Below are 48139 nucleotides of genomic sequence, written 5' to 3' on the forward strand. Positions count from 1 at the left end.
CTCATACTGGCTCCTATTGGACAGGAAATAGGAGGCTCTTGACTGTCTACAAAACCCTGGGCGATTCAGATGGCAATAAGGGCCATGCCAGGGAGTTTGTCGCTGAGCACCCCCCATACCAGCAAGCACAGCCAAGCCAGCATTAGCCCCTTGGCGAAAGCAGCCCCTGCAGGGGCTGCTTTGAAAGTTCGCTGCTGGGGTGCATTTGTGCGGCGGGGCGCGTTAGCCCGTCTTGGGGCGGTGTTGTTCGTTGAAGTATGTTTGGGTGGTGTCGAGGGCGATGCCATCGTTTGCTTGACTTGCACTGCCATGGCCCGAGGGCCTTTGCTTCCGACATGAATTTCTTCGTAAACGACTTGCATTCCGACGGTTGGCGTGCCTGGACCACGGAAATCGCGGATATGGAAGAAAACATCGTTGGTCTGGGCGTTTTGGATGAAACCAAAGCCTTTTTCTGTATTCCAGCGGTGGATGGTGCCTTGTGTTTGCATGGAAGGTTTTTGGAAATCAAACGGGTATGAAAAAACCGCCCGAAGGCGGTTTGAGCCAAAAAAGTGATGCCAGATTTAGCCTTGCAATACCTTGGCGATCGCCTGGCAGACGTAACCAACGTTTTGGCTATTGAGCGCGGCCACGCAGATGCGGCCGGTGTCGGTGCCGTAAACACCAAATTCGCTGCGCAAGCGCAGCATTTGCTCTTTGGTCAGGCCCGAGTAGCTGAACATGCCGATTTGCTGCGTCATGAAAGACATGTCTTGCTGCACACCGGCGGCTTGCAGGCCATCGACCAGTTTTTGGCGCATGGCTTTGATGCGCACGCGCATGGCGCCCAGTTCCTCTTCCCATTGCTGGCGCAGGGCTGGGGTGGTGAGCACCTTGGCCACCACCGCGCCGCCGTGGGTGGGCGGGTTGGAGTAGTTGGTGCGGATGACGATTTTCAGCTGCGAGAGCACGCGGGCGGCTTCTTCCTTGTCATTGGCGACCACCGACAAGGCCCCCACGCGCTCGCCGTACAGGCTGAAGCTTTTGCTGAACGAGGTGGAGACAAAAATATTCAGCCCGGCAGCAACAAATTTGCCAATCACTGCGCCGTCTTCGGCAATGCCATGGCCAAAGCCCTGGTAGGCCATATCGAGGAAGGCGACCAGGTTGTTGGCCTTCACCACCTCAATCACCTGGTCCCACTGCGCGGGGGTGATGTCGTAGCCGGTGGGGTTGTGGCAGCAGGCGTGCAGCACGGCGATGGTGCCAGGGGCGGCGCTGCGCAGGCTTTGCAGCATGCCGTCAAAGTTCACCCCGCGCTTGGCCGCGTCGTAGTAGGCGTAGGTATCAACTTCAAAACCGGCGTTTTGAAAGATGGCACGGTGGTTTTCCCAGCTGGGGTCAGAGATCAGCACCTTGGCGTTGGGGTTGAGCTTGTGCAGAAAGTCGGCACCGATTTTCAGGCCGCCGGTGCCGCCAATGGCTTGCACGGTGGCAACGCGGCCACTGGTCACGGGTTCGGAGTCGGCGCCGAACACCAGGGCTTTGACGGCGTTGTCGTAGGCAGCAATCCCGTCGATGGGCAGATAGCCACGGGCTGTCGGGGTGTCCATGAGGGCTTTTTCAGCCGCTTGTACGCACTGCAGCAGGGGCAATTTGCCGTTGTCGTCGAAGTACACGCCCACGCCCAGATTGACTTTTTGCGGGTTGGGATCGGCAGCGTATTGTTCGTTCAGGCCCAAAATGGGATCGCGCGGGGCCATTGCGACAGCGGAAAACAGAGACATGGTTCTTTGTCCTTGAGGGTAGAAAAAAAGCGTGCTCTCCCTCTTTGATAGCAAGCCGGATGCCGCCAGGGAAAGCCCTCTATTTTATGTGCGAATGGGCTGCTTTTGCAGCCCATTGCGCCAACGCGTTGCCCTGGAGGGCGGCCCAGGGCGGCAGATGTGAGGCTTCTGGCCGGAGGGGCGCGGTTCACGCCATCTGGCTGATGGTCTTGCGAAACCGCGCCAGCGACAGGGCGAACAGGGCGCTGCCGATGGCGGCCAGGGCCAGGAAGGGCTGCCACACCACGTCCAGCCCCGCGCCCCGGTAGAGGATGGCCTGGCCCAGTTCGACGAAGTGGGTGGTGGGGGCCAGCAGCATGACGCTTTGCACCAGCTCGGGCATGGATTCGCGCGGCGTCATGCCGCCCGAGAGCAGTTGCAGCGGCAGCAGGATCAGCACCATCAGCAGGCCGAACTGCGGCATGGAGCGGGCAATGGTGGCCAGAAAGATGCCCATGGCAGTGGTGGCGAACAGGCACAGCGCCGCCCCGGCCATGAACAGGGGGATGCTGCCCTCGACGGATACCTGCAGCAGCCCGCGCACCACGAGGTGCAGGGAGATGCCGGCGGCCAGCAGCACCACTGCGCCCATCGACCAGACCTTGGCCAGCATGATCTGCGTGGGCGTGACAGGCATGACCAGCAGGTGTTCGATGGTGCCGTGCTCGCGCTCGCGGATCAGCGCTGCGCCGGTGAGGATGATGGAGAGCATGGTCACGTTGTTGATGATCTGCATCAGCGCCCCGAACCAGATCTTGTTCAGCCCCGGGTTGAAGCGGGCCCGCAGCTCCAGCGCCACGGGCAGGGCGGTGGCGGCGCGGTAGCGCTGGGTGAATTCGCGCACCTCGGCCAGGGCGATCTGCTGGATGTAGCCGCTGCCGCTGAAGGCCTGGCTCATGCGCGTGGCGTCCACGTTCAGTTGCAGGGTGGCGTTCTTGCCCGCCAGCACGTCGCGCTGGAAGTTGGGCGGAATGGTCAGGGCGAAGGTGAAGTCGCCCGCGTCCATGCCCGCATCCACCGCCTGCCAGGACAGCAGTTGCGGTGGCATGAAGTGCGGCGGGTAGAACGCCGAGGCGATGCGCTGCGACAGGGGCGAGTGGTCTTCATCGACGATGGCGATGGGCGCGTGGTGCAGCGTCTCGGGCATGGCCGAGGCGGCGGTGTAGACCGAGGCGGTGAAGGTGTAGACGATGAGGATCAGCATCACCGGGTCGCGCCACAGGCTCCACAGCTCCTTGATGCCCAGGCGCCAGATGTTTTTGAGGGTGAGCAGCATCGGTATTCCTTTTTCCGTTCAGCGCTCTTGCTTGGGCAGCGCCCAGATGGCGATGCCCATGATGACGGGGATGGCCAGCGCCAGCGCGGTGAAGGCCGCCGTCAGGTCGCCCAGGGTGAGCGCCTTGCTGAACACGCCCCGGCTGATGGCGAACATGTGGGTGGCCGGATAAATCTCGCCCACCCAGCGGCCCACGCCCTCCAGGGACGACACCGGGTCGGTCAGCCCGGAGAATTGCGAGGCCGGGATGATGGTGCCGATCAGGGCGAAGAACATGGCCGCAATCTGGCTGCGCGTGACGGCCGAGGCCAGCAGCCCCATGCCGGTGGCGATGATGGAAAACAGCAGCGCCGCCAGGGTGAGGGTGGCAAAGCTGCCGGTGATCGGCACGCCGAAGGCGAACACCGCCAGGGCGCACATCAGCAGGTAGTTGAGCATGGCCAGCAGCACGTAGGGCAGTTGCTTGCCCAGCAGGAATTCCACGCGCGTCACCGGGGTGGTGTAGAGGTTGAGGATGGAGCCCAGCTCCTTCTCGCGCACCACGGCCAGGGCGGTGAGCATGGCGGGCAGCATGAGCAGCAGCATGGGCATGACCGCCGGGGCCATGGCGGGCAGGCTTTTCACGTCCGGGTTGTAGCGAAAGCGCGTCTCCACCGCCACGTTGCTGCCCAGCTTCAGGCCGGTGCGCTCCCGCGCCTGCTCGGCCAGCCAGTGCTGGTGGATGCCTTGCACGTAGCCGCTCACCGTCTCGCCGCGCTGGGGCATGGCCCCGTCGAACCAGGCGCCGATGGCAGCCGGTTTGCCCGCCAGCACGGTGCGGCCGAAGCCGGGGGGAATTTCCAGCGCCAGCGACAGCTCGCCGCTGCGCATCCGCTGGTCGAGTTCGTCGTAGCTGGCCAGCGGTGCCCGTTCGGTGAAGTAGCGCGAGCCGGACAGGCTTTGCGCATAGCTGCGGCTGATGCTGGTCTGGTCGTGGTCGAGCACGGCAAAGCGCAGGCTTTCCACGTCCATGTTGATGCCCAGGCCGATCACCACCATCAGCACCAGCGAGCCGACCAGCGCCAGCGTGGCCCGCACCGGGTCGCGTTGCAGCTCCAGGGTTTCGCGCCAGACGTAGCTCCACAGGCGTTGCAGGCTGAACGCCGGGGTGGCGGGGCGGGGTGCGGTTGGTGCTATGGATTCAGGTGCTTTTTCCGCAGATTCATCGCCATTTTCAATATGTTTGTTATTTGAATCTGTTTGTTTATCAGCGGAAGAAGCTATGTTTGTTGATGCTTCCGCTGCCGGGGGCGCGGTTTCACCCGAGGCTTCCAGCAGATAGCCGATGAAGGCTTCTTCCAGCGTGGCCGCGCCGCGCTTGGCTACCAGGGCAGCGGGGGCATCGCTGTCGAGCACCCGGCCGGCGTGCATCATGGACATGCGGTCGCACCGCTCGGCCTCGTTCATGAAGTGGGTGGAGATGAAGATCGTCACCTGGTCGCGGCGCGACAGTTCCACCAGCAGTTGCCAGAACTGGTCGCGTGCCACGGGATCGACGCCCGAGGTCGGCTCGTCCAGGATGAGCAGCTCGGGCCGGTGCACCATGGCCACGGCCAGCGACAGGCGCTGGCGCAGGCCCAGGGGCAGGCGCTCGGGCAGGGCTTCGGCCTCGCCCTGCAGGCCAAAGCGCTCCAGCATTTCCTGCACGCGCTCTTTCACGTCCGCTTCGGGGACGTGAAAGAGCTGGGCGTGCAGCACCAGGTTTTGCCGCACCGTCAGCTCCCCGTACAGCGAGAAGGCCTGCGACATATAGCCCACGCGCCGCCGCGTGGCGATGTCGTGCGGGTTGACCAGATTGCCGAACAGCCAGGCCTGCCCCTCGCTGGCCGGCATCAGCCCGGTGAGCATCTTCATGGTGGTGGACTTGCCGCAGCCGTTGGAGCCGAGGAAGCCGAAAATCTCCCCGCGCCGGATGCGGAAATTGACGTGATCGACGGCCACGAAGTCGCCGAAGCGCATGGTCAGGTCACGCGCCTCGATGGCGATGTCGTCGGCGTGCGCCTGCAGCGGCGGGATGACGACCTCGGCATGGCCGCGTTTTTTCTCGGCGGGCAGCAGGGCGATGAAGGCGGCCTCCAGGTGCTGCGTGCCGGTCTGCGCTAGCAGCGCGGCGGGCGTGCCGGTGGCCAGCACCTGGCCTGCGTCCATGGCCATCAGCCAGTCGAAGCGCTGGGCTTCGTCCATGTAGGCGGTGGCGACCAGCACGCTCATGCCGGGGCGGGTGGTGCGGATGCGGGCGATCAGGTCCCAGAACTGGGCGCGGGCCAGCGGGTCGACGCCGGTGGTCGGCTCGTCCAGGATGAGCAGGTCGGGGTCGTGGATCAGGGCGCAGCACAGGCCGAGCTTTTGCTTCATGCCGCCGGAGAGCTTGCCGGCCGGGCGGGCCAGGAATTTTTGCAGCCCGGTGGCCTGGGTCAGGTCGTCGATACGGCGGCGGCGCTCGGCAGCGTCGTGGCCGAACAGGCGGGCGAAGAATTGCAGGTTTTCCTCCACCGACAGGGTGGGGTAGAGGTTGCGCCCCAGCCCCTGCGGCATGTAGGCCACGCGCGGCAGGATGGCGTTGCGGTGGCGGCGCTGGGCCATGTCGCTGCCCAGCACTTCGACCTGGCCGTGCTGGATGATGCGGGCCCCGGCGATCAGCGCCAGCAGGCTGGATTTGCCCACGCCGTCGGGGCCGATCAGGCCGATCATGCGCCCGGCGGGGATGTCCAGCGTGATGCCGGCCAGGGCGTGCGTGTCGCCATAGCGCAGGGCGACATCGGTCAGGCGGACGACAGTTTCTGCCATGGCGTTTACTGCGGCACGTTGGGTTGCAGGGTGGCGGGCCAGGGGGTGTTGGCGTCCAGCTTCACCCAGGTCACGCCGGGCAGGCCGGTCTTGACCTGTTGCAGATGGCGGGCGAGCAGTTCGCGGTCAATCTGCGCCCGCACGCGGAACATGAGCTTTTGGCGTTCGCTGGCGGTTTCCACCGTTTTGGGCGTGAACTGCGCAGTGGCCGAGACAAAGCTGATCGTGGCCGGGATGACGATGTGCGGCGCAGCGTCCAGGATGATGCGGGCCTCGCTGCCGATGGCCACGCGCCCGGCGGCGGTTTCCGGCAGGAAGAAGGTCATGTAGACGTCGGACAGATCGACCAGGTTCAGCACCCGGCCCCCGGCCCCCAGCACCTCGCCCTCCTGGGCGATGCGGAACTGCACCCGGCCATCGCGCGGGGCGGTCAGGGTGGCGTCGTGCAGGTCGGCATCGATGCGCTCGATGCTGGCCTGCGCGGCGGCGACCTGGGCTTCGGCACCGGTGACCTGGGTGCGGGCCGCCTGGATGGCGGCGCGGGCAGCGTCCACCTGTGCCTTGGAGGCGGTCACGCCCGCCTGGGCGCTGCGCTGGCGGGCGCGGTCGTCGTCCAGCTCCTGCTGGGAGGATGCTCCGTCGCGGGCCAGCTCGGTGGAGCGGGCCAGGCGGCGCTGGGCGGCATCCAGCTCGCTCTCGCGCAGGGCCACTTGCGCCTGGGTGGCCCGCAGGTCGCTCTCGCGCAGCGCCACCTGGGCGTGGGCGGTGGCCACGCCGTGCTGCGCCTGGGCGTGGCGGGCCACGGCTTCGCTGCGCTGGGCCTGCAGGGCGGCCACGTCCATGCGGGCCAGGGCTGTACCGGCCTGGACGAAGTCGCCTTCGGCGGCTAGCACTTCGGCCAGGCGGCCGGGCAGTTTGGTGGCGATGTCGATCTCGGTGGCTTCGATGCGGCCATTGCCCTGAACGAAACCCGCGCCCGGGCCGCTGTCGCGGCTGGCGTTCCAGGCAAAGTAGGCGGCTGCGGCGATCAGCGCAATCGCGGCGGGGGCGATCCATTTTTTGATACGTGCGTCCATGGTGTGCTTTCCGGAATGTTCTCTTTTTTAATCAGCGGTGGGCGGGGGCAACTGGGCGCTGCCGCCGCCCAGGGCGGTGTAGAGCTGCAGGCGGGCGCTGTGCAGGGCCCGCTCGGCCTGCACCACCTGCTGCTGGGCGGCGAGCAGGTCGCGCTCGGCATCCAGCACCTCGAAGTAGCGCGTGGCTCCCGCGTCATAGCGCCGCCGGGCCAGGCGGGCGCGTTCGGTCAGGGTGGCTTCGGTGGCCTGCAGGCTGTGCAGTTGCGTGTCCAGCCACTGGGTGGCCGCCAGAGCATCGGCTACGTCGCGGAAGGCGGCTTCAATGGTGCGCTGGTAGTGGTTCACGGCTTGCTCGCGCTGCACTTCGCTCAACTGCACATTGGCCTTGCGCCGCCCGCCGTCGAACAGCGGCAGGGCGATGCTGGGCGCAAACGTCCAGGCGCGGCTGCCGGCGGTGAACAGGCCGTCCAGCTCGGCGCTGGCCGTACCGCCCAGGGCGGTGAGGGCAATGCGCGGGAAATACATCGCCCGCGCCGCGCCGATGCGGGCGTTGGCCGCCTGCAACTGGTGTTCGGCGGCCAGGATGTCGGGCCGGTTTTCCAGCAGTTGCGCAGGCAGGCCCGGGGCCAGGGGGGCCAGCGGCAGCAGTTCTGCCAGCGGTTGGGGGCTGGGCGGCAGTGCCAGATCGGGCTGCCCGACCAGCAGGCCCAGGGCGTGCAGCTGGGTGCTGCGCTGCAACCGCAATTGGGCGACCAGGGTGCCGGCCTGCTGCCACAGCAGTTCCACCTGGACGAAATCGAGGCGCGAGGACGATCCCACCTCCACCCGGCGGGCAAACACGCGCCGCGCTTCGGCGCGGGTGGCCAGGGCCTGTTCGGCGAGGTGAATCCGCCAGTCCAGCTCGCGCACGGCCAGCCAGCCATCGGCCACCTGGGCCACCAGCAGCAGGTGGGCGGCGCGTTGGCCTTCGGCGCTGGCCCAGTAGCTGTGCAGGGCCGCTTCGTTCATGCTGCGCACGCGGCCCCACACATCCAGTTCCCAGCTGGTGAAGCCCACGCCCAGCTGGTGCTGGCTGGAGATCACCGGCTGGCCGCTGATATTCAAATCCCCCGGCACCTGCGCCCGTTGCGATTCCAGTCCCAGGCCGACGGCAGGGCTGCGTTCGGCCCGGGCGATGCCGTAGGCCGCGCGGGCTTGCGCGACCTGCAGCATGGCGGCCTGCAGGTCGCGGTTGTGCTGCAGGGCGTGTTCGATCAGTGTCTGCAACTCGGGGTGACGGAAGTAGTCGCGCCAGGCCAGTTGGTTCACGTCGCTGGCCTGCACCGGGCGGCTGTCCGCAAATTGCGCGGGCAGGGCGGTGGTGGGGCGCTCGTAGACCGGGGCCAGGCTGGTGCAGCCGGCCAGAACCAGGCTGCATGCCAGGGGCGGCAAGCTGCGGGCCAGCCAGGCAGACAGGCCCTTGCGGCGGGGGGAGGGGGCACAGCCGTGCTGTGCGCTAAGGGTCGGGAAGTTGTGCATGGCTCAAACCAGAATAACAACCGACTAGTCGGTATCTAACAGCATACTTGGTTTTTCCGACGGAGCTTTTTGAGGCGTGACAATACCGGGCATGATGGACAACGATAGGACTCAACCCAGGCGCAGATTGCGCCTGGCACCCGCGCAGCGCGTGCCGCAGATACTGGACGCGGCGTTGCAGGAGTTCCCTCGCCGTGGCTTCACGGCGGCGCGGATGGACGACATTGCCCAGCGCTGCGGCCTGTCCAAAGGCGGGCTGTATGCCCATTTCGACAGCAAGGACGCCATCTTCAAGGCGCTGCTGGACCGCAGCCTGAACCGCACCGACTGGGCGCAGATGCCGCAACTGGCGGCGGGGGCCGACACCCGGGCGGTGGCGGAGTGGACGGTCGATCGGCTGCACGCTGCCTTGCTGGCACCGGAGGTGATTACGCTGGTGCGCCTGCTGATTCCCGAGCGCGAGCGCGTGCCGCTGCGCGTGGACGAGTGGAAAAAGCTGACCCAGCAGCACACCCAGCAGGTCATGGCCGTGATCCACCACAACCTGGAGGCCAGTGGCCGCAAAGACACCGTGCTGGCCCGCCACCCCTGGCTGGTGCTGTCGCCCATCGTGCATGTACTGCTGTGGCATACCGTGTTTGGCGAAGGCGCAGAACCCGATCCGCACTACCGCCAGGCGCATATCGACATGTTGTGCGAGTTATTGGCCTGATGGCTGTTGTGGCAGCGTGCCTGTTAAAGTTTTCCCCGTATGCAAAAAACTCCCTCACCCGCCCCGGCGGGACAATTCGTGCATTTCGACAATTCCCCGTTTGCACTGTTCCAGCCCTATCCGCCCGCAGGCGACCAGCCCACGGCGATTGCGCAGCTGGTCGAGGGCGTGCGCGACGGCGAATCCTTCCAGACCCTGCTGGGCGTGACCGGCTCGGGCAAGACCTTCACCATGGCCAACGTGATTGCCCGGCTGGGCCGCCCGGCCATCGTGTTTGCGCCCAACAAGACGCTGGCGGCGCAGTTGTACAGCGAGTTTCGCGAGTTTTTCCCGCAGAACGCGGTGGAGTATTTCGTCAGCTATTACGACTATTACCAGCCCGAAGCCTATGTGCCGCAGCGCGATCTGTTCATCGAAAAAGACAGCGCCATCAACGAGCACATTGAGCAAATGCGCCTGTCCTGCACCAAAAGCCTGCTGGAGCGGCGCGATGTGATCATTGTGGCCACCGTCTCGGCCATCTACGGCATTGGCGAGCCCGAGAGCTACCACCAGATGGTGCTGATGCTGCGCGTGGGCGACCGCATTGCCCAGCGCGAGCTGATCGCCCAGCTGGTGCGTATGCAGTACCAGCGCAACGACGACGATTTCAGCCGGGGCAAGTTTCGCGTGCGTGGCGACACCATCGACGTGTTCCCGGCCGAGCATTCTGAGCTGGCCATCCGCATTGAGCTGTTCGACGACGAGGTCGATGGCCTGCAATTGTTTGACCCGCTCACCGGCCAGGTGCAGCAGCGCATTCCGCGCTTTGCGGTGTACCCCAGCAGCCACTACGTCACCCCGCGCGATGTGGTGCTGCGGGCGGTGGAAACCATCAAGGAAGAATTGCGCCAGCGTGTGGCCGAGCTGGTCGAGGCGGGCAAGCTGGTAGAGGCCCAGCGCCTGGAGCAGCGCACCCGTTTTGACCTAGAAATGCTTTCTGAGCTGGGCCACTGCAAGGGCATCGAGAACTATTCGCGCCACCTTTCTGGCGCGGCACCGGGCGAGCCACCGGCCACGCTGATCGACTACCTGCCCAAAGATGCGCTGATGTTTTTGGATGAAAGCCACCAGATGATGGGCCAGCTCTCGGCCATGTACAACGGCGACCGCTCGCGCAAAACCACCTTGGTCGAGTACGGCTTTCGCTTGCCGTCGGCGCTGGACAACCGGCCTTTGAAGCTGGAAGAGTTTGAGCAGCGCATGCGCCAGGTGGTGTTTGTCTCAGCCACCCCAGCGGATTACGAAAAACAGCACAGTGGCCAGACGGTGGAGCAATTGGTGCGCCCCACCGGCTTGGTCGATCCTGAGATTGAAGTGCGCCCAGCCAGCAGCCAAGTCGATGATGTGCTGCAGGAAATTCACCAGCGCGTGGCCTGCCATGAGCGGGTGCTGATCACCACGCTGACCAAACGCATGGCCGAGCAGCTGACCGAGTACCTGAGCGAAAACGGCGTCAAGGTGCGCTATTTGCACTCGGATGTGGACACGGTCGAGCGCGTAGAAATCATCCGCGACCTGCGCCTGGGGGCGTTTGACGTGCTGGTGGGCATCAACCTGCTGCGCGAAGGGCTGGACATTCCCGAAGTCTCGTTGGTGGCGATTTTGGATGCCGATAAGGAGGGCTTTTTGCGCTCTGAGCGCAGCCTGATTCAAACCATAGGCCGTGCGGCGCGCAACTTGCACGGCAAGGCGATTTTGTACGCCGACCGCATCACCGATTCCATGCGCAAAGCCATGGACGAAACCGAGCGCCGCCGCGCCAAGCAAACGGCGTTCAACCTGGCCAACGGCATCGTCCCCACCGCCATCGTCAAGCGGGTCAAGGATTTGATCGATGGCGTGTACAGCGATAAATCCCAGCAACAAAGCCGCGAGGTGGCCCGCGCCGCCGCTGGGGCGCAGGCTGCGGCCGCCTTGTCCGAAGTGGAACTGGCCAAAGAAATCAAGCGCGTTGAAAAAGAGATGCTCGAATCGGCCAAACGCCTGGAGTTCGAATCTGCCGCCCGCTTGCGCGACCAGCTGGCCATCTTGAAAAATCAGCTGCTCGGGCTTGGCTAAAGCCTGCGCAAACTTGGCCCCGGCCTGTGCGGGCGGAAGCGGCTATTGCACTGTGTCCGACTGGGGTAAGGGGTTTTTGTGCTATAGTCCTACAAATTAGTCAAGAAATAAGAAAGTAGGGTCATTGCACAGAAACCTGGGAGTGGCCCGCTTACTTGTTTTTGGCGTTTTTGTTCTATTTTTTAAAGGAGCTTGCCATGCGTTTGACCACCAAAGGCCGTTTTGCCGTAACTGCCATGATTGATCTGGCCCTGCGCCAAAACAGCGGCCCCGTCACCTTGGCGGCAATCAGCCAGCGCCAGCAAATTTCGCTGTCCTATCTAGAGCAACTGTTTGGCAAATTGCGCCGCAACGAGTTGGTCGAATCCACCCGAGGCCCCGGCGGCGGCTACACCCTGGCCCGCAAAGCGGCCGACATTACGGTGACTGACATCATCACCTCGGTCGATGAACCCATTGATGCCACCCAGTGTGGCGGCAAAGAAAACTGTCTGGGCGAACAAGGCCGCTGCATGACGCACGACCTGTGGGCGGCCCTGAACAACCACATGGTTGAATTTTTAAACTCCGTCACCTTGCAAAAGCTGGTCGATGACCAACTGGCACGCGGCATCCAAATCGAAGACAAGCCGGTGGTGCGCCGCGCCATTTCTTCGGCCCCCGTGGTCAAACCCATTCGCGTAAACGCCCCCAACTCGGTGTTCGCGCTGGGCAATGTTTTTAGTAGCAACAAATCCTGAGTGAGCTTTCGGTGTCGTCGTTCAATCGCCCTATCTATTTGGACTATGCCGCCACCACCCCGGTCGATCCTCGGGTCGTGCAGGCCATGGTGCCGTGGCTGGCCGAGCATTTTGGCAACCCCGCATCCAACACCCACGCCTGGGGCTGGGAGGCCGAGGAAGCCGTCGAGCAGGCCCGCAGCCATGTGGCCGCCTTGATTGGTGCCCAGGCCCGCGATGTGGTTTGGACGAGTGGGGCCACCGAGTCCAATAACCTGGCCATCACGGGCGCAGCCCTGGCTTACCAGGACAAAGGTCGCCACCTTATTACCCTGAAAACTGAGCACAAAGCCGTGCTCGACACCATGCGGGCCTTAGAGCAGCAAGGCTTTGCCGTCACTTTTCTGGATGTGCAACCCAATGGCCTGGTGGATTTAAGCGCGCTGCAAGCGGCCATGCGGCCGGACACCATTCTGGTCAGCGTCATGGCGGTGAACAACGAAATCGGCGTGGTACACGACAGCGCTGCCATTGGCCAGCTGTGCCGGCAGCAGGGCGTGCTGTTTCACGTTGATGCGGCCCAGGCCACGGGCAAAGTGGCGCTGGATGTGCAGGCCATGCAGGTGGATTTGATGAGCCTGGCCTCGCACAAAACCTATGGCCCCAAAGGCATCGGTGCCCTGTACGTGCGCCGCCAGCCGCGCGTGCGCCTGCAGGCGCAAATGCATGGCGGTGGGCATGAGCGCGGCCTGCGCTCGGGCACCTTGCCCACCCACCAAATCGTGGGCATGGGCGAAGCCTTTCGCCTGGCCCAGCTTGAAATGGCGCACGACAACGCCCATGCCCGCCAGCTGCAGCAGCAAGTGCTGGCAGGTTTGGCCGATGTGCCCGGTGTGCTGCTCAACGGTGATGCCCAGCAGCGCGTGCCGCACAACCTGAACTTCAGCTTTGCCGGCATTGAGGGCGAAGCGCTCATGACCCGCGTCAGCGACACCGTCGCGCTGTCCAGCGGCTCGGCTTGCACCTCGGCCAGCATCGAACCCAGCCATGTGCTGCAAGCCTTGGGGCGCAGCCACCCCTTGGCACACAGCAGTTTGCGCATCAGCTACGGGCGCTTTAGCACCGAGGCCGACATCGCCCAGGGGCTGGCCTGCATCCGCAGCGCGGTGCTGGCGCTGCAAGCTATTAGCCCACTGGCGGTGCCTGCGGGTTTAGGTTTCGTTGGGCGGTAAAGAGTTATGGCTTCTCAGCACTACAGTGATTTGCTCTTAGAGCACAGCCGCCACCCACGCAACGTGGGCAGCTTGGCCACCCCGGCCCCTGGGGTGGGCGTGGGCCGTGTGGGCAGCCAAGAAACGGGGGCGGTGGTGCAACTGCACTTGCAATGCCCCATCGGCACCCAACGCATCGAGGCCGTGCGCTTTCAAGCCTATGGCGACACCGCCACGATTGCCGCCGCCTCGTTAATGACCGAATGGCTGCACGGCAAAACCCTGGATGAGGCCCTGCAGCTGACCAGCAGCCAATTGGTGCAAGCGCTGCAAATACCACCCGCGCGGGTGTTTGGTGCCATGTTGGTGCAAGATGCCGTGCGCAGCGCGGTGGCCGATTGCCGCCAACACCACCGCGTCAATCATTAGTTTTTATTTCTTTGGAGAGAGTCGTCCATGGCAACGATTACGGTTACCGAGCGTGCAGCTCGCCACGTCAGCAACTACTTGCAGCGCCAAGGCCACGGCATTGGCGTGCGGCTGGGGATTAAAACCACCGGCTGCTCCGGCTTTGCCTACCAACTGGAATACGCCGATGAAGCCAGGGCCGAAGACGTGGTGTTTGAGCAGCACGGCACCAAGCTGCTGATTGCCCCGGAACACCTCGCCTTGCTCGATGGCACGCAAATTGATTACGTGCGCAACGGCTTGAATGAGAGCTTCCAATTCACCAACCCCAATGAACGCGATCGCTGTGGTTGCGGTGAAAGTTTCCGCATTTAAAGGAGCTGCTTGCGCTTTATTTACCTTGTTTTTGATATTAAAAGTATCTGAAACCCCGTATTTAAAGCGCAACAAGCTATAAAAAAATATGCAGCGTTTCATTGTTCTGGACACAGAAACCACCGGCCTCTCGCCCGACAACGGCGATCGGATCATTGAGCTGGGCTGCGTTGAGCTGGTCGGGCGCAAACCCACCGGCAACAACCTGCACCTGTACTTCAACCCCGAGCGCGACAGCCACGAAGATGCCCTGCGCGTACACGGCTTGACCACGCAGTTTTTAAGCGACAAGCCCAAATTTTCTGAAAAAGCCCGCGACATCCTGGCCTACCTGCAAGGGGCGCAACTGGTCATCCACAACGCACCGTTTGACATGGGCTTTTTGGAGAAAGAGTTTTCCCTGCTGGGCCTGCCCCCACTGAAAACCGCTGTGGCCGGCGTAACCGACTCGCTGGCCCTGGCCAAAGAACTCTTCCCCGGCAAACGCAACTCGCTCGATGCCCTGTGCGACCGCCTGGGCGTGGACAACAGCGGGCGCACCTTGCACGGCGCATTGCTCGATGCCCAATTGCTGGCCGATGTTTACATCTACATGACGCGTGGCCAGCACGCCCTGTTGGGCGACGATGGCCAGTCCAGCAGCGCACACGACAACCCCGCCCAGCGCATCGACCTGCGCCAGTATCAACTGCCCGTCTTGCCCGCCAGTGCCCAAGAGTTGGCCGCCCACGAAGAAACCTTGGCCGCCATCGACAAAGCCAGTGGCGGAAAAACAGTTTGGCGCACTGCCTAATCTTGAAATAGCGCGTTAAATTTGTGCCATAATCCTGTCTTTCCGCAAACAGCGCCCCAGGCATGTTTCGGTAAAAGGGTGATTAGCTCAGTGGTAGAGCACTGCCTTCACACGGCAGGGGTCGCAGGTTCAAACCCTGCATCACCCACCACGACTACCGGGTCGTTAACTCAGCGGTAGAGTGCCACCTTCACACGGTGGAAGCCAGTGGTTCGATCCCACTACGACCCACCAAAAATTCAAAAAAACCTGTTTTTCCCCAAGAGAAACAGGTTTTTTTCGTCTGGCTTTTTGTCGTGCTTGGCATCGTTCTGGGCGTTCCCCAGCCAAGCGTTTGCGGTTGTTGGTCCCAGCTAACGCCTGGCTTTTGTCGCCTATAGTCCGTGGCTTGCCATGGCACTTTTGTAACAACATGCTCGACGACATTAAAAAAACCCTCTGGGCCACGGCTGACAAGCTGCGCGCCAACATGGATGCGGCCGAATACAAGCACCTGGTGCTGGGCCTGATTTTTATCAAATACATCTCGGACAGCTTTACCGGCCACACCGCACTGCTCACCCAGCGCCTGCGCGACCCCGACGATGAGCTGTTCTATGGCGATGCCTCTGGCGAAGACATTGCCGCAGAACTCGAAGACCGCGACTACTACACCGCCGACAACGTGTTCTGGGTGCCCGAAGGTGCGCGTTGGGAAGACTTGCGTGCTGCGGCCAAGCAGCCCGACATTGGCAAACGCATTGACGACGCGCTGGCGCTGATCGAGCTGGAGAACCCCAAGCTCAAAGGCATTTTGGACAAGCGCTACGCCCGCGCCCAATTGCCCGATGGCAAGCTGGGCGAACTGGTCGATTTGGTATCCACCATCGGCTTTGGCGACAGCCCCAGCCAAGCGCGCGACGTGCTGGGGCAGGTGTATGAATACTTTCTTGGCCAATTTGCCAGCGCCGAAGGCAAAAAAGGCGGCCAGTTCTACACGCCCGCCAGCATCGTCAAAACCCTGGTGGCCGTGCTGGCCCCGCACCACGGCAAGGTGTATGACCCCTGTTGTGGATCGGGTGGGATGTTTGTGCAGTCAGAAAAATTCATAGCTGCACACGGAGGCAGGACGGGCGATGTCAGCATTTATGGCCAAGAATCCAACCCCACCACCTGGCGCTTGGCGGCCATGAACCTGGCCATTCGCGGCATTGACTTCAACCTGGGCAAAGAGCCGGGCGACACCTTTATCCGCAACCAGCACCCCGACCTGCGCGCTGACTACATTCTGGCCAACCCGCCCTTCAACATCAGCGACTGGTGGCACGGCAGCCTAGAGGGCGACCCGCGCTGGGTGTATGGCACGCCCCCGCAAGGCAACGCCAACTACGCCTGGCTGCAGCACATGCTGCACCACCTGCGCCCCACGGGCCGCGCCGGCATTGTGCTGGCCAACGGCAGCATGAGCAGCAGCCAGAACAACGAAGGCGTGATCCGCGCCGCCATGGTCGATGCCGACGTGGTCGAAGTCATGGTGGCCCTGCCCGGCCAGTTGTTCTTCAACACGCAAATCCCCGCCTGCCTGTGGTTCCTGGCCAAGCAGAAAAAGCGCAAGGGCGAAGTGCTGTTTATCGACGCGCGCAAGCAGGGCCGCATGATCAGCCGCGTGCAGGCCGAGCTGGACGATGCCGCCATCACCCGCATTGCCGAAACCGTCGCCGCCTGGCGTGGCGAGGTGGAAGCGGGCGCCAGCATTACCGACTACCACGACCAGCCCGGTTTTTGCCGCAGCGTGCAGCTCTCTGAGATTGCCCAGCACGGCCATGTGCTCACCCCCGGCCGCTACGTGGGCGCCGAGGCGGTGGAAGACGACGACGAAGCCTTTGCCGACAAGATGCAAAAGCTCACCGAAAAACTGGGCGAACAAATGGCCAAGGGCGCAGAGCTGGATGCGGTGATTCGGGCCAAGCTGGGGGGGCTGGGGTATGACTTCTGAAATAACGGCACCCGCTGACGGATATGGCCAGTGGCTGGTCGAGCTGAAGGCCCGCTACCGCCAGGTACAGCTCAAGGCGGCGGTGGCCGTCAACACGGCCATGCTGCAGTTTTATTGGGAACTGGGCGCCGACATGGTGGCCAAGCAGACACAGTTTGCGTGGGGCAGCGGTTTTTTGCGCCAGCTCAGCGCCGACTTGATGCGCGAGTTCCCCGAGGTCAAGGGGTTTTCCAAGCGCAATCTGGAGCAGATACGGCGCTGGTACAGCTTCTGGAATGCCTCACCATCAATTGCGCAGCAGGCTGCTTCGCAATTGATGGGGATTCCTTGGGGGCATCATCTGGCCAGCGAAGCGCTGCGAGGGCAGTTGCCCAGCATTGAGCAACTGGAGAGGGAGTTGGGGCTGGGGGTAGATGATGAGGCAGAAGCTGGGAGGGCTGGGGTATGAGTTCTGAGCGAAAGGTCTATCGCTTAGACGAACTTTGCGAATTCATCAACGGGTTCGCTTTCAAAAGTTCCGACTATGTAGAGGAATCAGACGGAACCTGGGAAGTTCTAAGAATGGGATACATAAACCGGGGTGGGGGATTCAAGGAGGACGCCACACCAGTTTTTGTGCCGAGGGCGTATGGCAAGGATTTAGGCAAGTACCTAATACGAACTGATGACATCGTGATCGCGATGACGGACATGAAGAATAACGTTGCGATTCTTGGGAACACAGCCCGGATCAAGGATGCGAATCGTTTTGTTCTCAATCAACGGGTTGGGTGCATAAGAGTGAAGCCCATGGGCTTGGTGGATCCCTCCTATCTCTACTACTACTCGAACTGGCAACCCCACGTTGACTACCTTCGTGCTCGTGCCAACAGCGGCGTTCAAGTCAACCTATCGACCCCAGCTATCAGGGAGGCGGAAATTGAACTACCTCCGCTCGCTGAGCAAGTTTCGATTGGGAGCTTGTTATCGGCCCTCGACGACCGCATCACCCTCCTGCGCGAAACCAACGCCACCCTCGAAGCCATCGCCCAGGCGCTGTTCAAGTCGTGGTTTGTCGATTTCGACCCCGTGCGCGCCAAGATGGAAGGCCGCACGCCCGAAGGTATGGATGAGGCCACCGCAGCGCTATTTCCCGATGGGTTTGAAACGTCGGAGTTGGGGGAGGTGCCGAGGGGGTGGCGACAGCAGACGTTCCGCGACACCATCCAGATCATTGGTGGCGGCACGCCTAAAACCTCCAACCCAGACTTTTGGGGCGGTGACATTCCTTGGTTCTCTGTAGTTGATGCGCCTAGGTCATCCGATGTATTTGTGATCGACACCGAAAAGTACATCACCGATGCGGGGTTGCACGGGTCATCCACCAAACTCTTGCCCGTTGGCACAACCATCATTTCAGCGCGAGGAACAGTTGGAAAACTTGCTCTCACGGGGCGGGCTATGGGAATGAATCAATCTTGCTACGGGTTGCGAGGCAAGGCGGGTGATACCTACTTCACTTACTTCAGCGCAACGCGTTTGGTTCAACAGTTGCAGCAGCGAGCACACGGTTCTGTCTTTGACACCATCACACAAGAGACCTTTGCGGGCATCCACGTCGCGTATCCGCAACCTCCTGTCATCGAGGCCTTTGACGTGGCAGTGAGCCCTTTAATGGCGCGTATTCGAGAAAACCTGTTCCAAGCCCAAACCCTCTCCACCCTGCGCGACACCTTGCTCCCCCGCCTGATCTCCGGCCAGCTGCGCCTGCCCGAAGCCCAGGCCTTGGCCCAAGAAGCCATGAAACCTAAAACCATATCTGCAAGCGCTTTATAAAATAAGGTTTTCAAGAGTTTTCTATCCAAAAACCTCATACAAACAGCGCATGCAGCTATCAAATTAAAAACCAGAGACAAAACCATGCCCCCATTCCAGCGCCACTTGGCAAGCCACCCCGCCCCCATCTTCGCCGCCGCGCTGCTGGCTGCCAGCAGCCTGCTGATCGCCCCCGCCGCCGCCCAAACCGGCACGGTGCCCCTGTCGGCCACTTTTCAGACCTGCCTAGATAAGTCCGGCGGCGTGACGGCTGAGATGCACGCCTGCATCAGCGCAGAGCACGAGCGCCAAGACCAGCTGCTCAACCGCAACTACAAAGCCTTGATGGCCGACCTCACCCCTGAGCGCAAAAAGCAACTGCAAACCGCCCAGCGCCTGTGGCTGCAATACCGCGATGCCAATTGCCAGTTCTACGCCGACCCCGATGGCGGCACGGCAGCAGGTGTGGCGGCTGCGGACTGTGTGCTGCAGATGACGGCGGGCAGGGCGCGGGAGTTGGCGGGTTTGCGGCCTTAAATGACACACCAGATGGGCAATTGCGATGGACTCCGAGCAAAAAATGAAAAAGGAAAGCGCACTCAACGCTACAGTAGCCTTTCCCTTTGTGAACGCCTCCAACCATGCTTGAACAACTCACCCTTTGCGGCGTAGGCCCAGCCCGACAACTGGGGCCGGTCGATTTCATGCCGCGCATGAACCTGATTACTGGCGATAACGGTTTGGGCAAAAGCTTTGTGCTGGATGTGGCTTGGTGGGCGCTGACGCGCACTTGGGCGCGTGGCGTGCCAGCTTCGCCCCAACCCAAGGCCAAAAAATCGGCTATTGCGTTTCGCTACAGCAAGGCCACTGGGGTGCATGAGGAAAGCATCAGCTTTAGCCATGCCGATGGCATTTGGCCCCTCAAAGCAGCGCGGCCACCAATTCCTGGGGTGGTGATTTATGCCGGGGTGGATGGCAGCTTTTCCGCATGGGACCCTGCGCGCAACTACTGGACGGAAAAGGAAGCGGCCGTCACCCGCACACGGGCTTTCAACTTCACGCCGGATCAGGTCTGGCACGGGCTGCTGGCGGAAAACAGCCCGATGGGTAAGCCGGTATGGCATTGCCGGGGGCTGGTGCACGACTGGGTGCTGTGGCAGCGCGCCAAGGATCCAGCATTCGCTGATCTGGTGAAGGTGCTCGATGCACTGTCCCCTTCGGGCATGGAAAAGCTTGCGCCCGGCGAACCCATGCAGGTGGGCGAGGATGTGACGGAGCAGCCTTCGCTGCGCATGCCCTACGGGCAGGATGTACCGTTGCTGCACGCTTCTGCAGGAATGCGGCGTATTGCGGCACTGGCCTATCTGCTGGTGTGGACATGGCGCGAACACCTGCGCGCCAGTGAGCGCACCCGCCGCAAGCCAGCGCGGGAAGTGATATTTCTGGTGGATGAGATCGAATGCCACCTGCACCCGCAGTGGCAGCGGCGCATCGTGCCAGCACTGCTCAATGTGATGCAGGCATTGACGGGCAGGAAAGTGCCGGTGCAACTGATCGTAGCCACGCATTCGCCTTTGGTGCTGGCTTCGGTGGAGCCTCAGTTTGATGAAGAGGTGGACGGCGTTTTCCATCTGCAATTGCGCGATGGGCAAGCCGTGATCGAGCAGGAAGCCTGGGCTAAACAGGGCGATGTGGTCAACTGGCTGGTGTCGCCTGCCTTCGGTTTGCAGCAGGCACGTTCCATTGAGGCGGAAGAAGCCATTGAGGCGGCAGAGGCCTGGATGCGCGGCGACAAGGCGCGGCTGCCCGCACACCTTAACACCCAGGCACGCATCCACAAGGCGCTGCAGAAGAGCTTGCCGGGGCATGACGATTTCTGGCCCCGCTGGATCGTCGCCAGCAGCAAAAGCAACACCGGGGGCAGCGCATGATTGCGGTGGACAAGCATGTGCTGGAACCTGAGCCGGCAGACTTTGATGCGAAGTGCCGCCAGAAGGGGCTGGAGTGGCTGAGAAAAAATCCCAAAGACGCGCGCAAGGCCAAGCGGCCCAAGGATTTTTGGAGCAGTTTTCGCCCCGTGCTGGCCGACAGGTTTGCCAACCTGTGTGCTTACGGCGCCATGTATGAGCCGGTGGGCACGGTCGATCACTTGCGGCCAGTCAGTGCCGATGAGACGCTGGCTTACGAATGGCGCAACTACCGCTATGCCTCGGGCTGGATCAACAGCAGCAAAAACCGGTGCGAGGCGGTGCTCGACCCCTTGGAGGTGCAGCCGGGCTGGTTTGAGGTTCTGCTGCCGTCCCTGCAGCTAGTGGCCAGAAAGGACCGGATTCCGCCGGAATTGCACGCGCTGGTGGACGAAACGCTCCAGCGTCTGCACCTGTGCGATGACGAACGCATCATCCGGCAACGGCGCCAGTGGCTGAAACTCTACGAGCAAGGGCATTTGGCCTGGGAAGGGCTGCACCAGATGGCTCCCCTGATTGCCGAGGCCGTCAAGGCCAGAGGGCGCAATCCGTAGCGAAATACGTAGTGTCACCAAGATGCGGTCGTACCGCACGGTATTGGCAAGCGAACAGCAAGAGCAATAAGCCAAGGCAGGAGCAATGACAGAAGACCAACTCGAACAAGAAACACTGCAATGGCTGGCCCAGGTGGGCTACACCGTCAAGCACGGCCTGGACATTGCCCCCGATGGCAGCACCCCGCTGCGCAGCAACTACCAGCAGGTGCTGCTGCAAGACAACTTGCGCAAAGCCCTGCAGCGGCTGAATCCGCACATGCCGCAAGCGGCGCACGATGAGGCATTGGCCCAGGTGCTGGATTTGGGCGTGCCGGCGCTGCTGCCATCGAACCGTGCGTTTCATAAGCTGCTGGTCAATGGCGTGCCGGTGAGCTACCAAGTGGAGGGTGAAACCCGTGGCGATTTGGCCAAGCTGGTGGATTGGGGCAAGGTGGCCAACAACCAGTTTTGGGCGGTGAACCAGTTCAGCGTGAAGGGCCAGCACCACACGCGCAGGCCGGATATTGTGCTGTTTGTGAATGGCTTGCCGCTGGTGGTGATGGAGCTAAAAAACCCCGCCGACTTGCATGCCGATATCTGGATGGCATACGACCAGATAGAGACGTACAAAGCGCAAATCCCCGAGCTGTTTCGCACCAATGCGCTGCTGGTGATTAGCGATGGCGCAGAGGCACGCATGGGCTCGCTCTCAGCCGACCGTGAGCGCTATATGCAGTGGCGCACGATCGATGGGGTGAACATTGACCCGCTGGGCGAGTTTGGCGAGTTGGAAACACTGATTCGCGGTGTGCTGGCACCAGAAATTTTGCTGGACTACCTGCGCTATTGCGTGCTGTTTGAAGACGATGGCCGCTTGGTGAAAAAAGTGGCGGGCTACCACCAGTACCACGCGGTGCGTGCGGCGATTGCGCGGGTGCTGGAGGCGGCCAACAAAGATGCGGCCGCCACGGTGCGCGGCAAGGGTGGGGTGGTGTGGCACACGCAGGGCTCGGGCAAGAGCATCACCATGACCTGCTTTGCCGCGCGGGTGCTGCAAGAGCCCCAACTGCAGAACCCGACGATTGTGGTGATTACCGACCGCAATGACCTAGATGGGCAGCTGTTTGGCGTGTTCAGCCTGGCCCAAGACCTGCTGCGCGAGCAGCCGGTGCAGGCCCACACGCGCCAAGCGCTGCGGCAGGTGCTGGCTAATCGCCCATCGGGCGGCATTATTTTTGCCACGATTCAAAAGTTTATGCCCGGGGAGGATGAAGATACCTTCCCCGTGCTGTCAGAGCGCAGCAATATTGTGGTGCTGGCCGATGAGGCGCACCGCACGCAATATGGCTTTGCCGCCAAGTTAAAAATCCGCAAAGCCAAGTATCCAGTGGCCACCCCCAGCGTGCCATTGACGACCGATGGCCAGCCTGTGGCGCAGCAAGCGCAGTTTGCCCCGCCAGAGCATGAGGTGCTGACCTACCAAGCAGGCTACGCCCAGCACCTGCGCGATGCGCTGCCGCAAGCTACGTTTGTAGCCTTCACCGGTACGCCGGTGAGCAGCAGCGACAAAAACACCGAGGCAGTGTTTGGCAGCCACATCCACATTTACGACATGCAGCAGGCCAAGGAGGATGGGGCGACGGTGCCCATCTACTACGAAAGCCGCTTGGCCAAGCTCAAGCTCAATGATGAGGTGCTGCCGCTGCTGGATGATGAAGTGGATGAGCTGGCCGAGGATGAGGAAGAAGACCAGCAGGCCAAGTCCAAAAGCAAATGGGCAGCGCTGGAAAAAGTGGTGGGCACACAAACACGCATTGACAGCGTGGCGCTGGACATCGTGACCCACTTTGAGGCCCGCAATGCCGCCAACCGGGGCAAGGCCATGGTGGTGGCCATGAGCCGCGATATTTGCGTGCACCTGTACGACGCCATCGTTCAACTGCGCCCCGACTGGCACAGCGAGGACCCTGAGCACGGGGCCATCAAGATTGTGATGACCGGTAGCGCCAGCGATAAAGCGCTGCTGCGCCCGCACATCTATGGCGCGGCCATCAAGAAGCGTCTGGAGAAACGCTTTAAAGACCCCGCCGACCCACTGAAGTTGGTCATCGTGCGGGACATGTGGCTCACCGGCTTTGATGCGCCGTGCGTACACACCATGTACGTGGACAAGCCCATGAAGGGCCACAACTTGATGCAGGCCATCGCCCGCGTGAACCGGGTGTTCAAGGACAAGCAAGGCGGCCTGGTGGTGGATTACCTTGGCATTGGCAACGAGCTCAAAGCTGCCATGAAGGAGTACACCGCCAGTAAAGGCCGTGGCAAGCCCACGGTGGATGCGCGCGAAGCTTTGGCGGTGATGCTAGAAAAGCTGGATGTGCTTAAAGCCCTGCTGCACGGCTGTGACTGGAGCGGCTTTCGCACGGATGGCTACCAATCGCTCAAAGCCGGTGCCGACCATGTGCTGGGCCTGCCGCCCTCACAGCCCGGTGGCGAGCGCGATGGCAAGAAGCGCTTTTGCGACAACGCCTTGGCGCTGAGCCAAGCCTTTAGCCTGTGCTGCACGCTGGATGAGGCCAAGGCACTGCGTGACGAGGTGGCCTTTATGCAGGCCATCAAGGTGATACTGACCAAGCGCGATGCCAGTAAGAAAAAACTGTCTGACGAGGCCAAGGATGCGGCCATCCGCCAAATCATCAACCAGGCGGTGGTGAGTGAGGATGTGGTCGATATCTTTGCCGCTGTGGGCTTGGACAAACCCAATATCGGCCTGCTGGACGATGAATTCTTGGCGCAGGTGCAGAACCTGCCCGAGCGCAACTTGGCCGTGGAGTTGCTGGAGCGCTTGCTGGAAGGCGAGATCAAATCGCGCTTTGCCACCAACGTGGTGCAGCAGAGAAAGTTTTCTGAGCTGCTGGGCAATGTGGTAACACGCTACCAAAACCGCAGCATTGAGTCGTCGCAGGTCATGGAAGAGCTCGTCGAGATGGCCAAGAAGTTCCGCGAAGCCTCGCGGCGCGGCGAGGTGCTGGGGCTGAGCGAGGACGAGGTGAAGTTCTACGAAGCGCTGATTGAAAACGAATCGGCGGTGCGCGAGCTGAGCGACGAAATCCTTAAAAAAATTGCCCAAGAGCTGACCGATAACCTGCGTAAAAACGTGACCGTGGACTGGGCCGAGCGCGAAAGCGTACGCGCCCGGTTGCGCCTGATGGTCAAGCGCGTGCTGAAAAAATACAAGTACCCACCCGATTGCGCCGAGAGTGCGGTGGAGATGGTGCTAGAGCAGGCCAAGGCGCTGGGCGAGCAGTGGAGCTGAGGGGGGCCTGCGCGCGCTGCTTGCTTAGGGCTCCAGTGCCAGCGCCTGCAGGCAGCGCTGCATGTGCAGCGGCCCGCTGTCGGTGGCAATGTGGGTGCCGCTGGGCAGGCGCAGCTCCCAGCGGTGGTTTTTTTCGTGGGCTTGCAGCACCCAGGAGGTCAGGCGCGAGAGCTGGGCTTCGCGCTCGTGCAGGCCGGTGGCTTCGGTATCGAGGCTGAGCAGGTGTCCGCTTTGGGGGTGGTAGCTGCGCACCACCAAATCCCCGCTGCCGCTGGCCAGGGTTTGGGCCGATTTTTTCCAAACGATGTCGCGCAGCCGGTCGCCGCGCTGGTAGGGGCGCACGCTGTCGTGCTGACCTTGGCCGGACTGTGGTGCGGCCGCGCTGGTGGGGGGGGCGGCGGGGTTGTGCGCTGAGGGCAGGGGCGGGCAGGGGGTTTCGGGCTGCGGGTAGGCCAGGATGCGGCTGTGCGGTTGCCAATAGCTCCATAAACGAAATACCCCCAGGGGGTAGAGCGATTGCAGCAGCACTTTGGGCAAGGGCTGCCAGCCACGGGTGCGCGGGGTAAAGCTTAAAGCGGTGTTTTGGCTAGTGGTAACGTCATTAAGAACAAAAGATTTATTGTCTTTTTGCTCTAAAAATCTTATAGCAACAGCGTAACGTGCTCTTTTTTTTGAGTTTTTTAGCTGGATCGGAATATCCAGCGCTTGTCCGGCAAAGACCGGGGACAAGGCCCCCAGCTGAATTTGCAGTCCGTGCAGGTTGCGATGCGCCACCCCCACGCTGGCCGCAGCGGCCGCCAAGAGCCAGAAGGTGACCAGGTAGCCCAGGTTGAGTTGAAAGTTGATCGAGGCCACCAGCAAGATCAGCAAGGTCAGCCCTAAAAACCAACCAGCCCGGGTCGGCAAAATATAAATGCTGCGCTGGCTAAGGGTGTGCTGGTCGCCGGGTGGGTGGCGTGCGTCCAGCCAATGCTGCCAGCGCCGTTGCCACCAGGAAAGGCGAGGGGGGCGCTGCTGCTTCATGGCAGGGCCGTGGCTGCCAGCATGGCCTGGGCTTGTGCGCTGCTGCTGCGCCCGGCGCTGGCGATGGGGTGCAAGCGGTGGGCCATGGTTTGCACAAAAATGGCCTGCACATCGTCTGGGGCGGCATAGTCGCGGCCCTGAATCAGGGCGTGGGCTTTGGCGGCACGCAGCAAGGCGATGCCAGCGCGGGGCGACAGGCCTTGTGCAAACCATTGCCCATTGCGCGAGGCCTCCAGCAAGTCCTGGATGTAGTGCAGCAAAGGCGCAGCGGCATGCACTTGCAGGACGGCCGCTTGCAGCTGTGCCAAGGTGGTGCTATCAATGTGGGCGGGCAGGGCATCGGCCAGCTGGCGGTGGCCATGGTTTTGCAGCAGCTGCAATTCGGCCTCGCGGTTGGGGTAGCCTAGGCTGATGCGCATTAAAAAGCGGTCTAACTGGCTTTCTGGCAGCGGGTAGGTGCCCAGTTGCTCCAGCGGATTTTGGGTGGCAATGACAAAAAATGGCGTGGGCAATGGGTGGCTGCGCCCTTCGATGCTTACTTGCTTTTCCTCCATGGCTTCGAGCAAGGCGCTTTGGGTTTTGGGGCTGGCGCGGTTGATTTCATCGGCCAAAAGCACTTGGGCAAACACCGGGCCGGGGTGAAAGCGAAAGCCTTGTTCGGCGGCTTCATAAACACTTACGCCTGTGAGGTCGCTGGGCATTAAATCGGCGGTGAATTGCACCCGGGAAAATTGCAAGCCAAAACTGTGGGCCAAAGCGTGTGCCAGGGTGGTTTTCCCTACCCCGGGGATGTCTTCCAGTAATAAATGTCCTCCTGCCAACAAACAGGTCACGCAGTCCTGCACCTGCTGTTTTTTGCCGACAAGCACCGTGTTAAGCTGCAGCAATAGAGATTCAATCGTTTGTGTGAACATGCGTAAATGAAGTGAAAAAGAAGGAAATCGGAGACAAGAACTTATGAGTAAAACTGGGTATTACAGCCATTCTTTATTTCGTAAACATGAAATGGGTCCCGGTCATCCCGAGTGTCCTGAGCGGTTATCAGCCATTGAAGATCGTTTGCTCATCAGCGGTGTCTTTGATGCGCTGGAGCGCATCGATGCACCGCAGGCCACGTGGGAAGATATTGAGCTGGCCCATGATCGCATGTATGTCGCTTCACTGCGGGGATTGACAGAGCGCTTGTTGGAAGAGCAGCAGGCAGGCGGCCCGGATTATGCGCAAATCGATACCGATACGTCGATTAACGCGTTTACGTTTGATGCGGCGCGGCATTCAGCCGGTGCGGCACTGGCGGCAACCGATGCCGTGTTATCGGGTGAGTTGGAAAACGCCTTTTGCGCCATTCGCCCGCCTGGCCACCACGCTTGCCGGGATAAGGCCATGGGGTTTTGCTTTTTCAATAATGTGGCCATCGCCGCTTTGCATGCCGTCAATCGCCGTAATCTGGAACGCGTGGCCGTGATTGATTTTGATGTGCACCATGGCAATGGCACAGAGAATATTCTGGCCGGAGATGATCGGGTATTGATGGTGAGTTTTTTCCAGCATCCCTTTTATCCGTACAGCGGCGATAAAGAGCCTGCATCGAACATGCTGAACGTGCCCATGCCTGCCTATACCAAAGGCATGGAGGTGCGCGAGATGATTGAAATGATGTGGTTGCCGCGCCTGGAAGCGTTTAAGCCCGAAATGATTTTTATCAGCGCCGGTTTTGATGCCCACCGCGAGGACGATATGGGGCAAATGGGGCTGACTGAAAACGACTACATCTGGATTACCGAAAAAATCAAGGATGTTGCCCGCCGGTTTTCCAAAGGGCGCATTGTTTCCTGCTTGGAAGGCGGCTACATGATGAGTCCACTGGCACGCAGTGTGGAAGCCCATTTGCGTGTTTTGGCCGATGTTTAATTGAGGAGATTGTGAGCAATGGGTGAGAGGAATACGGCAGATCAAGGCTTGGTACTGCTTGAGCGCGATGCCCGTGGGGTGGCGACAGTCACTTTGAATGATGCCAAGCGGTTCAATGCCCTGGGGCAGGAAATGCTGGCGGCATTGCAGCAGGTGCTGGACACTTTGGCCCAGGATGCGCAGCTGCGGGTTGTGGTGCTGGCAGGCAGTGGCAAAGCGTTTTGTGCCGGGCACAATTTGAAGGAAATGTCCGCCCACCCAGAGCTGGCCTGGTACCAGCAGCTGTTTGCCCAGTGCTCACGGGTGATGCTGTCCATCCAAAATTTGCCTGTGCCAGTCATTGCCCGTGTGCACGGCATGGCCACGGCAGCGGGGTGCCAGCTGGTGGCGCAATGCGATTTGGCGGTGGCCAGTACAGAGGCGAGCTTTGCCACCAGCGGGATTAACTATGGGCTGTTCTGCTCGACCCCCAGCGTTCCTTTGGTGCGCAATCTGCCTATCAAGCAGGCCATGGAAATGCTGCTGACCGGTGACTTTATCGATGCCCAGACTGCTCAGGCACAAGGCTTGGTCAATCGCGTGGTGGCAGCCCCCAGTTTGGATGTGGAGCTGGACAAGCTGGTAACGGCCATCTTGCAAAAACCCCAGACCGCAGTTCGGATGGGCAAGGCCATGCTCTACCGCCAGCGTGAGATGGGCTTGGAGGCAGCTTACCAATTGGCTGGGCAGACCATGGCGCTGAATATGATGGATGCCGATGCCCAAGAGGGTGCGCAGGCCTTTGCGGAAAAGCGCCTGCCTGCTTGGCGACATTAATCCTAGGGTTACCCCTTGGTTTTAGAGGATAAAAAAGCTTGAAAAAGAGCGGTAGTCCACTAAAATCGAACGATCGTTCTATTTAAAGTGTTGGATGCATTTTGACCAAATTTCTTTTTGAACCTTGGTTTTTTCTGCAATCACCATTGGTAATGGTTGGGAAGTCTAAATTTCCTGCCCTAGAATGTGCAGTTTACGTAAACGTCAATTTAAGGACAGAAGGAGCCGTAGCATGAAGGTATTGGTCCCAGTCAAACGCGTGGTGGACTACAACGTCAAAGTTCGCGTCAAATCGGACGGAACCGGCGTTGATATCGCGAACGTCAAAATGAGCATGAACCCCTTTGACGAAATCGCCGTCGAAGAGGCGGTGCGTTTGAAGGAAAAGGGTGTCGTCACTGAGGTGATCGCCGTCTCCTGCGGTGTGACCCAGTGCCAAGAAACGCTGCGCACCGCCATGGCGATTGGTGCCGATCGCGCCATCCTGGTGCAAACCGATGCTGAGCTGCAGCCCCTGGCGGTGGCTAAATTGCTCAAAGCCTTGGTAGACAAAGAGCAGCCTGGCTTGGTGATCTTGGGCAAGCAAGCCATTGATGATGATGCCAACCAAACCGGCCAAATGCTGGCGGCTCTGGCCGATTTGCCCCAGGCTACTTTTGCCTCGAAAGTAGAAGTTGCTGGGGATAAAGCCACCGTCACCCGTGAAGTCGATGGCGGTATGGAAACTGTGGCTTTGAGCCTGCCTGCTGTCATCACGACCGACCTGCGCCTGAATGAGCCGCGCTTTGTGACCCTGCCCAACATCATGAAGGCCAAGAAAAAGCCCTTGGACACCGTCACCCCCGAAGACCTGGGTGTGGATGTGGCCCCGCGCATCAAAACCTTGAAAGTGGCTGAGCCCGCTGGTCGCCAAGCCGGTGTGAAAGTGCCTGATGTGGCCACCTTGGTCGAAAAGCTGAAAAACGAAGCCAAGGTGATCTAAGGAGGATATGAAAATGACCACACTCGTTATTGCTGAACACGACAACGCCTCCTTGAAAGGCGCAACCTTGAACACCGTCACGGCCGCTATGGCCTGCGGTGGCGATGTCCACGTGCTGGTGGCCGGTGAAAACGCTGCCGCTGTGGCCCTGGCCGCCGCCCAGATTGCTGGCGTAGCCAAAGTACTGCACGCCGATGGCGCTGCCCTGAAAAACGGCTTGGCCGAAAACCTGGCCGCCCAAGTGTTGGCGGTGGCCAGCAACTACAGCCACATTGTTTTTCCTGCGACGGCCAGCGGCAAAAACGCAGCTCCTCGTGTGGCGGCCAAGCTGGATGTAGCGCAAATCTCTGACATCACCAAAGTGGTGAGCGCCGATACCTTTGAGCGTCCCATCTACGCCGGTAACGCCATTGCCACGGTGCAATCGAGCGATGCTGTGAAGGTGATCACCGTGCGCGGCACCGGTTTTGACGCTGCAGCGGCTACCGGTGGCAGCGCTGCTGTAGAAACAGTGGCTGCCGTGGCTAACTCGGGCAAGAGCAGTTTTGTGGGCAGCGAACTGTCCAAGAGCGACCGCCCCGAGCTGACTGCCGCCAAGATCATCGTCTCCGGTGGCCGTGCTCTGGGTAGCAGCGAGAAGTTTGACGAAGTGATCACCCCGCTGGCTGACAAGCTGGGCGCGGCCATTGGCGCTTCGCGCGCGGCGGTCGATGCGGGCTACGCCCCTAACGATTTGCAAGTGGGTCAAACCGGCAAGATCGTTGCGCCCCAGCTGTACATTGCTTGCGGTATTTCGGGGGCCATCCAGCACTTGGCTGGGATGAAAGATTCCAAAATCATCGTGGCCATTAACAAAGACCCCGAAGCGCCGATTTTCTCGGTGGCCGATTATGGGCTGGAGGCCGACCTGTTCACGGCGGTGCCTGAACTGGTCAAAGCCCTGTAAGCCAGGGACCAAATAACAAAGGGGGCCTGTCCCCCTTTTTTTATACGTAAGTAGTGATATAGAACGATCGTTCTTTTGAAAATTAGGAGATCTGTGATGAGTTTTTCTGTCCCTGTCAAAGACATGCTGTTTGCCATGGAGCACTTGGCCAATCTGGACCAAGTGACCCAAATCCCCGGTTTCGAAGATGCCAACCTGGAAACGGCCCAAGCGGTGCTGGAAGAATGCGCCAAGCTGTGCGAGGGCGTGATTGAGCCGCTGAATATTGTGGGCGACAAGCACCCGTCCAGCCTGAACGATGGTGTCGTCACCACCACTGCTGGTTTTAAAGAAGCATTTGCCCAGTTTGCCGAAGGTGGCTGGCAGGGCCTGCAACACCCGGTCGATTTTGGGGGCCAGGGCCTGCCCAAGACCATTGGTGCTGCGTGCCTGGAAATGCTCAACAGCGCCAACCTGAGTTTTGCCCTGTGCCCCTTGCTCACCGATGGGGCCATTGAGGCCTTGCTGATGGCGGGAAGTGACGAACTCAAGGCCATATACCTTGAAAAACTCATCTCTGGCCAGTGGACGGGCACGATGAACTTGACCGAACCCCAGGCCGGCTCCGACCTGTCGCTGGTGCGCACCAAGGCCGAACCCTTGCCCGATGGCAGCTACAAAATTTTTGGCACCAAGATCTTCATCACCTACGGTGAGCACGATATGGCCGAAAACATCGTGCACCTGGTGCTGGCCCGCGTGGCCGGTGCGCCCGAAGGTGTAAAAGGCATCAGCCTGTTTGTGGTGCCGAAATTTTTGGTCAATAGCGATGGCAGCCTGGGTGTGCGCAACGATGCCCACTGCGTGAGTATTGAGCACAAGATGGGCATCAAGGCCAGCCCCACCGCCGTGCTGCAGTTTGGTGACCATGGCGGTGCCATCGGTTACCTGGTCGGTGAGGAAAACCGTGGGCTGGAGTACATGTTCATCATGATGAACGCCGCCCGCTACGGCGTGGGCGTGCAAGGCATTGCCGTGGCCGAACGCGCTTACCAACGCGCCGTGCAGTACGCCCGCGATCGGGTGCAAAGCCGGCCGGTGGATGGCAGCGTGCCGGGCGCGGCCAGCATCATCCACCACCCGGATGTGCGCCGCATGCTGATGACCATGCGGGCCTTCACCGAAGGCTGCCGCGCCATGGCCACCACAGCGGCGGCGGCTTACGATGCGGCGCACCACCACCCCGATGCGGCCGTGCGCCAGGCCAATGCCACCTTCTACGAATTCATGGTGCCGCTGGTCAAAGGCTTTAGCACCGAGATGAGCCTGGAAGTGACCAGCCTGGGCGTGCAGGTGCATGGCGGCATGGGCTTTATCGAGGAAACGGGTGCAGCGCAGTACTACCGCGACGCAAAAATTTTGACCATTTACGAAGGCACGACCGCCATCCAGGCCAACGACCTGGTGGGCCGTAAAACAGCCCGCGACGGCGGCCAAAGCGCCCGCGCCATTGCTGAGCAAATTGCCAAAACCGAGGCCGATCTGCACGCCAGCGGCACCGCCGCCGCCCTGTCCATGGCCCGCCACCTGCAAACGGCCCGCGAAGCTTTCTTGCAAACGGTGGACTTTGTGGCAGGCAAGGCCAAGGCCTCGCCCAATGCGGTGTATGCCGGCAGCGTTCCTTATCTGATGCTGACCGGTAACTTGGTCGCAGGCTGGCAAATGGGCCGCGCCCTGTTGGTGGCCCAGGACAAGCTGGCCGCTGGCGAAGAGGCAGCGTTCATGCAGGCCAAGATCATCACGGCCCAGTTCTATGCCGAGCACATTCTGACCCGCGTGCCCGGCCTGGCACACACCGTGTGTACTGGGGGCGAAAGCGCTTGCGCCTTGCCGCTGGAGGCATTTTAAGAATCATTAAAAACCATAGCTTCTTGCGCTTATGAATATTGATATTTAGGTGTTTTTATTCAAAAAACATATATATAACAAGCGCAAAAAGCTCTACTTTATTTGGGCTGTGAGGAGACTTCCACCATGTCACGCATTCCTGCTGTTTTACAAAATTTACGCTTGCCGGTTATCGGCTCGCCCTTGTTCATCATCAGCAACCCGCAGCTGGTGATTGCCCAGTGCCAGGCGGGCATCGTAGGTGCCATGCCCGCGCTCAATGCCCGCCCTGCGGCGCAACTGGATGATTGGTTGGCTGAAATCACCGAAACCCTGGCCGCCTGGGATGCCGCCCACCCCGACCAGCCTGCCGCACCGTTTGCCATCAACCAGATCGTGCACAAAAGCAACGACCGGCTGGAGCAGGACATGCAGCTTTGTGCCAAGTACAAAGTGCCGCTGGTCATTACCAGCCTGGGCGCGCGTGAGGATGTGAACCAGGGCGTACACAGCTGGGGCGGGGTGGTGCTGCACGACATCATCAACAACAAATTTGCCCACAAAGCCATTGAAAAAGGGGCCGATGGCCTGATCGCCGTGGCGGCAGGTGCGGGCGGCCATGCGGGCAGCAAAAGTCCGTTTGCCTTGGTGCAAGAAATTCGCCAGTGGTTTGATGGCCCACTGGCGCTGTCTGGTGCCATCGCCTCGGGCGGGGCCATTTTGGCGGCCCAGGCCATGGGCGCAGACTTTGCCTACATCGGCTCGGCCTTTATTGCCACGGCCGAGGCCCGCGCCAGCCAAGCCTACAAGCAGGCGATTGTTGATGGCAATTCAGACGACATTGTTTACACCAACCTGTTTACCGGCGTGCATGGCAATTACATGGCCCCGTCGATTCGGGCTGCAGGCCTCGACCCGGAGCACTTGCCCGAGGCCGATCCCAGCAAAATGAATTTTGGTGGTGATGCTGCGGCCAAAGCCTGGAAAGACATCTGGGGTTGCGGCCAGGGCATTGGGGCGATTGACAAAGTGCAGCCGGCGGCGGAGTTGGTCGCCCAGCTGCAACAGCAATACCAAGCGGCCCGCCAGCGGCTGCAGTTGGGGTAAATCGAAGCGCCATGGGGCATAAAAAAACCTCCAGCTGAAAACCTTAGCTGGAGGTATGAAGAGTCATTCTTGGTGGCAGCGGGGTGGCTGCTGCCAAAGCCTGGTGGGGTGGCATGGCCGGTGGGGCCTGGGCCGGCGGGCGCAGCCGCGTGGTGCTGGAATGTTGGTTTTGGCCATCGCTGCTGGGGGGTGCATTGTGCAGCGCTGCAGCGGTTAATACACCTGCCGCTGAAGGGGGCAGGGGCTTGCTGCCGGCCACGCTGCAAGCGGGGCAATGCTCGCTGATGCACAGCGCCTGCAGGGTGTGGGGGTCCAGCCCCGGGGTATTTTCAGTGCGGCAAAGATCATTGCGCCAAGTGCCATCGACCACCGCCTGGCCAAAATGGGCTGCAGTGGCTTGGCCGGCCCACAGCTGCATGCACAGCGCCAAAACGGCCAGCACCATCCCCCAGGGGCGGTGTGTGCGGTGCAAAAAAGTGGGCGAAGCGGTCATGGTCGCGCGATTGTCAGGCGGGCTGTTAAACACAGATTTGCTATATATCAAACCCGCCTGATTTGACGCGCATCAATTGCGCAAGGTGTCGGCCAAGCGTTGGGCCCAGTCGTGGGCGTGCTGGGCTTCTTGGGCTTCGACCATGATGCGCACCAAGGGCTCGGTGCCGCTGGCGCGAATCAGCACCCGGCCTTGTCCGGCTAAGGCGTGTTCAGCTTCTGTTTGCATAGCTTTTAGCGCCTGATTTTCTTGCCAATTTTGATCTTTTCGCAATCGAACGTTAATTAATTCTTGCGGAAATAGCTGTAAATTTTGTAGCAGTTGAGCCAGCGTTTTGCCGCTGCGCACGCAGGCTTGCAGCACTTGCAAGGCACTGATCAGGCCATCGCCGGTGGAGTGTTTGTCCAGCGCCAGCAGGTGGCCCGAGCCCTCGCCCCCCAGTTGCCAGCCTTGGGCGTGCAGTTGCTCCAGCACGTAGCGGTCGCCCACTTTGGCCCGAATGAAGGCCACGCCTTGCTGCTGCAGGGCCAGCTCCACCGCCATATTGGTCATCAGGGTGCCCACGGCACCGGGAATGCTTTGGCCTTGCTGCAGGCGGTCTTGCACCATGAGGTAGAGCAGCTCATCGCCGTTGAAGATGCGTCCCTGGGCATCGACCATGAGCAGGCGGTCGGCATCACCATCCAGGGCGATGCCGTAATCGGCATGGTTGGCGCGCACCGCCAGGGCCAGGGCCTCGGGGTGGGTGGCACCAACGTGGTCGTTAATGTTCAGGCCATTGGGCTGGCACCCAATGGAGAGCACTTCCGCCCCCAGTTCGTGAAAGACTTTGGGGGCGATGTGGTAGGCCGCGCCATGGGCGGCATCGACGACGATTTTCAAGCCGTGCAGTGACAAGTCACTGGCAAACGTGCTTTTGCAAAATTCAATGTAGCGGCCTGCCGCATCGTCCAGACGCTGCGCTTTGCCCAGCTCTGCTGCGGTGACCCACTGGGGGGGCTCTTGCAGGGCCGCTTCGACGGCTTCTTCCCAGTCGTCCGGCAGCTTGGTGCCTTGGGCGCTGAAGAATTTGATGCCATTGTCGGGATAGGGGTTGTGGCTGGCGCTGATCACCACGCCCAGCTGCGCCCGCTGGGCCCGGGTTAAGTAGGCGACACCCGGCGTGGGCAGGGGCCCCAGCAGCATGACGCTGGCCCCGGCGGAGTTCAAACCGGCTTCCAGCGCTGCCTCCAGCATATAGCCGGAGATGCGCGTGTCTTTGCCAATCAGCACCAGGGGTTTGTCGTGGCTGCGCTTTAAGACGCGGCCCACGGCATGGCCGAGGCGCAAAACAAAATCTGGGGTGATCGGGGCTTGGCCTACCGTGCCGCGAATGCCATCGGTGCCGAAAAATTGACGTGCCATAGGAGTTGGGAGGGAAAGTGAGGGAAGGTGTTATTCGTTGTCGTGCATGGCCTGCCAAACGGCCAAGGCGCTGACAGTTTCTGCCACATCGTGCACGCGCACAATGCGTGCGCCGCGCTCGACGGCCAAGACTGCAGCGGCCACGCTGGGCACCATGCGCTCTTCGACGGAAAGGTTTGTTACTTGGCCCAAAGAGCTTTTGCGCGACCAACCGGCCAGCAGGGCAAAGCCTTGGCGGGTCAGTGCGGTCTGGTGGGCCAGCAGGGCAAAATTTTGCGCCACGGTTTTGCCAAAGCCAATGCCGTAGTCCCACACGATGCGCTGGCGCTCAATGCCCAGGGCCAGCAGGGCCTGGGTTTGTTGCGCTAGAAAGTTCTGCACCTGGGCCACGGCATCGCCTTGCATGGGGGTTTGCTGCATGTCTTGCGGGGTTTTGTGCATGTGCATCAGCACCACGCCGCAATGGGGATGGTTGGCAACCACGCTCTGGGCCCCAGGTTGGCGCAGTGCCCACACGTCGTTGATGATGTCGGCACCCGCATCCAGCACGGCTTGCATGACCTGGGCTTTGTAGGTATCGACCGAAATTGGCACGCCAAACTGCACGGCCGCTTGCACAAAAGGCAGTACGCGGCGCATCTCTTCTTCCAAGGGGACGGCAGGGGAGCCGGGGCGGGTGGATTCACCACCAATGTCCAGGATATGGGCACCGTCTTTGAGCAGTTTTTCGGCATGGCGCAGTGCTGCGGTCACGCTGTGGTGGTGGCCACCATCCGAAAAAGAATCGGGGGTGTTGTTCACAATGCCCATTACCAAAGGGCGGGTGAGGTCTAAACGAAAGCGGGTGGTTTGCCAAAGCGCCATGGTTTTATTTGGAAGTTGGTGCCGTGAAAAAGGGGCCGTGAGGCCCCTTCAGCTGGTTGTGCGGTGGTTGTGCCGGCGCGCTTACGAGGCGCTGGGCGAGGGCTGCGCACTGTCGGTGGCAGATGCGCCGCCATTGGTCGGGGGCGGGCTGCTGTCATCGGGGGACTTGGGCACGCGGGGTGTCCAGTCCTTGGGGGGCTGGGGCTCTTCACCGGCCATGATGGCATCGAGCTGCGTCATGTCGATGGTTTCCCATTCGAGCATGGCTTTGGCCATGGCGTGCATTTTGTCGGCGTTTTCTTCGATCAGCTTGCGGGCCAAAGAGTATTGCTCGTCAATGATGCGGCGCACCTCGGCATCGACTTTTTGCATCGTCTCTTCGCTGATGTTGCTGGCTTTGCTCATCGAGCGCCCCAGGAAAGGCTCGCCTTCTTGCTCGGCATACACCATGGGGCCCAAAGCGTCGGTCATGCCGTAGCGCGTCACCATATCGCGGGCAATTTGCGTGGCGCGTTCAAAGTCATTGCTCGCGCCCGTGGTCATTTGGCCCATGAACACTTCTTCGGCAATGCGCCCGCCAAACAGCATGGCGATTTGGTTGAGCATGAACTCTTTGTCGTAGGAATAGCGGTCTTTTTCCGGCAGGCTCATGGTCACGCCCAGGGCGCGGCCACGGGGGATGATGGTGACTTTGTGTACCGGATCGCATTTGGGCAGCAGGCGGCCAATCAGTGCGTGACCGGCTTCATGGTAGGCCGTGTTGCGGCGCTCTTCTTCGGGCATGACCATGCTTTTGCGCTCGGGGCCCATGATGATTTTGTCTTTGGCCTTTTCAAAGTCCTGCATTTCCACCATGCGGGCGTTGCGGCGGGCAGCCATCAGCGCCGCTTCGTTGCACAGGTTGGCCAGGTCAGCCCCGCTCATACCTGGAGTGCCCCGGGCGATGATGGAGGGGTTCACATCTTGCCCAGCGGGGATTTTGCGCATGTGGACGGCCAGAATTTGCTCGCGGCCCCGGATGTCGGGCAGCGTTACATACACCTGGCGGTCAAAGCGGCCTGGGCGCAGCAAGGCGGCATCCAGAATGTCTGGGCGGTTGGTGGCGGCCACCACAATCACGCCTTGGTTGGTTTCAAAACCGTCCATCTCGACCAGCATCTGGTTGAGGGTTTGCTCGCGCTCATCATTGCCACCACCCAAACCGGCACCGCGCTGGCGGCCAACGGCATCGATTTCGTCGATGAAGATGATGCAGGGGGCGTTTTTCTTGGCGTTTTCAAACATGTCACGCACGCGGGCCGCGCCCACGCCGACGAACATTTCCACGAAGTCGGAGCCTGAAATACTGAAGAACGGCACCTTGGCTTCTCCAGCAATGGATTTTGCCAATAGCGTCTTGCCCGTACCCGGTGGGCCAACCAGCAGCAAACCACGGGGAATACGCCCGCCCAGCTTGTGGAACTTGCTAGGGTCTTTGAGAAAATCGACCACTTCCTTGACTTCTTCTTTGGCCTCGTCGCAACCGGCTACGTCGGCAAAGGTGACAGTGTTGGTGCTCTCGTCAAGCATGCGGGCTTTGCTTTTGCCAAAGCTGAACGCACCGCCCTTGCCGCCGCCTTGCATTTGGCGCATGAAATAAACCCAGACACCAATCAACAGCAGCATGGGCCCCCAGCTGAGCAGCAGGCTGACCAAGAAGGAGCCTTCCTCGCGGGGCTTGATGTCGAATTTGACGTTGTTATCAATCAGGTCGCCCACCAAGCCGCGATCCAGATAGGTGGCAGTGGTACGCACACGCCGATCATCGGTGGTGAAAGCCACAATTTCGGTACCGCCGGGGCCTTCTTGGATGGTGGCGCTTTTGATGCGGTTGTTGTTTACTTCGTTCAGGAAGTCGGAATAACCGATATAGCCCGTGCCCACGGTGCTGCGAGTATCAAACTGCTTGAAAACAGTAAACAGCACCATGGCCACAATGAGCCAGACGGCAATTTTAGAAAACCACTGATTGTTCAAGCGGGGCTCCAATAAGGACGAGAGGGACGAAAAAAATAAAAAGCGCTGCGATGCAACTGAGGCTGATTTTAGGCGTTTCAAGCACCATCGTCATAAGCTTGTCTTCAACGAGGTGCTTGCCCGGGTTGAAAGGTCTCTGCAGAGTTAAGAAATCAACGCATTGGGTGTTTAAGGGTGCGGCCAATTAAAAAAGTTTCCGTGGATTTGGCCCGGGAAGACAGGGGTTTGAGGGGTTTGACCTGCGCAAAGTGCGCGCGAAAGAGTTGTACCAGCGCGTCGTACCCCGGGCCGTGGAACACTTTGGTGACCAAAGCGCCGCCGGGGCGCAGATGGCGGCTGGCAAAGTCGATGGCCAATTCAATCAAATGGCCCACACGCGCGGCATCGGTGCTGCTGTGGCCGCTGAGGTTGGGGGCCATGTCCGAGACCACCACATCCACCGGACGGCCTTGCAGCACGGCTTCCAGTTGGGCCAACACGGCATCCTCGCGAAAATCGCCCTGGATGAATTGCACGCCCGCAATCGGCTCCATGGGCAGCAGATCGAGCGAAATAATGGTGCCGTTCAACTGGCCGGCGGCTGCGCCGTCTGGGGCCATGCGCCGGCGCAGGTATTGGCTCCAGGCCCCCGGGGTGCAGCCCAAGTCCACCACGACCTGGCCTGGGTGAATCAGGCCAAAGGCCTCGTCAATTTCTTTGAGCTTGTAGGCTGCGCGGGCGCGGTAACCGTCTTTCTGGGCGGCTTGCACATAAGGGTCGTTGATGTGCTGGTGCAACCAGTTTTTATTGACTTTCTTGCTTTTCGTTTGAATCTTCATCGCAAAATTCTCACAGACTTGATAATACGCAGATGCCTCAAATTCAATTGACCCCCGCCCAGCGCCGGGAACACCGCGCCAATGCCCACCACCTGAGCCCTGTTGTGCTCATTGGTGCGGATGGTTTAACCCCTGGTGTACAAAAAGAAATCGATGCCGCTTTGAACGCCCATGGCCTGATCAAAGTGCGCGTTTTTGGTGATGACCGTGCCCAGCGTGAAACCATGTACCAAGTGCTTTGCGAAGAGTTGAATGCTGCGCCGATTCAGCATATTGGCAAATTGCTGGTGCTGTGGCGCCCGCAGCCAGAAAAAACCAAAGCCTTCGACGAAGACCGCAAAGCAGGCCCCCGCGATGTGAAGCTGCTCCAATTTGGCCGCCCGGGCACCAAGCCCACGGTCAAGCAAGTGCGTGTGCTGGGCAACCAGCGCCTCACGGCAGGTGGTTCGATCAAGCGTGCGAAGAAAACCTCGCCCAAGTCGCTGAAAAAAGGCGCGTAACTCGGCCATGACCAGCCCGTTTGCTCGTTCTGAGCTTTCTGCCCAGTCGCAGCCGCAGCGCCACATTTTGTGCATGAAATGGGGCACCAAGTACGGCCCGGAATATGTCAATCGCCTGTACGCCATGGTGCGGCGGCACTTGCAAGGTGATTTCAACTTTGTTTGCCTGACCGATAACGCCCAGGGCATTCGCCCGGAGGTGCAGTGTTTGCCGATCCCTTCGCTGGATTTGCCGCCGGGTATTCCTGAGCGCGGCTGGACCAAGCTGACGACTTTTGCGGCTGACTTGCACGGCTTGCGCGGCACGGCCTTGTTTTTGGATGTGGATGTGGTCGTTACCGGCCCGTTGGATGAGTTTTTTACCCATCCAGGGGAATTTCTCATCATTCATGACCACAAACGTCCTTGGCGGGTGACGGGCAACTCGTCGGTCTATCGCTTTGAGCTGGGGGCACACCCGGATGTCTTGGAGTATTTTCGAGGGCATTTCGACGAAATTCGCCAGCAATTTCGCAATGAACAGGCGTATTTGTCCGACGTTCTGCACAAGCAAGGGAAGTTGCAATACTGGCCTGCCCCGTGGTGCCCCAGCTTCAAGTACCACTGCATTCCCACTTGGCCAACGAATTATTGGCAGCCACCGTTTGTCCCGGAAGATGCCCGCATTGTGATTTTTCACGGCGAATGCAACCCGCCCGATGCCTTGGCAGGGCGGCGCAACCGGCGTTTTCGGTTTATCCGGCCAGCCCGCTGGGTGGCCGAGCATTGGCGCGAATAAGCCGTTGGTAGTGGCAAAAAAGAAAGTTTTATCGCTATGAACGCAATCATAAAAACCGTGGTCGTGGCCACTGCGATCGGCTTGGCCGGCTGCGCAGCAACCACGGCACCTCAGCAAAAAGAAACGGGTGCGACCATGGCAAATTCGACACCAGCACCCTCGGCACCAACACAGGCCGCTGCTCTAACCCCCCTGGATTTGCAAGCCCAGGTTTGGACGTTGGCCAAAATCGAGGGGCCGGCCCAGCCCCAGTCCCAGGCGTGGGGACAGGCTGCTGTGGCCAAGCTGCAGCTGAACTTTATCGATGGTCAAAGTGTGGTCGTCAAAGGCCTGTGCAACACCTTGCATGGCAGCTACCAAGCGCGGGAGGCACGGCTGCAGGTCAACCCCTTGGCGGCCACCATGATGGCGTGCGCAGATGCCGATGTGATGGCGGCCGAGGACCACGTGCGCATGGCTTTGCCGCTGGCCCAATCGTGGCGTGTGCTGCAAGGGCACACTTTGGAAATTGCCTTTGCCGATGGCCAGCGCTGGGTGCTGGAGGGTCAGGTCAAGCCCGAGGTGGTGTATGGCAAGCCCGAGCGAATTTTTTTGGAAGTGGCACCGCAGAAACAAGCCTGCCCCCATCCCCTGATGGCGGATGCCCAGTGCCTGCAAGTGCGCAGCCTGGAGTTCAATGCGCAAGGCTTGAAGCAAAACGTGGGCCCATGGGAGAACTTTTTCGACACGATCCAAGGCTTTGAGCACCGTGCGGGTGAGCGCAATGTGCTGCGCTTGAAACGCTTTACCAACCCCAATCCACCCGCCGATGCTTCGCGCTATGTGTATGTTTTAGACATGGTGGTCGAGACCGAAGTGCAGCGGTGATTGCCAGGCGAAAAGCGGGATGCTTTGCTTTTAAAAAAATAGCTTGCTCCACTTTGTTTGCATCAGATTTTTAACTTTTTGTTTTAAAAATAAAGCCTTCTTCTGGCCTTCTGATGCGCTGGGCCGCGTTATCATTTATGGCCCTATTCTGTTGGAGAGTAGGGCCATTTATTTTGTATTGTTGTGCGCCTTCAGTCCATCAAGCTCTCGGGCTTCAAATCCTTTGCGGAACCAACCAATTTCATGCTTCCGGGGCAGTTGGTGGGGGTGGTGGGCCCCAATGGCTGCGGCAAATCCAACATCATGGATGCCGTGCGCTGGGTGCTGGGTGAGTCCAAAGCCAGCGAGCTGCGTGGCGAATCCATGCAGGATGTGATTTTTAATGGCACCACCCACCGCAAACCGGCCAGCCGCGCCAGTGTCGAGCTGGTGTTCGACAACCACGACCACCGCGCCGGTGGGCAGTGGAATCAATTTACCGAGATCGCCGTCAAGCGCGTGCTCACCCGCGATGGCGGCAGCAGTTATTTCATCAACAACCAGCCCGTGCGCCGCCGCGATGTGCAGGATGTGTTTTTGGGCACCGGGCTGGGGCCTCGGGCCTACGCCATCATTGGCCAGGGCACGATCAGCCGCATCATTGAAAGCCGCCCCGAAGAGCTGCGCTTGTTCTTGGAAGAGGCCGCGGGCGTTTCCAAATACAAAGAACGCCGGCGTGAAACGCAAAACCGCTTGCACGACACGGTAGAGAACCTCACCCGCGTTGAAGACATCCTGCGCGAGCTGGGCAGCAACCTGGAAAAACTCGAAAAACAAGCCGAAGTCGCCGCCCAGTACCACGCCCTGAACGCCAGCGCCACCTTGAAGCAACACCAGCTGTGGCTGCTGAAAAAACAAGATGCCGAGGGCGACTTGGCCGCCATCCGCGCCCAGGGCTTAGAGGCCGTCAATGCCCTGGAAGAAGGCATGGCCCAGCTGCGCCACATTGAGGCGGACATGGAAAGCCAGCGCCAGGCGCATTACAGCGCCGGCGATGCCGTAAACCAAGCCCAAGGCCAGCTGTATGCCGCTACCGCCGAGGTGGGCAAGCTGGAAACCGAAATTCGCTATGTGCTCGAAGGCCGCCAGCGCATCGCCCAGCGCCTGCAGCAGCTGGCCGAGCAAACCCAGCAGTGGCAAGAGCGCCAAGAAGCGGCCGCGTTGGAGCTGGAAGAACTCTGCGCCAGTGGCATGGATGCCCAAGAACAGGCCGAGCTATTGGATGCGCAAGTGCAAGAGCAAACCGATTGTTTGCCGGCTCTGGAAGAGGCCATGCACCGCGCCCAAGCGCAGGCGCAAAAGCAGCACCAGCAGGTCGTGCAGGTGCAGCAACGCATTCAGGTACTGGCCGCTGAGCAGCGCAGTTTGCAAGAACAAAGCCGCCAGCAAGAAAACCGCCTGGAGCGCTTGCGGGCCGAGCGCCAAGCCCTGGTCAGCCCGGACCCGGCGCAGATTCAAGCCGTGCAAGAACAGCATGCGCTCACCCAAGAGGCCGCCGAACTGGTCGAAGCGGCCCTCCAGCAATTGCAAGACAGCCTGCCCACCCTGGAAGAAGCGCGGCGCAGCAGCCAGCAGGCCGTAAACCATGAAAACGCCCGCCATGCCGAGCTGTCGGCCCGCTTGCAAGCCCTGCAAGCCCTGCAAGAAAAGCTGAAAACCGACGACAAACTCCACCCCTGGCTGGCCGCGCAGGGCTTGGAGAGCTTGCCTGCGCTGTGGACGCGCATTGCCGTTGAGCCCGGTTGGGAGCATGCGGTGGAAGCGGCCCTGCGCGAACGCATGGGCGCGTTGCACATTGGCCGCTTGGAGACGGTGCGCGGTTTTGCCACGACCAGTGCGGCACCGCCGACCCGGCTGGCGTTTTATTCGGCCGCCAACATTGCGGCGGGCCATGCTTCAGCCCCCCAGGGCTTGATGCAAAAAATCCGCACTGGCGATGAGGGGCTGCGGGCTGTTTTGGCCCATTGGCTGCACGGCTGCAGCACGGCCAATAGCCTGGATGAAGCGCTGGCCCAGCGCGCCCAGTTGGGCGATGGGCAGGTTATTTTTATCGCCTCTGGCCATGCAGTGACCGCGCACAGCGTGAGCTTTTACGCGCAAGACAGCGAGCAATCGGGGTTGCTGGCCCGCGCCCAAGAGATAGAACAGCTGGACAAAGCCCTGCGTGCCCAGCAGCTGCTGGTAGAAGATGCCCAAACCACGCTGGCCCGGGCGGACCACGCTTACCAGCAGGCCAGCGCTGGCTTGGTCAGCGCCCGCCGCCAAGCCCAGCAGGCCCAGCAGGCCGCACATGACAGCCAAGTGCAATGGCTGCGCCTGCAGCAGCAAATGGAGCAAGCCAGCAGCCGCAGCCAGCAGCTGCAGGCCGACAGCGATGAAGTGCGGGCCTTGCTCGAAGGGCTGCAAGAGCGCAGCGCCGAGGCCGAGGCCCGCTTTGAAGAACTCGATGCGCAGCTGGCCCAGGCGCAAGAGCAGCACGCCCAGGAGGAAGACCGTGCCATGGCCGCGCAGCAGCAACTGCACAGCGCCCGCGAGCAGCTGCGCAGCCTGGAGCGCCAAGCGCAAGAGGCGCGGTTTGGCGAGCGCAGCCTGCAAGCGCGGCAAGCCGAACTGCAGCGCAGCTTGCAAACCGCAGAACAGCAAATGCGCGATTTGGCGCAAGAAGAGCAACGCGCCCACGCTGAGGCCGAGCGCCTGAGCGATGCGGCCGCCCAAGGCGGCCTGCAAGACGCGTTAGAGCGCAAAACCCAGTGCGAGCACACCCTGGCCCAGCGCCGCAGCGAGTACGAAGGGCTGACTGCGCAGCTGCGGGCCAGCGATGAGCTGCGCAGCCAGATTCAGCGCACCCTGGAGCCCATGCGCCAGCGCATCACCGAATTTCAACTGCGTGAGCAAGCCGCCAGCCTGGGCAGTGCCCAATATGCCGAGCAACTCGAAGAAGCCGGGGCAGACCTGGCCGCTGTTGCGCAGTCGATCACCGAGGGCAATGTGCGCCTGCACGGCTTGCAGGCCGAAATTGACCGCCTGCACCGCGAAATCACCGCCCTGGGGGCGGTGAATCTGGCTGCGCTGCAAGAGCTGCAACTGGCCACCGAGCGCAAAACCTTTTTGGATGCCCAAGTGCAGGACTTGACCCAGGCCATGGCCACCTTGCAAGGGGCGATTCAAAAAATCGATGCGCAAACGCGCGAACTGCTCTCGGGCACCTTCAACGCGGTGAATGCGCACTTTGGCCGCATGTTCCCCGAGTTGTTCGGTGGTGGGCAAGCGCGACTGATCATGACCGGCGACGAAATTTTGGACGCAGGCGTGCAAGTCATGGCCCAGCCGCCAGGCAAGAAGAACCAAACCATCCATCTGCTCTCGGGCGGGGAGAAGGCGCTGACCGCGATTGCCCTGGTGTTTGCCATTTTTCAGCTCAACCCGGCACCGTTTTGCCTGCTCGATGAGGTGGATGCGCCGCTGGACGATGCCAACACCGAGCGCTACGCCAAATTGGTCGCCCACATGAGCCGTGGAACCCAGTTTTTATTTATTAGCCACAACAAAATCGCCATGGAAATGGCCGAACAGTTGATTGGCGTGACCATGCAAGAACAAGGCGTATCGCGCATTGTGGCCGTGGACATGGAAGCGGCCCTTGGCTTTTCCACCGTTACCATGGCGCAAACGTGAGCCTCACCATGACATTTCAAAGCACAGGGATACCGCAATGAGTACTTTGCAAATCAGCTTGGCCATTTTGGGCATCGTTTTTTTAGGCTTGGTGCTGGCCTACAACGCCTGGGCCTACCGCCGCGCCGCGCCGCGCAAGGCCCGGCCACAGGGGCAGGCTGCGCATGGCACCAACGCCGCACTGCGGCAAGAGCCGGACCTGGGCGGGGTGGACATCACCCAGGCCAGCACGCACCCGGCGGCACCCGCCCCTGTGGGCGCTGAGCCTGAAGCCGCCCCTGCTGCCGGGCAGGCGTTTGATTTGGGCCATGTGGAGCCTGGGCTGGAGGCACCCTTTGCCCTGGCCGCTGCCGCGCCGCTGCAGGCGCAAGCGGCCCATGCCGCTGGGCCCTCGGTGGCCCCTGCGGTGGCTGCGCCCGCCGCCCCCAGCCCGGTGGCCCCCTCGGCCACGCCTGCTGGGTCTGGTGTGTTGCCTGCCGCTACCCGCCCGCAGCTGGATGCCCTGCTCGATGCCATTGCCCAACTGCCCTTGGAGCAGCCCCTGGCCGGAGAGGCCATCTTGCAAGCGCAGCCCACCACCCGCCGCGCAGGCAGCAAGCTGTTTCAGGTGGAGGGGCGCAATCTGCTCAGCGGCCAGTGGGAAATCGTGCGTGCCGGTCAGCGCTACGACCAGTTGCAAGCCGGGGTGCAGTTGGCCAACCGGCTGGGCGCGCTCAATGAGATTGAGTTTTCCGAGTTTGTCGCCAAAGTGCAAACCTTTGCCGACAGCCTGAACGTTGGCGTGGAGCTGCCCGACATGCTGCACGAAGTCTTTCGCGCCCGCGAGCTGGACCAATTTGCCAGCCAGCACGATGCGCAACTGAACTTTATGCTGCGCCCCACCCGGGCGGCCTGGAGCCCCGGTTACATCGCCCAGCACGCAGGAGCGTTGGGCTTTGTGCCGGCGGCGATGCCAGGGCGCATGGTGCTGCCTGCCGCTGAACCGGGCTTGCCCCCGCTATTGACCTTGGCCTTTGATGCCCAAGCCGCCCAGGCCGAAGACCTGGACCGCACCGCCGTGTACGACGTGCTGCTCAGCTTGGATGTGCCGCAAGTGGCGCAAACCCAAGCCCCGTTCGAGCGCCTGTGCGAGGTGCTGCAGCGCCTGGGCGTGGCCATGGACGGGGTGCTGTGCGACCCCGATGGCAACCCCTTGCCGCTACCCATGCTGGAGCAAATCGGGGTGGATCTGAGTGGCTTGTATGCCGCGTTGAGCGCCCGAGACTTTGCCGCAGGCTCGCCCCTGGCCCGGCGCTTGTTCAGTTGATACTTCATATTTGAGAGCTTGTTGCGTACGTATGACAGCGAATTTAGACTTATTTGGCTTAGAAAGCCAATCAATCCAAGCGCAAGAAGCTCCTAAAAACGTAGTTGATAAAGTGCAAACCCTGCGCCAGCAATTGCTGCAATGGGCGCATGAATACTATGTGCGCGATGCCCCCAGCGTGCCCGATGGCGAGTACGACCGCGTGTTTCAACAGCTGCAAGCGCTGGAAGAGGTGTACCCCCAGCTCATCACCCCCGAGTCCCCCACCCAGCGCGTGATTGGTGCGGTGCGCGATGGCCTGGCCCCCGTGCGCCACGCCGTGCCCATGCTCAGCATCCGCACCGAAACCGACACCACCGCAGCCGGAGCGCAGGCTTTTGATGCCCGCATGCGCCGGGAATTGGGGCTGACCGAATCAGACCCGCCCATCGAGTACGTGGCCGAACCCAAGTTCGACGGCCTGGCCATGAGCCTGCGCTACGAAGCCGGCCGCCTGGTGCAAGCGGCCACGCGCGGCGATGGCGAGGTGGGCGAAGATGTCACGCACAACATCCGCACCATTCGGCAAATTCCCCTGCAATTGCCCGCCAGTGCTCCGCCCGTGCTGGAAGTGCGGGGCGAGGTGTACATGCGCCGCGCCGATTTTGAGCGCCTCAACGCCCAGCAAGAGGCCGCCGGGGCCAAGCGCTTTGCCAATCCGCGCAATGCGGCCGCCGGGTCGGTACGCCAGCTCGATTCGCACATCGCCATGCAGCGGCCCTTGTCGTTTTTTGCCTATGGCATTGGGGCTGTCACCCCGCCAGCCCAGGGCGGGCCGCAGTTTGCCACCCACTACGCGCTGTTGCAGCAATTAAAAAACTGGGGTTTTCCGGTGGCAGAGCAGGTCAGTATTGCGCAAGGTGCTATTGAATTGGTGGCGTTTCACGAGCGCCTGGGGCAAGAGCGCAGCCGCCTGCCCTATGAGATTGATGGCGTGGTTTACAAAGTCAATGCCCTGGCGCTGCAGCAGCAACTGGGCTTTATCACCCGCGAGCCGCGCTGGGCCGTGGCGCACAAATACCCGGCGCAAGAAATGCCCACCGTGCTCTTGGGCATGGATGTGCAAGTGGGCCGCACCGGCAAACTCACCCCCGTGGCGCGGCTGGAGCCGGTCAGCGTGGGCGGCGTGACCGTCACCAACGCCACGCTGCACAACCTGTTTGAAATCCGTAAAAAAGGCGTGCGCGTGGGCGATACCGTCATCGTGCGCCGCGCCGGCGATGTCATCCCCGAAGTGGTTGGCCGCATCGTCCAGCCCCGCCCGGCCTATGTGCCCAACTTTCGCATGCCTGCACACTGCCCCATCTGCGCCAGTGTGGTCGAGCGCGAAAAGGGCGAGGCCAACCACCGCTGCACCGGTGGCCTGTTTTGCAGCGCCCAGCGCAAAGAGGCCCTGTTGCACTTTGCCGCCCGCCGCGCCATGGACATCGAAGGGCTGGGCGAGAAGCTGGTCGATCAATTGGTCGATGGCCATTTCATCCACAGCCTGCCCGATTTGTACCGCTTGGATGTGGCAACCCTGTCCAGCCTGGAGCGCATGGGCGAAAAATCGGCGCTCAATATCCTGGCCGCGCTGCAGCGCTCCAAAACCACCACCTTGGCCCGCTTTATTTTTGCCCTGGGCATTCGCCACGTGGGCGAAGCCACGGCCAAAGAGCTGGCCCGCCATTTTGGTGATTTGGATGCCTTGCTGGCCGCCAGCGAAGACGATTTGCTGCGCGTGCCCGACGTTGGCCCCATCGTGGCCCACAGCATCCACCGCTTTTTGGCCGAGCCGCACAACCGTCAAGTGCTGGCCGATTTGCAAGCCGCCGGTGTGCACTGGCCGCAGGGGCCAGGCGAGCCGCAGCACGCCCAAGCCTTGGCGGGGCTGACGGTGGTGATCACCGGCACCTTGCCAACCTTGGGCCGCGATGCCGCTAAAGCGCTGCTGGAAGCGGCCGGTGCCAAAGTGGCTGGTTCCGTCAGCAAGAAAACCAGTTTTCTCGTGGCCGGGGCCGATGCCGGTAGCAAACTTGCCAAGGCCCAGGAGCTGGGCGTGCCCGTGCTGGACGAAGCGGCCATGCTGGCGCGGCTGCAAGCCCCTGCCGCGCCAGCGCCCTGAAAACCGCATTCACTCCAAGGAGACCAAGCCATGCCCCCAGCCTCCCGGCGCAGCCCGAAAATCGGTTTGGTTCTGGGCAGCGGCTCGGCGCGGGGCTGGGCGCATTTAGCCCGGATATTTCACCGTAGTAGAGCCACAAACGAGTACGGCATTGCCCTTGTGTGCCCGAAAATCC

At 61.1% G+C, this 48139-nt stretch carries 39 protein-coding genes and 2 tRNA genes; 28 read left to right on the top strand and 13 right to left on the bottom strand.

Annotated elements, in window-relative coordinates; genetic code table 11:
- Nucleotides 1-65 precede the first annotated feature (65 nt).
- From ACFO24_RS08310 to ACFO24_RS08335, 6 genes are all read right to left on the bottom strand, one after another.
- Nucleotides 66-491 carry a cold-shock protein gene (locus ACFO24_RS08310; RefSeq protein WP_377737906.1) on the bottom strand — a complete coding sequence of 142 codons (426 nt, stop codon included), beginning with the start codon at nucleotides 489-491 and terminating at the stop codon, nucleotides 66-68.
- 75 nt (nucleotides 492-566) lie between these two features.
- Nucleotides 567-1769: an amino acid aminotransferase gene (locus ACFO24_RS08315; RefSeq protein WP_377737907.1), complete on the bottom strand. Its 1203-nt coding sequence runs from the start codon at nucleotides 1767-1769 to the stop codon at nucleotides 567-569.
- A gap of 187 nt (nucleotides 1770-1956) precedes the next feature.
- Nucleotides 1957-3084, bottom strand: coding sequence for an ABC transporter permease (locus ACFO24_RS08320; RefSeq protein WP_377737909.1), 1128 nt, complete (start codon nucleotides 3082-3084; stop codon nucleotides 1957-1959).
- An 18-nt stretch (nucleotides 3085-3102) separates the two neighbouring features.
- A complete protein-coding gene (gene rbbA, locus ACFO24_RS08325) occupies nucleotides 3103-5910 on the bottom strand; it encodes a ribosome-associated ATPase/putative transporter RbbA (RefSeq protein ID WP_377737910.1) in 2808 nt (935 codons plus the stop codon).
- Between the two features lie 5 nt (nucleotides 5911-5915).
- Entirely contained in the window at nucleotides 5916-6986 is a 1071-nt protein-coding gene (locus ACFO24_RS08330; RefSeq protein WP_377737911.1) for an HlyD family secretion protein, read from the bottom strand.
- A 27-nt stretch (nucleotides 6987-7013) separates the two neighbouring features.
- Entirely contained in the window at nucleotides 7014-8504 is a 1491-nt protein-coding gene (locus ACFO24_RS08335; RefSeq protein ID WP_377737912.1) for an efflux transporter outer membrane subunit, read from the bottom strand.
- A 127-nt stretch (nucleotides 8505-8631) separates the two neighbouring features.
- Between ACFO24_RS08335 and ACFO24_RS08340 the strand changes: the two genes are divergently transcribed.
- The 16 genes from ACFO24_RS08340 to ACFO24_RS08415 all read left to right on the top strand — a co-directional run bounded on the left by ACFO24_RS08340 (nucleotide 8632) and on the right by ACFO24_RS08415 (nucleotide 24410).
- Nucleotides 8632-9216, top strand: a complete 585-nt coding sequence (locus tag ACFO24_RS08340; RefSeq protein ID WP_377737913.1) for a TetR/AcrR family transcriptional regulator — start codon at nucleotides 8632-8634, stop codon at nucleotides 9214-9216.
- A 39-nt stretch (nucleotides 9217-9255) separates the two neighbouring features.
- Entirely contained in the window at nucleotides 9256-11316 is a 2061-nt protein-coding gene (uvrB, locus tag ACFO24_RS08345) for an excinuclease ABC subunit UvrB (RefSeq protein WP_377737914.1), read from the top strand.
- A 197-nt stretch (nucleotides 11317-11513) separates the two neighbouring features.
- The gene (iscR, locus tag ACFO24_RS08350; RefSeq protein ID WP_207575848.1) at nucleotides 11514-12056 is read left to right on the top strand and encodes a Fe-S cluster assembly transcriptional regulator IscR; all 543 of its coding nucleotides are present in this window, start codon (nucleotides 11514-11516) and stop codon (nucleotides 12054-12056) included.
- An 11-nt stretch (nucleotides 12057-12067) separates the two neighbouring features.
- On the top strand, nucleotides 12068-13267 hold the full coding sequence (locus ACFO24_RS08355; protein ID WP_377737915.1) for an IscS subfamily cysteine desulfurase: 1200 nt from the start codon (nucleotides 12068-12070) through the stop codon (nucleotides 13265-13267).
- Nucleotides 13268-13273: 6 nt separating this feature from the next.
- Entirely contained in the window at nucleotides 13274-13675 is a 402-nt protein-coding gene (locus ACFO24_RS08360) for an iron-sulfur cluster assembly scaffold protein (RefSeq protein ID WP_377737917.1), read from the top strand.
- Between the two features lie 27 nt (nucleotides 13676-13702).
- Nucleotides 13703-14029, top strand: coding sequence for a HesB/IscA family protein (locus ACFO24_RS08365; protein ID WP_207575845.1), 327 nt, complete (start codon nucleotides 13703-13705; stop codon nucleotides 14027-14029).
- Between the two features lie 88 nt (nucleotides 14030-14117).
- Nucleotides 14118-14822, top strand: a complete 705-nt coding sequence (dnaQ, locus tag ACFO24_RS08370; protein ID WP_377737918.1) for a DNA polymerase III subunit epsilon — start codon at nucleotides 14118-14120, stop codon at nucleotides 14820-14822.
- 76 nt (nucleotides 14823-14898) lie between these two features.
- A tRNA-Val gene (locus ACFO24_RS08375) sits at nucleotides 14899-14973 on the top strand.
- An 8-nt stretch (nucleotides 14974-14981) separates the two neighbouring features.
- Nucleotides 14982-15056, top strand: a tRNA-Val gene (locus ACFO24_RS08380).
- Nucleotides 15057-15234: 178 nt separating this feature from the next.
- A complete protein-coding gene (locus tag ACFO24_RS08385; RefSeq protein WP_377737919.1) occupies nucleotides 15235-16797 on the top strand; it encodes a class I SAM-dependent DNA methyltransferase in 1563 nt (520 codons plus the stop codon).
- On the top strand, nucleotides 16787-17245 hold the full coding sequence (locus tag ACFO24_RS08390; protein WP_377737920.1) for a DUF1016 N-terminal domain-containing protein: 459 nt from the start codon (nucleotides 16787-16789) through the stop codon (nucleotides 17243-17245). The genes ACFO24_RS08385 and ACFO24_RS08390 overlap by 11 nt, the downstream gene beginning before the upstream one ends.
- Nucleotides 17242-18612 carry a restriction endonuclease subunit S gene (locus ACFO24_RS08395; RefSeq protein WP_377737921.1) on the top strand — a complete coding sequence of 457 codons (1371 nt, stop codon included), beginning with the start codon at nucleotides 17242-17244 and terminating at the stop codon, nucleotides 18610-18612. The genes ACFO24_RS08390 and ACFO24_RS08395 overlap by 4 nt, the downstream gene beginning before the upstream one ends.
- A gap of 84 nt (nucleotides 18613-18696) precedes the next feature.
- Entirely contained in the window at nucleotides 18697-19128 is a 432-nt protein-coding gene (locus tag ACFO24_RS08400; protein ID WP_377737922.1) for a lysozyme inhibitor LprI family protein, read from the top strand.
- A gap of 104 nt (nucleotides 19129-19232) precedes the next feature.
- A complete protein-coding gene (locus ACFO24_RS08405) occupies nucleotides 19233-20522 on the top strand; it encodes an AAA family ATPase (RefSeq protein ID WP_377737923.1) in 1290 nt (429 codons plus the stop codon).
- On the top strand, nucleotides 20519-21112 hold the full coding sequence (locus tag ACFO24_RS08410) for a hypothetical protein (protein WP_377737924.1): 594 nt from the start codon (nucleotides 20519-20521) through the stop codon (nucleotides 21110-21112). The genes ACFO24_RS08405 and ACFO24_RS08410 overlap by 4 nt, the downstream gene beginning before the upstream one ends.
- A gap of 85 nt (nucleotides 21113-21197) precedes the next feature.
- Nucleotides 21198-24410: a type I restriction endonuclease subunit R gene (locus ACFO24_RS08415; protein ID WP_377737925.1), complete on the top strand. Its 3213-nt coding sequence runs from the start codon at nucleotides 21198-21200 to the stop codon at nucleotides 24408-24410.
- A 24-nt stretch (nucleotides 24411-24434) separates the two neighbouring features.
- On the opposite strand, the gene ACFO24_RS08420 is transcribed toward ACFO24_RS08415, so the two are convergent.
- A complete protein-coding gene (locus ACFO24_RS08420) occupies nucleotides 24435-25433 on the bottom strand; it encodes a DUF58 domain-containing protein (RefSeq protein WP_377737926.1) in 999 nt (332 codons plus the stop codon).
- On the bottom strand, nucleotides 25430-26347 hold the full coding sequence (locus tag ACFO24_RS08425; protein WP_207576039.1) for an AAA family ATPase: 918 nt from the start codon (nucleotides 26345-26347) through the stop codon (nucleotides 25430-25432). The genes ACFO24_RS08420 and ACFO24_RS08425 overlap by 4 nt, the downstream gene beginning before the upstream one ends.
- A gap of 43 nt (nucleotides 26348-26390) precedes the next feature.
- On the opposite strand from ACFO24_RS08425, the gene ACFO24_RS08430 reads away from it, so the two are divergent.
- The 6 genes from ACFO24_RS08430 (at nucleotide 26391) to ACFO24_RS08455 (ending at nucleotide 33061) form a co-directional block, all read left to right on the top strand.
- A complete protein-coding gene (locus tag ACFO24_RS08430; RefSeq protein WP_377737928.1) occupies nucleotides 26391-27344 on the top strand; it encodes a histone deacetylase family protein in 954 nt (317 codons plus the stop codon).
- An 18-nt stretch (nucleotides 27345-27362) separates the two neighbouring features.
- Complete coding sequence (locus tag ACFO24_RS08435; protein ID WP_377737929.1) at nucleotides 27363-28160, top strand: enoyl-CoA hydratase; 798 nt, start codon at nucleotides 27363-27365, stop codon at nucleotides 28158-28160.
- 232 nt (nucleotides 28161-28392) lie between these two features.
- Nucleotides 28393-29142: an electron transfer flavoprotein subunit beta/FixA family protein gene (locus ACFO24_RS08440; protein ID WP_207576036.1), complete on the top strand. Its 750-nt coding sequence runs from the start codon at nucleotides 28393-28395 to the stop codon at nucleotides 29140-29142.
- A gap of 13 nt (nucleotides 29143-29155) precedes the next feature.
- Complete coding sequence (locus tag ACFO24_RS08445) at nucleotides 29156-30088, top strand: electron transfer flavoprotein subunit alpha/FixB family protein (protein ID WP_377737930.1); 933 nt, start codon at nucleotides 29156-29158, stop codon at nucleotides 30086-30088.
- 96 nt (nucleotides 30089-30184) lie between these two features.
- The gene (locus ACFO24_RS08450) at nucleotides 30185-31975 is read left to right on the top strand and encodes an acyl-CoA dehydrogenase C-terminal domain-containing protein (protein WP_377737931.1); all 1791 of its coding nucleotides are present in this window, start codon (nucleotides 30185-30187) and stop codon (nucleotides 31973-31975) included.
- A 126-nt stretch (nucleotides 31976-32101) separates the two neighbouring features.
- A complete protein-coding gene (locus tag ACFO24_RS08455) occupies nucleotides 32102-33061 on the top strand; it encodes an NAD(P)H-dependent flavin oxidoreductase (RefSeq protein WP_207576033.1) in 960 nt (319 codons plus the stop codon).
- A 43-nt stretch (nucleotides 33062-33104) separates the two neighbouring features.
- Here ACFO24_RS08455 and ACFO24_RS08460 read toward each other — a convergent pair whose 3' ends face one another.
- From ACFO24_RS08460 to ACFO24_RS08480, 5 genes are all read right to left on the bottom strand, one after another.
- On the bottom strand, nucleotides 33105-33554 hold the full coding sequence (locus ACFO24_RS08460; protein WP_377737932.1) for a hypothetical protein: 450 nt from the start codon (nucleotides 33552-33554) through the stop codon (nucleotides 33105-33107).
- 72 nt (nucleotides 33555-33626) lie between these two features.
- Complete coding sequence (gene glmM, locus ACFO24_RS08465; protein ID WP_377737933.1) at nucleotides 33627-34958, bottom strand: phosphoglucosamine mutase; 1332 nt, start codon at nucleotides 34956-34958, stop codon at nucleotides 33627-33629.
- A gap of 30 nt (nucleotides 34959-34988) precedes the next feature.
- Nucleotides 34989-35822: a dihydropteroate synthase gene (folP, locus tag ACFO24_RS08470; protein ID WP_377737934.1), complete on the bottom strand. Its 834-nt coding sequence runs from the start codon at nucleotides 35820-35822 to the stop codon at nucleotides 34989-34991.
- A gap of 81 nt (nucleotides 35823-35903) precedes the next feature.
- Nucleotides 35904-37838: an ATP-dependent zinc metalloprotease FtsH gene (gene ftsH / locus ACFO24_RS08475; protein ID WP_377737935.1), complete on the bottom strand. Its 1935-nt coding sequence runs from the start codon at nucleotides 37836-37838 to the stop codon at nucleotides 35904-35906.
- 152 nt (nucleotides 37839-37990) lie between these two features.
- Nucleotides 37991-38656, bottom strand: a complete 666-nt coding sequence (locus ACFO24_RS08480) for an RlmE family RNA methyltransferase (RefSeq protein ID WP_207576028.1) — start codon at nucleotides 38654-38656, stop codon at nucleotides 37991-37993.
- A 32-nt stretch (nucleotides 38657-38688) separates the two neighbouring features.
- Between ACFO24_RS08480 and ACFO24_RS08485 the strand changes: the two genes are divergently transcribed.
- The 6 genes from ACFO24_RS08485 to ligA all read left to right on the top strand — a co-directional run bounded on the left by ACFO24_RS08485 (nucleotide 38689) and on the right by ligA (nucleotide 47964).
- Complete coding sequence (locus tag ACFO24_RS08485) at nucleotides 38689-39156, top strand: YhbY family RNA-binding protein (RefSeq protein ID WP_207576027.1); 468 nt, start codon at nucleotides 38689-38691, stop codon at nucleotides 39154-39156.
- A gap of 7 nt (nucleotides 39157-39163) precedes the next feature.
- Nucleotides 39164-39934 (top strand): glycosyltransferase, encoded by a 771-nt coding sequence (locus ACFO24_RS08490; RefSeq protein WP_377737936.1) that lies wholly within the window; start codon nucleotides 39164-39166, stop codon nucleotides 39932-39934.
- A 36-nt stretch (nucleotides 39935-39970) separates the two neighbouring features.
- A complete protein-coding gene (locus ACFO24_RS08495; protein ID WP_377737937.1) occupies nucleotides 39971-40801 on the top strand; it encodes a DUF4377 domain-containing protein in 831 nt (276 codons plus the stop codon).
- A 183-nt stretch (nucleotides 40802-40984) separates the two neighbouring features.
- The gene (gene smc / locus ACFO24_RS08500) at nucleotides 40985-44515 is read left to right on the top strand and encodes a chromosome segregation protein SMC (RefSeq protein ID WP_377737938.1); all 3531 of its coding nucleotides are present in this window, start codon (nucleotides 40985-40987) and stop codon (nucleotides 44513-44515) included.
- A gap of 37 nt (nucleotides 44516-44552) precedes the next feature.
- Nucleotides 44553-45821: a cell division protein FtsZ gene (locus ACFO24_RS08505; protein ID WP_377737939.1), complete on the top strand. Its 1269-nt coding sequence runs from the start codon at nucleotides 44553-44555 to the stop codon at nucleotides 45819-45821.
- Nucleotides 45822-45852: 31 nt separating this feature from the next.
- Complete coding sequence (ligA, locus tag ACFO24_RS08510; protein ID WP_377737940.1) at nucleotides 45853-47964, top strand: NAD-dependent DNA ligase LigA; 2112 nt, start codon at nucleotides 45853-45855, stop codon at nucleotides 47962-47964.
- Nucleotides 47965-48139: the final 175 nt, after the last annotated feature.

The sequence above is a fragment of the Comamonas denitrificans genome, from assembly GCF_042654745.1.
Taxonomy (GTDB): Bacteria; Pseudomonadota; Gammaproteobacteria; order Burkholderiales; family Burkholderiaceae_C; genus Comamonas; species Comamonas denitrificans.

What these genes read in the sequence shown, in the direction of transcription:
- ACFO24_RS08310 (WP_377737906.1), bottom strand. Translation starts at nt 491, where the DNA reads ATGCAAACACAAGGCACCATCCACCGCTGGAATACAGAAAAAGGCTTT.
- ACFO24_RS08315 (WP_377737907.1), bottom strand. Translation starts at nt 1,769, where the DNA reads ATGTCTCTGTTTTCCGCTGTCGCAATGGCCCCGCGCGATCCCATTTTG.
- ACFO24_RS08320 (WP_377737909.1), bottom strand. Translation starts at nt 3,084, where the DNA reads ATGCTGCTCACCCTCAAAAACATCTGGCGCCTGGGCATCAAGGAGCTG.
- rbbA (WP_377737910.1), bottom strand. Translation starts at nt 5,910, where the DNA reads ATGGCAGAAACTGTCGTCCGCCTGACCGATGTCGCCCTGCGCTATGGC.
- ACFO24_RS08330 (WP_377737911.1), bottom strand. Translation starts at nt 6,986, where the DNA reads ATGGACGCACGTATCAAAAAATGGATCGCCCCCGCCGCGATTGCGCTG.
- ACFO24_RS08335 (WP_377737912.1), bottom strand. Translation starts at nt 8,504, where the DNA reads ATGCACAACTTCCCGACCCTTAGCGCACAGCACGGCTGTGCCCCCTCC.
- uvrB (WP_377737914.1), top strand. Translation starts at nt 9,256, where the DNA reads ATGCAAAAAACTCCCTCACCCGCCCCGGCGGGACAATTCGTGCATTTC.
- iscR (WP_207575848.1), top strand. Translation starts at nt 11,514, where the DNA reads ATGCGTTTGACCACCAAAGGCCGTTTTGCCGTAACTGCCATGATTGAT.
- ACFO24_RS08360 (WP_377737917.1), top strand. Translation starts at nt 13,274, where the DNA reads ATGGCTTCTCAGCACTACAGTGATTTGCTCTTAGAGCACAGCCGCCAC.
- ACFO24_RS08365 (WP_207575845.1), top strand. Translation starts at nt 13,703, where the DNA reads ATGGCAACGATTACGGTTACCGAGCGTGCAGCTCGCCACGTCAGCAAC.
- dnaQ (WP_377737918.1), top strand. Translation starts at nt 14,118, where the DNA reads ATGCAGCGTTTCATTGTTCTGGACACAGAAACCACCGGCCTCTCGCCC.
- ACFO24_RS08385 (WP_377737919.1), top strand. Translation starts at nt 15,235, where the DNA reads ATGCTCGACGACATTAAAAAAACCCTCTGGGCCACGGCTGACAAGCTG.
- ACFO24_RS08390 (WP_377737920.1), top strand. Translation starts at nt 16,787, where the DNA reads ATGACTTCTGAAATAACGGCACCCGCTGACGGATATGGCCAGTGGCTG.
- ACFO24_RS08395 (WP_377737921.1), top strand. Translation starts at nt 17,242, where the DNA reads ATGAGTTCTGAGCGAAAGGTCTATCGCTTAGACGAACTTTGCGAATTC.
- ACFO24_RS08400 (WP_377737922.1), top strand. Translation starts at nt 18,697, where the DNA reads ATGCCCCCATTCCAGCGCCACTTGGCAAGCCACCCCGCCCCCATCTTC.
- ACFO24_RS08405 (WP_377737923.1), top strand. Translation starts at nt 19,233, where the DNA reads ATGCTTGAACAACTCACCCTTTGCGGCGTAGGCCCAGCCCGACAACTG.
- ACFO24_RS08410 (WP_377737924.1), top strand. Translation starts at nt 20,519, where the DNA reads ATGATTGCGGTGGACAAGCATGTGCTGGAACCTGAGCCGGCAGACTTT.
- ACFO24_RS08415 (WP_377737925.1), top strand. Translation starts at nt 21,198, where the DNA reads ATGACAGAAGACCAACTCGAACAAGAAACACTGCAATGGCTGGCCCAG.
- ACFO24_RS08420 (WP_377737926.1), bottom strand. Translation starts at nt 25,433, where the DNA reads ATGAAGCAGCAGCGCCCCCCTCGCCTTTCCTGGTGGCAACGGCGCTGG.
- ACFO24_RS08425 (WP_207576039.1), bottom strand. Translation starts at nt 26,347, where the DNA reads ATGTTCACACAAACGATTGAATCTCTATTGCTGCAGCTTAACACGGTG.
- ACFO24_RS08430 (WP_377737928.1), top strand. Translation starts at nt 26,391, where the DNA reads ATGAGTAAAACTGGGTATTACAGCCATTCTTTATTTCGTAAACATGAA.
- ACFO24_RS08435 (WP_377737929.1), top strand. Translation starts at nt 27,363, where the DNA reads ATGGGTGAGAGGAATACGGCAGATCAAGGCTTGGTACTGCTTGAGCGC.
- ACFO24_RS08440 (WP_207576036.1), top strand. Translation starts at nt 28,393, where the DNA reads ATGAAGGTATTGGTCCCAGTCAAACGCGTGGTGGACTACAACGTCAAA.
- ACFO24_RS08445 (WP_377737930.1), top strand. Translation starts at nt 29,156, where the DNA reads ATGACCACACTCGTTATTGCTGAACACGACAACGCCTCCTTGAAAGGC.
- ACFO24_RS08450 (WP_377737931.1), top strand. Translation starts at nt 30,185, where the DNA reads ATGAGTTTTTCTGTCCCTGTCAAAGACATGCTGTTTGCCATGGAGCAC.
- ACFO24_RS08455 (WP_207576033.1), top strand. Translation starts at nt 32,102, where the DNA reads ATGTCACGCATTCCTGCTGTTTTACAAAATTTACGCTTGCCGGTTATC.
- ACFO24_RS08460 (WP_377737932.1), bottom strand. Translation starts at nt 33,554, where the DNA reads ATGACCGCTTCGCCCACTTTTTTGCACCGCACACACCGCCCCTGGGGG.
- glmM (WP_377737933.1), bottom strand. Translation starts at nt 34,958, where the DNA reads ATGGCACGTCAATTTTTCGGCACCGATGGCATTCGCGGCACGGTAGGC.
- folP (WP_377737934.1), bottom strand. Translation starts at nt 35,822, where the DNA reads ATGGCGCTTTGGCAAACCACCCGCTTTCGTTTAGACCTCACCCGCCCT.
- ACFO24_RS08480 (WP_207576028.1), bottom strand. Translation starts at nt 38,656, where the DNA reads ATGAAGATTCAAACGAAAAGCAAGAAAGTCAATAAAAACTGGTTGCAC.
- ACFO24_RS08485 (WP_207576027.1), top strand. Translation starts at nt 38,689, where the DNA reads ATGCCTCAAATTCAATTGACCCCCGCCCAGCGCCGGGAACACCGCGCC.
- ACFO24_RS08490 (WP_377737936.1), top strand. Translation starts at nt 39,164, where the DNA reads ATGACCAGCCCGTTTGCTCGTTCTGAGCTTTCTGCCCAGTCGCAGCCG.
- ACFO24_RS08495 (WP_377737937.1), top strand. Translation starts at nt 39,971, where the DNA reads ATGAACGCAATCATAAAAACCGTGGTCGTGGCCACTGCGATCGGCTTG.
- ACFO24_RS08505 (WP_377737939.1), top strand. Translation starts at nt 44,553, where the DNA reads ATGAGTACTTTGCAAATCAGCTTGGCCATTTTGGGCATCGTTTTTTTA.
- ligA (WP_377737940.1), top strand. Translation starts at nt 45,853, where the DNA reads ATGACAGCGAATTTAGACTTATTTGGCTTAGAAAGCCAATCAATCCAA.